The organism is Bacillus sp. DX4.1 (assembly GCF_030348195.1).
Classification (GTDB): Bacteria; Bacillota; Bacilli; order Bacillales; family Bacillaceae_G; genus Bacillus_A.
Genome location: NZ_JAUCFT010000008.1, coordinates 4,018,424 through 4,076,094 on the forward strand (window position 1 = coordinate 4,018,424; position 57,671 = coordinate 4,076,094).

The window sequence follows — 57,671 nt, forward strand, 5'->3', positions numbered from 1 at the left end:
GACTTAGTAAAAGTCGCTGATATTCCGCGCAGTACCTATTATTACTGGGTGAAACGAATGGATCGCCCAGATAAATATCACGAAGTGAAAGAAATGATCCAACAGATTTTTCATAAGCACCAAGGTCGATATGGCTATCGTCGTATTACGTGGACATTACGCAATCAAGGTATCATATTAAATCACAAAACAGTTCGTCGCTTAATGAGCGAAATGAATTTAAAATCTCTTGTCCGTATGAAGAAGTATCGCTCATATCGTGGGAAAGTTGGTAATATTGCACCAAACATACTAAAACGTGATTTTGGAGCAACGAAACCAAATGAGAAATGGGTTACAGATGTGACAGAATTTCACATACATGGTGAGAAGTTATATTTATCCCCGATACTTGATTTATATAATGGTGAAATTATTGCGTATAACGTAGAGAAACGTCCTGTTTACCCATTAGTCTCAAAGATGTTGGATAAGGCTTTTCAACAATTAAAAGATGGTGAATTTCCTATCCTCCACTCGGATCAGGGATGGCACTATCAAATGAAGGAATACCAACATGTATTGAAAGAAAAAGGAATTACACAAAGTATGTCTCGTAAAGGGAATTGTTTAGATAACGCAGTCATCGAAAATTTCTTTGGCTTATTAAAGTCTGAATTACTCTACTTACAAGAGTTCGAAAGCATGGAACATTTTAAATTAGAATTAGAAAAATATATTCACTACTACAATAATGACCGAATTAAAACAAAATTAAAAGGAATGAGCCCTGTACAATACAGAACGCATTCCTCATTAGCTGCTTAAAATATGTGTCTAACTTTTTGGGTTCACTTCAGCCACCCGGTGCCTTTTTTATGCTAAATATTTCATTGTTAAATGTAAGACGGCAACTTCGTCTCCGTTATTTGTGTAGCTATGCTTTTTATTTGCCTCAAATTGCATCGAATCGAATTCGTTTAATTCGTATACATCGTCTTCAACCTGAATAGACACTTGTCCTCTCATGACTGTCACTAATTCAATCGCTCCTTCATGGTGAGGCTCTGGTTTATATTTACTTTTTGGCTGCAAACAAGCTCGATGCATTTCCATACCAGTTTCTTTCGTATACCGAAACATCGTTTCTAATCGCCATGCTTGTCCTTCATCAACAGTAAACCTTTCGCCACATCTTGAAATGGTTACAGTTTCTCCTACAACCATAAGCCTCGATAATGGAATCGACAATCCTTTCGTGATTTTCCAAATCACACCTAATGTTGGATTCGTTTCACCTCTTTCAATTTTTCCTAACGTTAATTTACTAACACCTGTCTTTTTAGCCAATTCTTCTAAACTTAGCTTTTGTTCATTTCGAATTTGTCGTAACAGCTGACCAACTTGTTGAATTACTTCTTTCGTTTGCATATCTTCTTTTTCCCTCATCCTTTAGAAAAACCACCTTAAAGTATAAAATAATTTACTTTTATTTATTTTTAGTATAGCATAATATACATTATCATCTCATTTTTTGAAAGGAGTGCTCACTCGTTATGCGTGCAATTTTATTAGGTCTTTTATCATCGGCCTTTTTCTCTGCTACATTTATTATTAACAGAGCAATGAATGTGTCTGGAACAAGCTGGGCTTGGACCGCTTCCTTCCGCTTTTTATTCGCGTTGCCTATTTTATTCCTTATCGTTCTATTCCGCAAAAATCTTGGGCCTTTATGGTCAGAAATGCGAAAACATCCTTTTGCTTGGTTAGGATGGGGCTCATTAGCAGGCATCGGGTTTTATTCTTTATTAAGCTTTGCCGCAGTTTTTAATCCAGCTTGGCTTGTTGCAGGTACGTGGCAAATTACAATATTAGCTGGTTTGCTATTATCTCCATTATTTTTTATTACAATTGAAACAAAAACAGGATCAAAACGTGTCCGCGGAAAAATTCCATTTCGTAGTTTATTTGTCTCACTTTTCATTTTAATTGGGGTTATTTGTATGCAAGCAACAGAGGCTGGTCATATTACAGTCGCTCAATTTTTATCTGGTTTTCTTCCCGTTGTCATCGCAGCTTTCTTATATCCTTTTGGCAATCGAAAAATGATGGAAGTCGCCAGCGGACGTCTTGATACATTTCAGCGTGTATTAGGGATGGCGATTGGCAGTCTTCCAATTGCCATTATTCTTGCGATATACGGTTGGTCAACAACAGGAATTCCAACCTCAGGACAAATGCTACAAGGATTTTTATTAGCATTATGTTCAGGAGTCATCGCTACAATGACATTTTTCTTCGCAACAGACTTATCAAAAAACAACCTTGCCTTATTAGGTGCAGTGGAAGCAACACAAGCTGGGACGATGATATTTACTGTTCTTGGTGAAATTATCTTCTTAAACGGTTCATTTCCTGCTGGATTATCTCTCATTGGTATGATAATTATTATGGCTGGGATGGTCGCAAACAGCATTTTAAATCGATCAGTTTCCATCGCTAAACAAAAGAAAACGGCATAATACAGTGTAATGTTCTTCAGTAGGATTTTCTTCATTCCCACTGATTATTAGCCCTCATCAATCGGGCCTTTACTGGAAATTCACCCCACTCCTAACTTCTTTACTTTCAGCAGAGGGATTACTGCCCGTTCATACAAGGATAGACAAAAAGCATGATTCTCCTTCAAGAATCACGCTTTTTCTATTTTATTGGCAATGTATATAGCTAAATCTTTATATTATATCTTATCAGAATAATTTTTTATTTATAGTTCTAATTGGCAACACATAATTATATGATATAATACGCTTCGTGTGTATTTCAAGGAGGTAAATTATGTTAAAAAAAGCAATTTCTGAATTTATTGGTACATTTGTACTAGTATTATTCGGAACTGGAACAGCTGTTTTAGGCGGCGGAATTGAAGGAATTGGAATTTTAGGAATTGCTATGGCCTTTGGGTTATCAATTGTTGCTATGGCCTATAGTATTGGAACGATTTCTGGATGTCACGTAAATCCAGCAGTATCAATTGCCATGTTCGTAAATAAACGAATGAATGCTATGGAACTTAGCTATTATTTATTAGCTCAAGTGTTAGGTGCTACTTTAGGAACTGCAACGTTAGTAACAATCTTAAAATCATCTAAACTATCTTTAAATAATTTAGGACAAAATAGTTTTGGAAATCTTGGTTTATCTGGTTCTTTTTTAGTTGAATTTATTTTAACGTTTGTTTTTGTTTTAGTGATTATCGTAGTAACAGGAAAAAATGGTAACGCATCTTTAGCTGGACTAGTAATTGGTTTTACATTAGTTTTAGTTCACTTATTAGGTATTCCATTAACAGGAACTTCTGTTAACCCTGCACGTAGCTTAGCACCAGCTTTATTCGCTGGCGGAGAAGCTGTATCTCAATTATGGGTCTTTATCGCTGCACCGCTTCTTGGTGGTATTATTGCCGCTCTTGTAGGAAAATTCGTATTAAATACAGAAAAATAGAATTTGCAATCTTATTATTAGAAAACAGCAAAAAAGAAGCGAGCCTTTTTAAATAGGGCTCGCTTCTTTTTATTTTTGAATTTTCGCTTCTAAATTTGTAACAAGCTGTTCGACTGTTACATTCGCAAGTACATTTTCCATCGCTTCTTGCGCTTGCATTAAAATGATTTCTAGTACCGATTGAATGTTAGATCCAACTGGACATTCAATATTTGGATTCTCATGGAAAGAGAATAGATGCCCTTCTTCTACCACTTTCACTGCTTTATATACATCAAGTAATGTAATTTCATCTAATCCACGAGCAAGTGACGTACCACCTTTTCCGGCTTGTACATCAACGAGTTTTGCTCTCTTTAACATTCCTGTAATGCGGCGAATCACAACCGGGTTTGTATTCACACTACCCGCAATCCATTCAGAGGTACAGCGAGAGTTTTTATCTATCGCAAGTAACGTTAACATATGAACACCTACTGTAAAACGGCTACTAATTCCCATCTGTATGCCCCTCCTTTACGTTCATTCTATCTAAAGACGATACTTTCTATTATATACTATTTCTTCTTCGTACATAAAGAAAAAGCATGATTTCCCTTAGAAAACCATACTTCTCACTACTATTGACGCTTTATAAATTTCGCTAAATCTTTAAATTTCACTTTATCAGAGTAATTCATCACGCCATTTACGTAAATACGGCTTGTAACAACGTTTAGAATACCAATCGTTACTAGTAAAATGGCTAACGTGATACTAATTTCTAAAGCACTCGCTTCACCAGCTACAATACGTGAAAATGTGACCATTGGAGTAAAGAATGGGATATACGAACTAATAACAACGATAGTACTATTTGGATCACCTAATGATTTTATACTAATGAAAAATGCAGCCATAATTAAAATCATTACAGGGAAGGAAACGGCTTGTAAATCCTCTGTTTTGGACACAACTGCTCCAGCAGCTGCATACATCATTGCATATAATAAATATCCTGTAACAAAATAGATTAGGAACATACTGATCACTTTTACATCTAATTTTGTAAAATCAATTGGAACTCCAAATAATGAAGCATTCTCTAAATTTACCCATCCCAATACATATGGAATGAGATAACCGCATGCCAATATAACGATCTGTAATAAAGCTGTTGAAACAACTGCTAAAATTTTAGCATACATCATCGTAAGCGGTTTTACTTTTGGAAGCATCACTTCCATAACACGAGATGCCTTTTCAGACGCGATGTTCATCGCAATTGCGTTTCCAAACCCGATAATAAACATGTACAGTGCGAATGTAAAGAAGTATGCAATGCCGAAAGAAGTCGTACGATCTTTTATTGCTTCTTGTTTCACCGGAATATCGATTTGTAATTGTTGCGCTATGTCCAGTGAAACATTATTTTTCGCAATCGTCACTTCTGTATATTGCTGCTTCAAATAACTCGCCATAATTGTAGAAGTTGTTTGACTTGGGAAACCATTATACATATACGTCACTTCTGGAATCCCATTCTTATCCGTCACATGAAATAAACCGTCTAACTCTCCTTCTTCGACTTGCTTACGTAACTTATCAAACTCGGATTTTTCACCTACCGTTGCTTTCGCTGATGGGAGTAACTTATTTAACTCATCTTCTTGCACCTTATATGTAGAACTCTCCATTACTACTGCAACCTTATCTTCATCCTCACTTTTATCTCCATCAGAAGTAAAATGATTAAAAGCAAAAATTCCAAACACAACTAAAAATAAAATCCCACTCGTAATCAATGATTTTTTAGAAAGAAATGATTCCCTAAAATAAAATGAAAATACATGAGTAAATTTACGCATTGTTATTTCGCCCTTTCTACAAAAATTTCGTTTAATGTCGGTTCTAACATTTTAAATTGACGTAAATGCACGCCTTGTTTTTGTAACTTTTGTAAAATGGCTAAGGCTTCTGTATCATCATGAACTTTTATGTAAAGAAGACCAATATTTTTTTCATATGAAATTTTCAAGGCTTGCAAAGCATGTTCATTTTCTAATTCATCTTCAATTGTTAAATTACGAAAACCATATTCTTTTTTAATATCACTTAAATGCCCTTCGACAACGGCTTCCCCTTTCTTCAAAATACAAACATGCTGACAAAAGGCTTCGATTTGTTCCATACGGTGACTTGATAAAATAATTGTTTTTCCTTTTTGCACTTGTTCTTCAATAATATTCGCGAGCATACCAGCATTTACAGGATCCAATCCGCTAAACGGCTCATCTAAAATAAGTAGTTCTGGATCGTGAAGGAGTGCTGCAATTAATTGGATTTTTTGCTGGTTTCCTTTCGACAGTTCTCCTGCCGTTTTATACTTATATTCTGGAATTGCTAATTTATCTAACCAATGATCAATTGCTCGGTCCACTTCTTTTTTTGTCATTCCTTCTAATCTTCCAAAATAGCGAAGCTGATCGATGACTCTACTTTTTGTGTATAATCCTCTTTCTTCTGGAAGATACCCAATTGTTACACCACTCTGAAAGATTGCTTTTCCGTCCCACGTAATCGACCCTTCATTAGGAGTTAATAAACCGAGTAACATTTTTATAGTTGTCGTTTTCCCGGCTCCATTTCGCCCAAGTAGTCCTAGTACTTCACCTTTTGGTAATGAAATTTGCAATTGATTGACTGCTTTTGATTCACCGAATATTTTCGTTAAGTTTTGAATTTGTAAACTCAAGTACAAGCCCTCCGCTTCTTATTGATTCTTTCAATCTTCTAAATGGTATGTTGAATAAAAACAAATTATATATAAATATAAATTAAAAAACCGACATAAACCCCTTCTTTTTAGGTGGGAGAGAGCATCCGGCCATGCATAGAAGCGGTCAGATTCTTTTCCTGCCCCAGACACAGTGAAAACAAAGAGAGAAAACGAGTGCAGGTCACCTTTTGTTATCCACAGCCGCGGCTTATATGTCGAAAAATCAAAATGGATTTATATAGCAAATATAAAAATTAATCTTTATATTAAGATTAATTAATTTTTATAAATCTATATCTCTGACGTACAACCTATCCTCCGTTGTTTCATTCCCAAACCATCATTTGTTTGATTTAGTTAAAATTGTAAATAACAAAATGTATTTTGTCAATTATAATTGTCATACTGACAAAATACATTGTCAATATTCCATTACATTTTATCTTACTTTTCATTATCGTATTGGGTATACTACTTCCTATATAAATAATAATATGCAAAAATACATATAAAAAAACCATTTAAAACATTACATTTTAATATATAATTATAATTGATTTACTTACATCAAGGAGGGTACATATGAAGAAGAAAAGGGGTATTACCACTTTATTGTCTGTAGCAGTTCTTTCTACATCACTTGTAGCATGTTCAGGAACAACTGAGAAAACAGTGGCAAAAGAAGAAAAAATAAAATTAACAGACCAGCAGTTGATGGCCGACTTATGGTATCAAACAGCTGGTGAAACAAAAGCATTGTACTATCAAGGCTATAACATCGGTCAATTAAAACTCGATGCTGCTCTTGCAAAAGGTACAAGTAAAAAACCAGCAATTGTACTAGACTTAGATGAAACTGTTTTAGATAACAGCCCTCACCAAGCTATGACTGTAAAAGAAGGAAAGGGCTATCCTTATAAATGGGATGAGTGGATTAATAAAGCAGAAGCAGCAGCTCTTCCTGGCGCAATTGATTTCTTAAAATATACAGAGTCTAAAGGTGTAGACATTTATTACGTTTCGAACCGTAAAACAAATCAATTAGATGCAACAATTAAAAACCTTGAGCGCGTCGGTGCTCCGCAAGCAACGAAAGACCATATTTTACTACAAGATCCGAAAGAAAAAGGGAAAGAAAAACGTCGTGAACTCGTTTCACAGTCACATGATATCGTCCTATTCTTCGGTGACAACTTATCTGACTTCACTGGCTTTGATGGAAAATCTGTAAAAAATCGCAATCAAACAGTTGAAGAAACAAAAGCACAATTTGGTGATAAATTTATCATTTTCCCTAATCCAATGTATGGAGATTGGGAAGGTGCTTTATATGATTACAACTTTAAAAGATCTGATGCAGAAAAAGATAAAATTCGCAAAGATAACTTAAAATCATTTGAAGTAAATAAATAAATGTTGAAAAATAAAGGATGGTATATACCATCCTTTATTTTTATCCCCATTTCCTGATTCCCTTACATTCATTTATAGACATATACAAACAATATAAAGTGAAACTTTAATCGGTGGGGTTTTACTGCTCATTCATTCATGCATGATAAATAAAAATGGCAAAATAGTACAATTTCTGACAATTTCTTTGCAATTCTATTACGTTATGACTCTTATATTTCTTTTTATAGTTGCTAGACTTATAATGAAAAAGATTGGACAAATACCAGGAAAGGATTGAGAGGACACAGTTCTATGAAAAAAATAATTATTATTTCTGTAGCCACTGCTGCAATTGGCATTACAACTTTCGCTTATTTTGGCTCAAGTTCTTCACTACATAATGAAGCGAAAGCTGTAGAAACACCCAAACATGCTGGACATCCGAAGGAATCGATGCCATCATTTCCAAAGGCAAATCATACTGCAAAAAAAATAGATGAGAATTTTTCTCTTGTTAATAATCCAGATTCACCACTTGTATTAGTAAATAAACATCGTAAATTACCAGATGGCTATACACCAGACGATTTAACTAGACCAAACGTACCATTTACAAGTCCAAAAGATAAAGAAAAAACATTACTTCGTAAAGATGCTGCAGACGCTCTCGAAAAGATGTTCCAAGCAGCAAAAGAGCAAGGTCTAGAACTTACAGCTGTATCAGGTTATCGCTCTTATAAGCGCCAACAGTCATTACATAATACGTACATCAAACGTCAAGGAAAAGCTGAAGCTGATTCAGTTAGTGCAGTTCCTGGAACAAGCGAGCATCAAACAGGCCTTGCAATGGATATTAGTTCTAAATCAGCCAAATTTCAATTAGAACCTATCTTCGGGGAAACTGAGGAAGGAAAATGGGTAGCAAGAAATGCTCATGAATTTGGCTTCGTCATTCGTTATTTAGAGGATAAAACGGATATGACAGAATATGCATATGAACCATGGCATCTTCGCTATGTTGGCAATCCATATGCTACATACTTACATAAACATCACCTGACATTAGAAGAAGCAATGGGTGCAGAAAAATAAGAGAGCGAGATGCTCTCTTATTTTTCTTATGTCCAATTATTGTAATAACTTTTGTTTCCATTCTTCGAGCCAAGGTACCCCTTTTCCCGTCTTCTTCGATGCCTGTACCATTGCTCCACGCCCGACTAGACAAACTTCTCCCGCTTCATTTTTGACCATATAGTGTAAATCTAAAGAAGAGTTCCCAACTGTTTCAGCTTTTACATATACCTTTAAGTGTTCATCAAAGAAAATTTGCTTTAAAAAATTACATTGGAGATCAGCAACGACAATCATCGTCTCGGACGCTTTATGTGTCCATTCTTGCATAAAGCCAAGCTCTTTAAAAAATTCAATACGTGCTTCTTCAAAATATGTAAAAGCAACACCATTATTCATATGCCCAAACATATCCGTTTCACCAAAGCGAACCTTAACAGGAATATAAAATGAAAAACTACTTTCCCATTTCTCAAAGTCTTCAATGTAAGAAATCTTCTTCATAATCTTCTCTCCCTTTCTTCCTTTTTAATAAATAGCGTACTCCTGAACTCAAGTTTCGCAATAAACAAAAAATTAAGATAATAAAATTCTATATAAATATTGCCTCTTCGCATCGAAGAGGCAATATAGATTAATAGTTATTGTCGCTACCAAAGAAGTCTTTAAATGATTGAATCGTTGTATCACGGTTTAATGCTGCAATTGATGTTGTTAACGGAATACCTTTTGGACAAGATTGCACACAGTTTTGTGAGTTACCACAGTTTGCAAGGCCACCATCACCCATAATCGCACGTAAGCGATCTGCTTTATGCATTTCACCAGTTGGATGTGAATTGAACAAACGAGCTTGTGAAAGCGGCGCTGGTCCAATAAAGTCCGATTTGCTGTTTACGTTCGGGCATGATTCTAAACAAACACCACAGGTCATACATTTTGAAAGTTCATATGCCCATTGACGCTTTTTCTCTGGCATTCTTGGTCCTGGTCCTAAATCATAAGTACCATCAATTGGAATCCAAGCTTTAACACGTTTTAAAGCATTAAACATACGACTACGATCAACTTGTAAATCACGTACGACTGGGAATGTCTTCATCGGTTTTAAACGAACAGGTTGTTCTAATTTATCGATAAGTGCTGTACATGATTGACGCGGTTTACCGTTAATTACCATAGAACAAGCACCACATACTTCTTCCAAACAGTTCATATCCCACGCAACAGGAGTTGTATCATTTCCTTTTGCATCAACAGGATTACGACGAATTTCCATAAGAGCCGAAATAATATTCATATTTGGACGATATGGAATTTCAAATTCTTGATCAAACGGTTGTGCATCTGGTCCATCTTGTCTCGTAATGATGAGGCGGATTGTTTTCTCAGACATGTTGCTTATCCCCCTTCTCTTCACCCTTAGCAGCTACATCATGTTTTGATGAATAATCGCGCTTACGTGGTTTGATTAATGAAATATCAACGTCTTCATAATGGAATGCTGGCGCATGTTCTGCTCCCTCAAATTTCGCCATTGTTGTTTTTAAGAAGTTGTCATCATCACGATTTGGGAATTCTGGTTTATAATGTGCACCGCGACTTTCATTACGGTTATATGCACCAATTGTAATAACGCGCGCCAATTGAAGCATATTTGAAAGTTGACGTGTAAACGAAGCGCCTTGGTTACTCCATTTTGCTGTATCGTTAATGTTAATATGTTTATAACGCTCGATCAACTCTTCAATTTTTGCATCTGTTTCTAATAACTTTTTATTTTCACGAACTACGGTTACGTTGTCTGTCATCCATTCTCCAAGCTCTTTATGAAGAACATATGCATTTTCATTACCATCTAACGTTAAAATATTGTTAAATTTCTCTGTTTCGATTAATTCATTTTGCTCATATAGAGCAGATGAAACAGCATCAGATGATTTTGAAAGACCTTTCATATATTCAATTGCATTTGGTCCCGCTACCATACCACCGTAAATCGCTGATAATAATGAGTTAGCACCTAGTCGGTTACCACCGTGCATAGAGTAATCACACTCACCTGCTGCAAACAACCCTGGAATACTTGTCATTTGCTTATAGTCAACCCATAGTCCACCCATTGAATAGTGAACTGCAGGGAAGATTTTCATCGGTAGTTTACGAGGATCGTCACCTGTGAATTTTTCATAGATTTCAATGATTCCGCCAAGCTTAATATCTAGTTCTTTCGGATCTTTATGAGAAAGATCTAGATATACCATGTTTTCACCATTAATACCTAATTTTTGTTCTACGCACACGTCAAAGATTTCACGCGTTGCGATATCACGAGGTACAAGGTTTCCGTATGCAGGATATTTTTCTTCTAAGAAGTACCATGGCTTACCGTCTTTATACGTCCAAACGCGTCCACCTTCACCACGTGCTGATTCACTCATCAGACGTAATTTATCGTCCCCAGGAATTGCAGTTGGGTGAATTTGAATGAACTCACCATTCGCATAATATGCACCTTGTTGATATACAGCAGATGCTGCTGTACCTGTATTAATAATAGAGTTTGTTGATTTTCCAAAGATGATACCAGGGCCCCCTGTTGCCATAATCACGGCATCAGCTTGGAAACTTTTAATCTCCATAGATTGTAAGTCTTGCGCAACGATTCCGCGGCATACACCCTCATCATCGATAACAGCACGTAAGAAATCCCAACCTTCATATTTCGTTACAAGTCCTGCTACTTCATGACGACGTACTTGCTCATCTAATGCGTACAATAATTGTTGACCAGTTGTCGCACCAGCAAATGCTGTACGGTGATGCTGTGTTCCCCCGAAGCGACGGAAATCAAGAAGTCCTTCTTCTGTACGGTTGAACATAACACCCATGCGGTCCATTAAATGAATAATACCAGGCGCTGCGTCACACATCGCTTTAACCGGCGGTTGGTTCGCTAAGAAGTCACCACCATAAATTGTATCGTCAAAGTGGATCCATGGAGAATCCCCTTCACCTTTCGTATTTACGGCACCGTTAATACCACCTTGTGCGCATACAGAGTGAGAACGTTTCACCGGTACTAAGGAGAATAGTTCCACGTTTACCCCTGCTTCTGCTGCCTTAATCGTTGCCATTAAGCCGGCTAAGCCACCGCCGACTACTATAAGTTTCCCTTTCATGCTCTCCCACTCCTTACTGATTTGCTAGCTGTGGATCGATGAACGCTAGTAATGCACTCACACCTACATAAGATAAACCTAAGAAAATAGCTAATGTTACATAAGTAGAGATACGTTGTGAACGTGGCGATACTGTAATTCCCCAGCTAATGCAGAATGTCCATAGGCCATTAGCAAAGTGGAAAATTGTCGATACAACCCCAACTAAATAGAAGCCAAACATAGCTGGATTGCTTAAAATATCTGCCATCATATCATAATTTACCTGTGTTCCTAATGCGGCTTGAATACGTGTTTGCCAGACGTGCCAAGCTAAGAAAATGAGCGTGAACACACCTGTGAAACGCTGCAAGACGAACATCCAGTTACGGAAGTAACTGTAAGATTTCGCATTGTTTTTTGCTGTAAACGCAATATATAAACCATATATAGCATGGTACAGCAACGGTAAAAAGATGACAAAGATTTCTAGCGCATACCGGAATGGAAGGAGCTCCATAAAATGAGCAGCTTTGTTAAAAGCCTCCGCTCCCCTTGTTGCAAAGTTGTTTACTACTAAATGCTGCATCATAAAGACACCAACCGGGATGACTCCCATTAATGAGTGCCACTTTCGAAAAGTATACTCGCGGCCTTTCATGTCCCCATTACCCCCCTTGAATATTTAACTGCTGCTTCCAGTATTAGTTTATAGCAATAACGTTTTCTCACTATTGCTATAAGAGAAACTGAAAAAATTATTCGAAATATTTCAGCATAATTTGATAACAAATTCATTTTACTCCTATTTTTGTCGAAGCGTCAAGAAAACGTATACATAATTTGTACATAATTTGCATAGAATTTACGTATTCTTTTTTTCTTCCTATATATTAGGTTTTTCCAAAGAAAGTTCTGTTTTTATAAATGAGAAATGTTATATAATAATCCCTATAGAAAGAGGGGAATATTGTGAACAAACATACAATTGACATGACACCTTTACAAGACATTTCATTGAACGCCTTCGCTTATGAATTGTTGCGTGAAGAATTACTCCCAGATTTAATCGGTAGCGAATTAGATGCCATTTTATACTGGGCCGGTAGAAATTTAGCACGAAAATATCCGCTAAATACAATTGAAGAAGTCATTCACTTTTTTGAAAAGGCTGGCTGGGGCAGTTTAAGCATCATAGAGCATAAACGCCGTGAAATGCACTTTCACCTAACAAGCCCGCTCATTACAGAGCGACAAAAGCAAAAGAGACATTCTTCTTACCAGTTAGAAACTGGCTTTGTTGCAGAGCAAATTCAAAAACAACGAAACGTTGTTGCAGAATCATATGAAGAACAAAAGAAACGTTCAGATTCTATTACATTTCTTGTGAAATGGGACGTGAAAGATCCTGTCGAGGTATAGGATGCACATTGGCAGTCAACTAGACATATAGGTTTAGTTGACTTTTTATATAAATACAAATTAAAAAACCGACATAAAACCCTTCTTTTTAGGTGGAAGAGAGCATCCGGCCATGTATAGAAGCGGTCAGATCCTTTTCCTATCCCATGCCAAGTGAAAACAAAGAGAGGAACGAGTGCAGGTCACCTTTTGATATGTCGAAAAATCAAAATGGATTTATATATTTTTGTATAAGTATTCATTTTATTTTTTAAAATCTTCTGAAATTATACCAAAAAATAGAAGACATTGTAAACTACAATGTCTTCTCGTCAGTTAAATACGAATGAATCGTCTCCGCAATATTTTGTGGCATTCCAGCCTCTACAATTTCCGCAACAGAAGCTTCTTTCATTTTTTTTAGCGAACCAAAATGTTTTAACAATACTTTTTTTCGCTTCTCTCCTACGCCAGGAATGCCATCTAGCGCTGATTGAATGACAGATTTCCCATGAAGCTGACGATGAAACGTAATTGCAAATCGATGCACTTCATCTTGAATGCGCTGTAGTAAATAAAATTCTTGACTATTTCGCTCAAGCATAACAGGTTCAGGTGGATTACCAATTATTAAATGAGACGTACGATGCTTATCATCTTTTACAAGTCCAGCCATTGGAATAAATAAACCAAGCTCATTTTCAAGTACATCTCCCACCGCTGCAAGATGACCCTTCCCGCCATCAATGACAATTAAATCAGGAAGTGGCAAACTCTCCTTGAGAGCACGCGTATAACGACGACGTACCACTTCTCGCATAGATTCATAATCATCTGGTCCTTGTACTGTTTTAATTTTATATTTCCGATACTCTTTTTTCGCTGGTTTTCCATCAATAAAGACAATCATTGCTGAAACAGGATTCGTTCCTTGTATGTTCGAATTATCAAACGCTTCAATACGATAAGGTGTTTCAATCGCCAGTTGCACTCCTAAATTTTCAACAGCCTTAATCGTACGTTCTTCATCACGTTCAATTAAATAAAATTTCTCCTGCAAAGCGATTTTCGCATTCTTGATCGCTAACTCAACAAGGTCCTTTTTCTTTCCACGCTTTGGTTGCGTCGCTTCCACTTCTAAAAATGTTTCTATCAATTGAGGGTCAATACTACTTGATACAACAATTTCTTTCGGCTTAAAGTGATTGCTTTGCTCATAAAACTGTCCAATAAATGTTAAAAACCCTTCTTCTGGTTCGTCATAAATCGGAAACATAGAGACATCCCGCTCAATCAACTTTCCTTTTCGAATGAAAAAAACTTGTACGCACATCCACCCTTTATCAACCGCATAGCCAAAGACATCTCGGTCAACTAAATCGCTCATAATCATCTTCTGCTTTTCCATAATAGCATCCATATGAGCAATTTGATCACGCAGCTCTTTTGCACGCTCAAACTCTAATTTTTCCGATGCTTCATACATTTTCGCTTCTAGTTCCGATCGTACTTCTTTATGACCACCATTTAAAAACTTTGTAATTTCATCCACAATTTCTTTATTTTGTTCAGCTGTTACGTCTTGAACGCAAGGTGCTAAACATTGTCCCATATGATAATATAAACAAACTTTATCAGGCATGTTGCTACACTTACGAAGTGGATACATCCGGTCAAGCAGCTTTTTCGTTTCATATGCTGACTGTGAATTCGGATAAGGACCAAAATATTTCCCTTTATCTTTTTTCACATTTCTCGTAATCAGTAAACGTGGTTGTTTTTCCGCTGTAATTTTAATAAATGGATATGTTTTATCGTCTTTTAATTTAATGTTATATCGTGGATCATACTTTTTAATTAAGTTTAATTCTAAAATAAGTGCCTCTAAATTCGACGAGGTAACAATATATTCAAAGTCCACAATTTCTCCGACGAGACGTAATGTTTTTTCATCGTGTGAGCCAGTAAAATACGAGCGCACACGATTTTTTAAGACTTTTGCCTTGCCGACATAAATCACCGTTCCTTGTTTATCTTTCATTAAATAACAGCCCGGCTGATCTGGTAAAATCGCTAATTTTTCTTTTAAATGCTTGTGCACTCACTTTCTCCTCTCTTACTTTTTCCACTTATATAAAACTATTTTATGATAAACAGGATCAAATAATCGATTGGAATAAAAGACAGCTTCCTTTTCAACCTGTCCTTCTATATTGATCCCTTGCTTTTGAAATCCTTCAATGAGATGATTCGTAACGTATATCGTATCATTTTTATGATATTTTTTATCTTGTAAAAAATAGGAATATGTGTAAAAACGTTTATGTTCATATGGCATTTGCAAATATTCCATAACCCTCGTCTCTTCCCACGTGTATACAATAAACGGCTGTTGTCTTTCCTCTAAATATGACGCAAGCTGATATGTTGCCGGCACCTCCGCTTGTTGTTCCTTCATAAGCGGTATACTCATCATAAGTTGGCTGGTTGCAAACAACAGCAATAAAATACCACGATTCCTTTTTAACCAAGAAATAGCAAGTACGCAAAGTAACATCGCTACAATCGGATAAGAATGACGAGGTTTATCAATATTTTGTCCAAGTAAATTCCAAAGAAAATATACACTTACAAGAGCGATTAAAACCTTTGGATAGCAACGTATGTTCTTCCATTGTAAAACAAATAGAAACAAAAAGAAAAGAAAGAAGCCTGTGAGGAAGTATGAATGCATGCCAATTCCTGCAAATACAATATTTTCGGAAAGTAAGCGAAAGAGACGCGAAACAAATGGCTCACTTGTTTCTGTAATCGCTCCGCCCCATTCAGTAAAATGGCCTTCTACAAATCCGAAAGAGATTTTCCATAACCCCGTTATCCCACCGATATTCCAAATAAGTGCACCAATCCAAACAAGCTGTGAAAGAACAGCTGTACAAAATAGGATAATACACCGCCATTTCTCTTCATGCCATTGCTGCCATAATAACAAAACAAGTACTATCCCAAATGGTGCATATGATAAGCGTATACCCATTAATAGTGCAAAGAAGATTAATGGCCAAAATTGAGCTTGAAAACTCTTTGTACGAAAAGCTCGTTCTACACTCCATATATACCACCATACGATCGCTAACGCTGCTCCTTCTGACATAGGCTGCGTTACTAAAATAGAGAAATAGCCGCTCGTTTGTAAAACAGCTACAACAATAAGAGCGCTCGTTTTACTTACATAATGACGCGCAATCCAATACATCGGAAAAGCTGCGCCGAGTGCCATGATGGCATTAAAAATCCCTAACGATTGCACAGGATTTTCTATAAAGAGATGTGTTATCATTCCCCCTAAAATAAAAAAAGGATAGCCTGGGAAATGGGGCTGCATTGCTAATATGTCATATTGTTTTAGTGCAAGCGCAAAATCAACTTCGTCCCACGTTGCAGCAAACGGACTCGCATAGAAAAACCGAATACAAATCGCACTTGTAAACAGGACAACAGCCCATATACGTAATACTTGTTTCATCTCATTTCCTTTCTGCAAAAAAAGTACAAGGAAACTCCTTGTACTTTTAGCTTACTGACTTATTTTTTTCGATTATTGTTTGATCTTTTTTAACAGGCTTTTTAAAGACGATTAACATATACAACACAACAAAATACCCGATATACACAAGTATTTCTTCAAGAGATGGCATTGACGAGTATCCTAAAAATGCTTTTAAGAAAATACCAATATCACCTGAAAGGAGCGGTGCAGTACCATGATCACGCAAATAGTGAGCATAATCAATCGGGTGCTCTGGTAATAACCATGTAATATCGTATACATGTGGCATAACACTGCCGAGTATTTTTAAATCCTGAAGCATAGAAACGCCCTGTACGAGAAGACCAGCTGCAATTAAGACGATAAATGCACCTGTTATTTTAAAGAATACTTTGAGTGAAATACGCATCGTTCCTTTAAAGAATAAGTAGCTAACAACAGCTGCAACGAGTAAACCTGAAATAGCTCCCCAGCCTTTCATCGCTTCTCCGATGTTTCCTCCTGTAATCGCTGCAAAGAAAAACACTGTTTCTACACCTTCTCGAAGTACAACAAGAAAAGAGTGCATAACCATACCAATTACATTTCCAGCCGTAATATACTGACTCATTTTACTTTCCATATTGACTTTCATATTCTTGCTATGTTCTGCCATCCAAAATACCATTTGCGTAAGTAAAATGGCGGAAATAAAAATAATTGATATTTTTAAATACATCTCACTTCCCATTGCGGCAAAGCCAGTAAATACAACTTGGAAAACAAGAGCGACAATATAACTTGCTACAACGGCAAGCCCTGCTCCCACCCAAACATATTTCACAAACTGCTTACTATCTGTACGTTTTAAATAGGTTGTAATAATCCCGACAATCAGCAATGCTTCTAATACTTCACGAAATGTAATGAGAAATGCCTGCAGTTGCATCGCTCTTCCCCCTTATCCTTACTTACGTTTTCTTACTGCGTATACAATGACTCCAACAAGTATAAGTACAATAACTGCAATTGGAGCCCAGTTTTTCAAACTACTTAAATCTGTCCACTCTGCCTTTTTTGTTTTATCAGAAGCGGCTTTATCTTCTTGACCGCTTGCACTAAAGTGACCCACTTTAAAGTCTTTAATTTTGAACTCGCTCTGTAAACTCTTTAGAATATTATCTTTACTTTGCTTAAACACATCTTGATTGGCTTCTTTTTGACCTACCCCAAATAACCCTGGGTTTCCTAATGATTCTAATGCTTTATTAAATTCATCCTTTAGCTTCGTATCTAACTCTTTATTACGTTCACCAACAACTGGCGATAACGCTTCATATGTAGCAAATGCTTTTGCTAATAAACGCTTGCTTGTATCATAGTCTTTAAATCTCTCATCAACATTTGTTAAACGACGATTAATATTAAGCGCAAGAATTTTTTGCATATCAGCAATAATATCCTCTTTATTTTGTTTATCGAAGTCCTTCATCATTGCTTTAGAAGGTTCTTTTCCCATATGCTGATCAATTTCTTCTTGCACATTTTCATATGCTTTTTTAGCCTCTTTAAAGTTGGCCGGATTTTCATCTAACTTTGCAACCATTTGCTTATATGCCTCTGCAACTTTCTCTTCGTTTGGATTTCCATACGAATAAGCAAATGCACTTGTTTGGATTGAGAATATTAAGAAAATACTAACAAATAATGATATAATAATTTTTTTCATGAACGTTCCTCCTGAACTTAATGATAATTATTATCATTTTCATTGTCAAGATAAGAAATGTTCATTACGAACATTTCTTATCTTCCTTTAATACATGCGCAGCATAGTTGATTGTAACTTTCTCTACTGAACGTGTCATTTCTTTCCAAATAGCCGGAAACACACGCGTCATATACTTACGAAAAGATATGAAAGACTCGCCTGTTTCTCGTACTTTATACGTAATCGGTACTTCTTGTACTCGAAATCCTTTTCGGACTAAATTCAAAGTAATAACTTGAGCATAGTTATAATCGTGAATAATTTCTCCATGTTCCATCGCCTGTCTAGAAAAGGCACGCATACCGGATTGCCCATCGCGAATCCACTTCCTTAGTAACAAACATTGCAACATTGTAAAGCAGTAATTCCCAAGACGTCGATGTAATCTCATTCCTCGAATCGTCCCTCGAAAACGAGAACCCATCGTATAATCAGCTTCTCCTGCAAAAATAGGCTCAAGTACATTTGGAATTTCGTCAGCTGGGTATTCATCATCAGCATCAATCATTACACTAATGTCAGCTCCAAGGCGATAGCTTTCCTGCAAACCCGCTCGAACAGCTGCGCCAAGCCCACCGTTTTTTGCAAATGAAACGACATGATCAGCTCCTGCTTCTTTTGCAACAGCTACTGTTCGATCAGTTGAGCCATCATCGATGACAAGTACTTCTACCGTTACATTCGGATGAAAATGACGCGGCACTTTTCGAATGACATCTGCAATAGAATCCTCTTCATTTAAGGCCGGTATAAAAACGATTACTTTCATTCCCTCTCCTGCTCCTTTAACGCTTCTACTAACACAGGACCACGACTATGAGACGGATACGGTGCTCCTAATAAGTAGGCAATTGTCGGTGCCATAGAAACAAGACTCTTCTTCTCTTCTACTTTTACGCCTTGTGCGATATGAGGACCGTACATAAAGAATGGAACAAACCGCTCACCCTCATCTAAATGACCGTGACCACCAATTCCATCTGCTTGTCCATGATCTGCGCAAATGATGAATGTCGTATTTTCTGCTTTTCCTGTTTTCTCTAAATGCTCAATAAACTGTTTCACATGCTGATCTGCTTCATGAATTTTTTGTAAATATTCATCATATAATACGCCGCGACTATGACCTGTTTGATCTGTAGAAATAAGCTGGACGATAAATAAATCAGGATCTTGTTCATCCATAATCTTTCTTGCTTTCTCCATAATTTTCGAGTCGACAACATCATTTTTCATTACAGCCGTAAATGTTTCCACATCATCGCCAAACGCGTCGACTAAATGAGCAACTGCTAACATTTTCCCTGTTTTATCTACTTTACGAAGAGAATCGAAAATACTCTCTACATTCACTCCATGCTTCCAAACCATATTCGATTTAATACCATGCTCAAATGAATACGTTCCTGTAAACATAGAGGAGAAACATACAACCGTACGAGCTGGATATACAGTTTCCATATTTAAAAACTCGGTCCCTTGCTTTCGAAGTGAATCTAAATACGGTGTATGTGCCGCCTCAAAACGATCTTTTCGCATACCATCAATCACAATCACAACTACTTTTTCATTTAATGCCTCTTGATTTTCAGGCATATTTTCCGTATAGCTAGCAATTGCTTTTGGCTGCCAATCAAATAAATTACGGTGTAATATAAGCGTATATACGAGAAGAGCACCATAAAATATAAGAAGCGTTCTCCAATCTACACCGCTAAACGTACCGCCTTCTTGGAAGAAATCATAGTAATAATACCAAAGCGAAAGTAGTAGTAAAAACTTTGGCATTTGTTCTTGTGCATTCCCGCTTGTAGAATCACTATTTTTTAAAACAAGCTTCCAAAACCGTGTAAAGTTCAACCACGACGTACCAATTCGCAAATGATAATACAACGTTCCCCAAAATAAAATTGTAAAGAAGAAATATAACCCTAATGCAAAAAAGAATAGCGGCAAATGGACCACTTTAAATACAATTAAATAAGCAACAAACGGAAACCATAGATAGTTTCGTAAAAACAATGGAAAATCAAATAAATAATATAAAACAAGTAAAGGTACAATGAGGAAAAAACTGCTAAAAAATGCTGGGACAAAATCAGGTTGTCCAAACTGTGAGATAGAAAACAACAAAAATGTACCGAATACAAAAATCGGTGTAAATGGTTTCCCTTCATTCAGCAAGTTCCAGCAGCGGGCTGCTACCTTTTCAAATTTTGATGCCTTTTTTACTTCTTCCACCGGATGTTTTCTCCCTTCTGACTAACAAGTGAACGCAATTCCATCGGATATAAAACGAGTAAAAGTGCGCCCACACCATAAGAAAATATAAACTTAAATCCATGACTCATTAATGACCACTCATACGCCTCTACCGATCCTACACCAAGCGCTCTTAGTGCAAACGTCATTACCGTTTCATATGTCCCAATACCGCCTGGCGTTAATTGAAATACTTGCCCTGCGATGGTCACACTATTGACCCAAATCGCTTGTATAAATGTAAGAGAACTCGCAATTTCATATATAACAAAAGCTTCGCAAATCCAGCTTATTACAATCAGTAAGATAATGATGATCCCTTGTACTGTAAACAAAATCGCCTTTAATTGCTTCCACTGACTCTCTACAAATTGCGGTGCTTTCTTATGCAAAAGAAACAACATACCAATTCCGATACATATACAAGCGAGGATAACGGGAGCATTCAGCAAAATATCTCCCCACAGTATAAACATCCCTACGGCTCCAAATATACCAAGGATAAGCAAATCTAATATACGGAGCACAACAACTGATTGTGTTGCTTCTCCTAATGTCACTTTCTTTTCTTTTGTAATAATCGCAATGCGAACAGCGTCCCCTATTTTCAATGGAGAAACGTGGTTAATAAATAAACTATAAAACAATCCATATAAAGACTCTTTCATTGTAATATGATGGTGAAGATATAGCTTCCATGCATAAGCACGAAAGAAAAATGCAACACCATATATCATAATAAGAAGCACTACCGTATAAGGATGTTTCCATAATCCATATAGTTGTCTCCACAAAGAAGACGCTTCAAACGATTTCCACGATATGACCAAAAAAACACATAACAAGAAAATACCACAAAGATTAAACAGTATCCGGATATTGTTTCGCCCAAGCAATCGTTCGCTCCAACCCTTCTGCAAAAGATACACGAGGTTCATATCCAAGCTGTTCTTTCGCCTTCGAAATATCAGCCCACGTCGATGTCACATCCCCTTTACGATGCGCCTCTCTTCTTACACGCATCAATGGGAAATGCTTTTCTAACTGCGCAAGTAATTCTGTCATTAAAATCGGTGCATTCGATCCTAGATTGTATACATCACTTCTACTCGATTCTAACGTAAGAGCAATTCCTTCCGTAATATCATCAATGTACGTGTAATCTCGGCCCGTTCCCTTTCCATATACAACAATTTCTTCGCCATTTAGCAATTTTCTAATGAAGCTTGCGATTGCCATATCAGGACGCCCCCATGGACCATATACAGTAAAGAAACGTAAAATATTTAGTTGAAATCCATACATATATTGATAAGCATGACAAAGCGATTCCGCTCCGTATTTGGATGCTGCATAAGGAGATAAAACTCGACCATTTGCCATTTCCTCCTGCAAAGGCATTCCCGTTTTCTCTCCGTACACAGAAGAAGAGGATGCCACGATGACATGTTTTACATTTTCTTCTCCCGCACATGTTAATACGTTACTCGTCCCTTTTATATTAATATCAACATAAGCACCTGGCATTTCAAGCGACGGTCTCACCCCTGGAAATCCAGCTAGATGAATTACTGCATCAACCTTTTCTTGCTGCATAACAGCTTTCACATCTTCTTTATGCAAAATATCGCACTCGTAAAATGGGACAGTTCCATATCGCTGCACTTGTTCAAGCTGAAACTGTTTTCTTGATTTTGCATAGTAGGAGTGGAAATTATCTAGTAGTACGACTTGTTTTCCTTGCTCTAACAGTTTTAAAGCAAGATGACTTCCGATAAAACCTGCTCCTCCAGTAATTAATACTTTCATTCATTTCACCACCCTCTACCACACTATGTAAAAGAAGAAACCTTGTCAAGACAAGGTTTCTTCAAAAAGACATACGTATGAGCAGATTATTTCGCTGCTTCAACAGCCTTATTTAATACAGGCTCAATCTGTGATAATAATTTATCAGCCTCATCTTTTTTCTTCGCTTTTACTGCTTCTAAATAAGAATGTGCCGCTTTTGTTAAATCAGCTGTTTGCTGCTCACCAAGCACTGTTTTCAAATCATTTTCAATGATATTAATGAATAACGCACCCTCTAATGCTGTAATAGGACCTTTATCTTTTCCAAAGTTCTCTTGGCTTTCTTTATACTCACCTAATGCGACTTTTGCGAATCCACGTACAAATGCTTGATTCACTGCTTTTGCATCAACTGTTTTCACATCTGTTTGTAAATCAAATTGCTTTAAGATAAAGTCCGCATCTTCAGGAGCTGCTTTTTTCATATACGGGTAGATGGCTTGATAAAATGCCCATCCTTCTGCTTGTTCAATTTTCGCTTTTTTCTCATCTTGTTTAGCTGCTTCTACCATTTTTGTAGCATAACCATGTGGAACTCCACCTGTCGCTAAATAGAATGTCTTCATTACCGTTTTATCAACAACTTGCTTACCAAGTGCAAATGCAAGTTTATCATCCTTGTCAATTGCCGCCTTCATTTCAGCAAAGCCGCCTTGAATTGCATCCGCCATTTGTGTACCATATGCTGTATCACGTTTTCCTACTGTGCCTTCTACACCTTTATAAAACGCAAGCGCTTCGTCCATTTCTTTTTTCACATCGTCTTTATTACTCCACTTTTCATCCGCTTCTTTGAAATCATGACGCATCGTTTGGAAAAATTCTTTTTGCATTAATTTATCAAATATTTGTTTTACAACCATTGGTTCCATTTCTTTATTTTTACCTGCTTCTAAAGCAGCTACAATTGTTGGATCGATTTTTTCACTAAATTCACCATCACGACCTTGGACAAGAGATTGTAATTTTTCTTTATATAACTTTGTTACTTTATCAAAGTCAACCTCTTTACCGTCTTTCGCTTTTTCAAGCTCAGCCACTCCATCTTTATAAGCTTGTACAAAATCTACTTCTTGTTGTTTCTTCTCTTCTTTCTTAGCAGATTGTTCTGTCTTTTTTTCTTGTGCTTCAGATTTTTTTGTTTCCTCTTTCGCACAACCTGCAAAAAGAAGAGATGCCACTGCTGCTGCAGATAATACTTTTAACTTCAATGTCATGAATGACTTCCCCCTACACATCTAAATGATAGTGATTTTCATTACCGTCAGATTGATTATAAAACCGCTTATGATAAGTGTCAACAAAAATTTCATATCTGTTGTCATATTATCAGGAGGTAATTTCAACCAATAAAAAAAGTCCAGCATATATGCTGGACTTCATGTATTAAAAGTGTTTAGAAACTAGTTCTACTAACGCTTCTTTCGGTTTGTAACCTAACGCTTGGTCAACCACTTTACCATCTTTTAATACGAAAAGAGATGGAATGCTCATTACTTCAAAGTTACGAGCTGTTTCTTGGTTTTCGTCTACGTCTACTTTTACTACTTTTACTTTTCCGCCTAATTCTGCATCAATTTCTTCTAATACAGGAGCGATCATTTTACAAGGCCCACACCATGGTGCCCAGAAATCTAATAATACAATACCTTCACTTGTTTCAGCTGCGAAGTTTTGGTCAGTTGCGTTTACAATTGCCATTTTATTTCCTCCTTTATGTGTTTTCTACCAAAAGTATATCATTAACTTATATACGTGGCGAATATTATGTATCATTATGTATTGTAACAAAATAACGTGCCTTTATACTATATACAAATCATGGATCAACGCTAAAAAGGCGAGAGGCAGGGACCTCTCGCCCTTTCTATATATAGGGGCATTTCACTTGGAACTCAAGGGTTACTCAAATCATGAATGTACTTTTAATTTTTTAAACTCCTCCGTTAAAAGAGGAACTACTTCAAATAAGTCGCCAACAATACCATAATCAGCTACTTTGAAAATACTTGCTTCTGGATCTTTATTAATGGCAACGATTATTTTCGAATTGGACATACCTGCTAAATGCTGAATCGCGCCAGAAATACCACATGCAATGTATAAATCTGGTGTAACGACTTTACCCGTTTGCCCAATTTGCAGTGAGTAATCGCAGTACTCCGCATCACAAGCTCCACGTGATGCACCAACAGCACCGCCTAGCACATCTGCTAATTCTTTAAGCGGATTGAAGCCCTCTTCACTTTTCACACCACGGCCGCCCGCAATAATTACTTTCGCTTCAGAGAGATCAACACCTTCTGCCGTTTTGCGGACAACATCTTGAATAATCGTACGTAAATCTTTTACATCAACTGTAATAGAAGACACATCACCTGTACGTGCTTCTTCTTTTTCAAGCGGCGCGATGTTATTTGGACGAACTGTCGCAAACAACACACCATCTGTCACAATTTTCTTCTCAAACGCTTTACCAGAGTAAATTGGACGTGTAAATACAACGTTGCCACCCGCAACTTCTAATCCAGTAACGTCAGAGACAAGACCAGCTTCTAATTTTGCAGCCAACTTTGGTGATAAATCTTTACCTAGTGCTGTATGTCCAAACACAATTCCTTCAGGTTTTTCTTCTGCATGTACAGCAAGAAAAGCTTGCGCATACCCATCGGATGTATACGATTTCAATTTATCATGTTCAACTGTCACAACGCGATCTGCACCGTAATGAATCAGTTCATTTGCTAAAGATGCAACGCTCTCCCCAACTAGAAGACCTACAACTTCACCGCCTTCTGCAATTGTTTTTGCTGCTGCTACTGCTTCAAATGAAACGTTACGTAGAGATCCGTCACGAACTTCACCCATTACTAATACTTTACGAGCCATTGATTTTCCCTCCTGCGTATATAAATTCGTATTTTTTTAGATTACTTTCGCCTCTGTATGGAGCAACGATACAAGTTCTTTTACTTGATCTTGCAGCTCGCCTTGTAACACTTTCCCAGCATCTTTCTTAGGAGGTAAATAGATTTCAATTGTTTTTGTTTTCGCTTTTACATCTTCTTCTTCTAAATCTAAATCATCTAATTCTAGTTCTTCAAGCGGCTTTTTCTTCGCTTTCATAATACCTGGAAGCGATGGGTAACGCGGTTCATTTAAACCTTGCTGCGCCGTCACTAAAAGTGGTAATGTCGTTTCAATCACTTCTGTATCCCCTTCAACATCGCGCTCAATCTTCACGTTTGTACCGTTAATTTCAAGCTTCGTAATTGTTGTTACATACGGGATATTCAGCGCTTCAGCTACACGTGGTCCAACTTGTCCAGATGCACCATCAATTGCTACGTTTCCACCTAAAATTAAATCTACTTCTTTGTCTTTTAAATACTCAACAAGCACTTTTGCTGTTGTAAATTGATCGCCATTCTCAACATCATCTTCAATGTTTAATAAAACCGCTTTATCGCAACCCATCGCTAGCGCAGTTCGAAGTTCTTTCTCACTCTCTTCACCGCCAACTGTTACAACTGTAATTTCACCGCCGTTTGCATCTCTTACTTGAATTGCTTCTTCAATCGCATATTCATCGTAAGGGTTGATGATGAATTCCGCTTCGCCATCATAAATTGCACCGTTTTTAATTACGATTTTTTCTTCTGTATCAAATGTTCGTTTCATGAGTACGTAGATGTTCATTCCATTTACCCCCTTGTTTTTCAGAAAGATTCCGTCAATTTTAATATTCTGTTAATTTATGCTAAAAAATAATTGGACTACCTACCACTAAAAGAAGGTTTACGCTTTTCTAAAAACGCTGCTACACCTTCTCTTCCGTCTTCACTCGTAAACACTTCACCAAATAATTGTGCCTCGCGCTGTACCCCTTCATAATAAAGCGAAGATTTTGTTGTTTGCAACAATTCTAGTACAGCTTGAACCGTTGCTGGACTTTTCCCAGCAATTTTCTTCGCTACTTGCAGTGTCTCTTCTAAGAGTGATTCTTCCGAAAAGACTCCGTTTACAAGTCCCCACTCCAATGCTTGTGCACCAGTAATTGGAGTGCTTGTTAGCATCATTTCACAAGCCTTTGCTTTGCCAACATAACGTGGTAAACGCTGTGTACCCGCAAATCCAGGAATTAAGCCAAGCGTTAACTCTGGCAAACCAAGCTTTGCACTTTCAGTTACAAAGCGCATATGACAAGACATAGCAAACTCAAGTCCACCGCCAAGTGCTGCTCCATGAATCGCTGCAATGATCGGTTTTGAGCACTTTTCTACACGCTCAAAGGTAACTTGTCCAAGCTGTGCTAACTTTGCTGCTTGGTTCGCTTCTTCAACAGAAGTGAATTCTGTAATATCCGCTCCCGCTGAGAAGAAGCGTCCTTCACCATGAAGAACGATAACGCGTACACTCTCATCTTTTTCGACCTGATCAATTAACTCAGTCACGTCGTGCATAACTTGTGAAGACATAGCGTTAGCTGGCGGATGATTTAACTTCACAACCGCTACATAATCTTCCACTGTTATAGATAGGAATTTCAATATGATCCCTCCCATTATTGACGATAACCACAAGCTGAAACCAGCAGCTCGTGCACCGTTTTTGAAAGTGCGACCAAATTATACTTATGATCGCTCATTACCCAATTGGTCACAACTTCATCTACTGTTCCAAAGATCATTTGTCTCGCTACACGAACATTTAAATCTACTCGAAATTCTTCTTGCCTTATACCCGTTTCTAAAATTTCATCGATGACTTGTAAGTATCCTTTTAATACTTCGTTTATTTTGAAACGTAAGTCTTGATTGGATTGGCGAAGCTCTAGTTGAGTAACGATAGCAAGAGGATCATTTTGCGAAAGTAGCAAGAAGTGCGTTTCTACCAACATAAATAACTTCGCTACAGCGCTTTCAATTCCTGCTGTTTTTTGCCGAATTTTTTCAACAAATTCTCCCATCTTCTCCTGGAATAAGGATATTAGTATATCTTCTTTATTTTTGAAATATAAATAAATAGTTCCATCGGCAACACCAGCTTGTTTGGCAATTTTCGAAACCTGCGCTTGATGATATCCATTTTCTGCGATTACAATAACCGCAGCATCAATAATTTGATTATATTTTGGTCGATTTTTTTTCACATTACTGTCCCCTTCGAGAAGATGACTGACTGAATGAATAATCATTCATATTCCATATAATACTGATTATTCTCAAAATTGTCAATGACATCTTCCCAAAAAGAAAGGGCTTTTAGCCCGTTTGCTCATCCTCCTGCCTTTTCAGCTCTTCATCTACAAGAACACGACGTAATATTTTTCCAACTGTTGTTTTTGGCAACTCAATCCGGAACTCATATACTTTCGGAACTTTATACGCAGCTAAATATTTACGAGCAAACTGATCTAACTCTTCTTCAGAACAAGACTGACCTTCTTTTATTACAATAAAAGCTTTTACTGTCTCTCCGCGGTATGGGTCTGGTACACCGATGACAACAGCTTCTTGCACTTTTTCATACTCATATAATACTTCTTCCACTTCTCGAGGATATACATTAAAACCGCTAGCAACAATCATATCTTTCTTTCTATCTTTCACATAGAAAAAACCATCTTCATCCATATAACCAACATCGCCTGTGTGTAACCAGCCGTCTTGTAATACCGCTGCTGTTTCTTCCGGTTTATTCCAATATCCTTTCATTACTTGTGGACCTTTTACAACAATTTCACCAATCTCACCAGATGACAACGCTTCTCCAGTTTCAAGTGACATAATACGAGCATCTGTATCCGGCCACGGTACACCAATACTTCCTGGCACACGTCTTTCCCACAAAAAATTACTATGTGTAACAGGGGATGATTCTGTTAAACCGTATCCTTCTACCAGCTTTCCACCTGTAACGCTCTCAAATTTCTCCTGTATTTCAACTGGAAGTGGGGCGGAACCACTAATACAAGCACGAATGGAAGAAAGATCATACTTTTGAAGCAGTGGACTATTTAAAAGCGCAATATAAATCGTTGGGGCCCCAGGAAATAATGTAACCTGATGCTTTTTAATCGCTTCAAATACCATTTTCATATCAAATTTTGGAACAATCACCATTTTATGTCCTTGCATAATTGCCAAATTCATAACAGCTGTCATCCCATATACATGAAAAAATGGAAGCACACCAAGAATCACTTCTTCTCCTTCTTGACAGTTATACAGCCAATGCACACCCATTCGTGTATTCGATACAAGATTTTTGTGCGTTAACATGACTCCTTTCGGAAATCCTGTCGTACCCCCTGTATATTGCAGGAGTGCTAAATCATTTTCAGGGTCACAAGAGACTTCCACCGCTTCATCACTTTCTCGTTCTACCGATTTCCAAATATGAATGGTGTCACTTTCACTGACTTTTACAACGAGATTGGTTTGCTTCCTTTGTACAAATGGATATAATAGATTTTTTGGAAATGGTAAAAAATCTGCAATACGCGTTGCGATAATGTGTTCAATATTGGTGGACGACTGTACATTTGTGACTTTTGGAAAGACTAAATCGAGACAAAGAATTACTTTCGCCCCAGAATCACGGAGCTGATATTCTAGCTCTCTCTCTGTATACAGGGGATTTGTTTGTACTACGATACCACCTGCGAGTAGCGTACCATAATATCCAATCACAGCTTGCGGACAATTCGGTAACATAATCGCAACTCGGTCACCTTTTTGTAACCCCAGCTTGCGAAGATAATTTGCAAACTGTCTCACCTTACGACCCAACTCTGAAAACGTAATATCCTTCCCCAAAAAATGAAGCGCTTTCTTTTTAGGATATTGAGAAGACATCTGCTGTAAATATACGTGAAGTGGCTGAATATCGTAAGAAATTGTATGCGGAATTTCCTTTGGATAACTTTGTAGCCACGGCCTTTCCATTCTCATTCCCCCTTTCTTTTCTTACACATGTAAAATGAATATCCATTCATATTACTTATTTTCATTATATTATAGTCACAATTGCGTTACAATCATAATATTCAAACTATTGTTCCGCTATTACTTTTCCAGTATGCTAAATTTGGATCATTACAATTTAATTATGTAAAAAAAAAGGTGATCGATAATTTGAATTTGTACCAAAATCCTCTTTTTACAGAGTTCACCACATATTAACTCAGTCGCCAAAACAGTATCTGATGTTAGTAAAAAACGAAGGCTCCTAAGTAAAGAGATCCTTCGTTTTTTATGAATTATCTTGTAATCGGCATTACTTTTTCTCTTCCCGTACCAAATCAATTACTACACCTTTTCCATCCACATCTTTCAATAACACTTTAAAATCCCCAATATCATCAAAAGAGGTAATATCAAAAGTTTTTACTTTAAATAATATGCCATTATCTCGAACACTTGAATATCCCTTCAACGTTGATTTATATGTTTTTCCTTTATCGTCCATAAGGAGAATACTATCAATTGTTTTTACCTTTCGCTTTATCTCTTCAACATCTTCGGAAAATTCATGTTCAAATGTGATATTCATTCCTGTTGGTAATACTTCAGCAGATGATATTTTTACAGATTCAAGTTGTTGTTGAGGAATATACTTAACCTCCTGATCCCCTCTAAATTTTGAATCTAGTTTTAAGTTCCCTTGCCATTTTCCCTGAATCTCTTTATTTAACTGCATACCTTCTTTATGCCCAGCCTCAATATTTTCTTTTACTATATTTGATTTAGCTTCTGCTTTCGTCCTAAAGGAAGGATCCTTATTTTCTAATGGTGTGAATATTTGTATAGAATTAATATTAAAATGCAAGCTTTCAATACTATCAATTGGATTCATAGGATAGAATATTAAATTATAAGTTACTTCTCCTTCTTTTTCATTCACTTGCATACTCCAATCTGATGCCGCCGCTAATTTACTATTTTCAGATGTTAAACCTACTGTAGTATCTGACTTTTCTATATATCTTCCCTTATCATCCATTAAATCGTACGTCATCATTAATTTTGTCATTTTATTTATTAAACTTTTATCTTCAAACTTAATCTGTAAAGAAACCGCTATTTTTGATTTATCATACAAAACATTTTTAATTTGGATTGCAACACCGCTATCTTCCATAATATTATTCTTGTCTACTTTTTGCATATATCCATTATCTGTCGCTTTTTGAACACCTCGATCTTTTGTGAAAAAAGCTTCCTTTACCATAGCCAATGCTGAATCGCCATACATCCCAATTCCAGTACTTGCTCCAGCAATCGTTACTCCTGCAATAATTGCTGCAACTATTTTTTTATGAGAGGATATTTGCTTTTGTTTCTTGCTTTTTCTAATCTCCTCGAAAGCAAACTGTTTTTTCTTCAAAACGCTATCAGGAATTGTTATATTTTCATTTAATGATTCTTCTAGCTGACGCTCAAATTGATCATTCATTTCAAATCCCCCCTATTGCTTACAAATCCTTGTTCTTCTTTCAAATAATATTCCTTTAACTGTTGCCTTGCTCTACTTAATCTAGACTTGATAGTCCCCTCTTTCTCGCTCAAAACCTCTGCTATTTCCTTTGTCGTAAATTTGTTAACATAATAGAGTACGATAACCAGTCGATACTCTACATTTAAATGACTTAGTACATCTTCAAATTCGAGCTTTTGTTCAACGCCTTCTTTCGTTGCATGTTCAATCCCTACTTCCCCGTAATCTTCTACATATAACACTTTATTTTTCCGTATCATATCGTTGCATTTATTGATTAATACTTTCGTAATCCATGTTTTGAAATAACGCGGTTCTTTTAACTTTTTGAGATTTGTAAAGGCAGCAAGAATCGTTTCTTGTATTGCATCCCCTATATCTTCCTCGCTTTTCAGGCGAACTTTTGCCACTTTATACATTTGCGGCATAATTGTATCAATTGCCTCAATAAAGGCTTCTTCATCACCTTTTTGAGCTCGCTTTATGTGCAGCTCCATTTGAAATTCCTCCCTAAAAAATCTATTATCTATGTTTTTATACAACTATTAGACTCTCTGTAACTTAAAATGGTTGCATGAAATTGAAAAATGTATCATTCAACACACCCAGCACTTTACTACGCGATTCATCTAGAGAACTATGGAACAACCTTATAAAGTGAAAATTTAATCAGGGGGGTCTGACATTTTCATCAAAATCCCCCTGGATTTACATATATATTTCCACTCATACTGTAGCACTGACAGAAATTTATTCATGAAAAATAAACAGAGAAGGAAAGACGCCACATCTCTCGAATTTACCATATGAATGTAACCATAGGGGGGATAACATGTATCAAACAATTGAGGGCTTTTTAAAAACGTGGAAATACGAGGCAGATTCTACGCAAAAGGTATTGGATTCATTAACTGATGAATCGTTAACACAAGAGATTGTACCTGGGCATTGGACTTTAGGTAGAATTGCTTGGCATATCGTTACTGCTATTCCAATCATTGTAGCGGGTTCAGGGTTAAAAGTTGAAGGAGAAACGAAGGATTATCCTGTTCCAACTTCCGCTCAACTTATCGCAGATGGCTATCGTGAAGTTAACAATGCTTTTGTAGAAGCCATTCAAAGCCAATGGACAGATAAAGACTTAGCAATAATCAATGACTTCTTTGGACGTCCAATGCCAAATTCTATGTTTTTAATGACTGTCATTAACCATCAAAACCATCACCGTGGACAAATGACTGTACTCATGCGTCAAGCTGGGTTAAAAGTTCCTGGCATTTATGGACCTGCAAAAGAAGAATGGGCTGCTGCGGGGATGGAAGCTCCGAAAATGTAGTAATATGTTATGAAAATAAAAAAGACAAGGTAATTGAATACCTTGTCTTTTCTGTAACTTGTTTCATGTGAAACTTTATTCTACTATGTATACAATATTTTTTAGCAATGACACACAATTGAAATTGGTATATTCTGGTTTAGGTAGGTTTATATACAGGCATATGGAGTGAATAAAATGGATACAAAAAAAGAGAGAAAACGAACGAAAAGAAACGTAGCAATTGTATTGAGTTCTATTGTTATTGGAACTGTTGCAGTATTCCTTTATTTCGCATTTAATGGATCTCCATGGGAAAAACAAACAGCTATATCAGAATCAAAAGCTTATATTACTAATTACTTCAATCTAGATGCAGAAGTAAAAAATACTTCTTTCAATGGTAAAATGGGTACCTATACGATTTCGTTTGAAACAAATGAAGGGGAGCACTTTGATATCGGATATAAAGGACCTAATCACTTTGACATTTCTCCGGGAGTTCAAGAGTATTTAAGTAAACACTATAAATTTACAGAGTAACCATGAGGCATACATACAAGTAAAAAGAGTTGGTTTCATACCAACTCTTTTTACTTCTTCTGATCACGCTATATCTTCTTTCTCAATATTTCGAATGCCGTAGTAAGCAATCATAACCCCAATAGCCGCAAGCCCTAACTGAAGTGGAATGAAGGTTACTACCGAGAACTGTGGTTGACTCTGACATGCAATCGCCACAACAATTAAGGAAGAGAGAATTGTGACTGGCACAGAATATTTACGCATTCCGAAATATAATGGGATTAAGCTTGTTCCTGCAGCTGCAATTGCAAAAGGAACCATTTTTATAACTTCTTTCATAAACTCATTTACCGTTATTGAATCTGGAATAATCGGAACATAACTATTTAATATAAACACTGTGCCTGCTACAACAATGTTAGATATCAAAATCGTGGTAAACGTCAGCAAAGCTGTAATTAATAGCTTACTAGCAATAAGCTTCTTTCGATTAACCGGATAGGAAAACATTATCAATATGGTTTTATTTTTATATTCTTCAATTACTAATTTTGTAATTAATACCCCTGCAAAAACAATAAACGTTCCTCGTACCATTCCACCGATCAGTATAAAAGCGTCTGGGAAGCTTTTAATCATCTCGGCCCCTTCCGTTTGTTCTATTTGTTCTATATAGTTAATCAAACAAAATAATGTAATAATAATTATGTTTGTGATAATCGCACCTTTCACATACCACCCAAGCTTAAATTTCTTCATTTCTAATTTCATGAGATGTAGCATAAATATCCCCCTCCTAGTTCATCTATTTTATTTAAACAAGTCTATCTGTTCAATCTTTCTTACTGCCATATAAGCAATGAATAAACCAATACACGCTAACGTAATAGGAATCACGATAAAACTAAACAATGAAATTTCACCATTCAAACTAGCAGTAACCAAAAACATAACAACGATTGCAGATACAAATGTTTTCCGGACTGAATAATTCTTCATTCCAAAGTAGAGCGGTATTAAGCTAATTCCCGTTGCAGCTAGTGCATTTACAAATAATTTCGCTCCGGTCTGGGCTAGAATCGACATCGCCAATGGTTCTTTGATCGCTGGATGATACAGATTTAAGGCGTAAATGAGACTAAAGAGAATAATTTCTGAAATCACAATAGCGCAAAACGTAAAAAAAATAATAATGAGCATTTTTGCGATCATCATCTTTTTCCGATTAATCGGATACATGAACATTACTGTCATCGTCTTATTTTGAAATTCTTGAATAATAAATTTTGCAATTAAACTTGCTCCGAAAATCATAAATACCGCTCGTGAAAAAGTATCAATAAATTGAAATGCAATAGCATAGCTATTTATTTCCCCATCAAACATTATTAATATAAGAAATATAGAAGCAATAAAAATCGCAAGAAGCGCCCCTCTAATAACAGGCCCAATTTTACATTTCATAAGCTCTAATCTCATTAAATTAAGCACGAATTCCCTCTCCATTCATGAGATTTAAGAAATATTCTTCTAATGAGCTATGCTTCTTGTTAATATTTTCAATTCCCACATCATTCATAATAAGTGTTTTAGAGATTTCTTGCTGCGTCGCTGTCATTTCATACACGCGAATCATACTTTCACTCATAATTTTGTAATTTGTTATGCGAAGTTTATTTTCTAAAATATAAGCTGCTCGTTTCACATCTGGAACAGAAATTTCAATGTACTCTGTTTGTTTTCCGTTAATGCTCTTCATTGAAACTTCTTTTATTAGCTTCCCATTTTGAATGACCCCAATTGTATCTGCCATTTGCTCCATTTCACCTAAAATATGACTAGAAACTAATAAGGTAATTCCATATTCTTTGCAAAGCATTTTAAATAGTTCACGCAATTCTTTAATACCAATTGGATCTAAACCATTAATTGGTTCATCTAAAATTAAGAGCTCTGGTTTTGTCAAAATTGCTCTAGCAATACCTAGCCTTTGTTTCATCCCTAATGAAAAATCTTTTACTTTCTTATTATCCACGTTGTGTAAATTAACAAGATCTAATGCATGCTCAATCCCCTTCTTGTCGTAGTAACCCATATATTCGCAATGTAAATATAAATTTTCTTTTGCTGTTAACTTGTCATAAAAAATCGGATATTCGATAATTGTTCCCATTCGTTTTAACACATCATAGGATGTATCTGTTAATCTTTCACCGAAAATTTCAATATCCCCACTTGTTGGTTTTATTAAATTGGTGATCATCTTCATAATCGTTGTTTTACCAGCACCATTTGGTCCTAAAAAGCCATATATTTCCCCTTTTTTCACATGCATATTAACCCCTGAAATGACTTCTTTACCTTGAAACACTTTTGTTAGCCCATTTGTTTTTAATATATAAGTCATATCATTTTCCCCTTTCGCTTCCGCTTTATATATTTATTGTAAGAAATGAACATCTCTTTTTTCTTACTCATTCCTTACAAATTTCTTACGTTCAAAAAAAGCTTGTAGAATCTTCTTTTCTACAAGCTAAAACTTCATTTTTTTTAACATAACCGTAAATATCGTTTTTTCATATGGCGTACTAGACAGATGAATTTCTCCGCCTAATGCTTCCACGAGTCGTTTTGTAATGGTAAGCCCAAGGCCGCTCCCTTGATACAATCGATTTCGGGAATCTTCTAACGTATACATGCGTTCAAATACTTTATCGATGTGAGATTCATCAATTCCTTTTCCTCGGTCCCATACATCCACATAAGCGCACATATCATCACTTCTTAATGTAATACCAAGTGTCTTCCCATCATACCCATATGCAATGGCATTCGATAGCAAATTATTTAATATCCTACCTAACACCTCAGCATTTCCAAGTGCATATACATTCTTCTCTGGTATATCAATGTGTACATCAAATCCTTTTGTCGTCAATAAATCATAAAACGATAAAATCTTTTCTCGGCACACTTCATTCATATTGACTCTTGTCATCTCTATCTCTTTATCACCTGACTCTAATTTCGCTAAATCAAAGAATTTATGAATGAGTTCCATGACTTCTAGAGTTTTTACATGTACCTTTTCTAGCAATGCTTGTTGCTCTTCTTTATTCATCGTTTTATCTGTATTTAACATTTCTGTATACCCAAGAATAACAGTGAGCGGCGTTTTTAAATCATGCGAGATATTCGAAAGCATCTTTCTCATCGAAATCTCAACCTTCGCATGATCAGCATTCGTTTTTTGTTTTGCATCTAATAAATGATTAATAACGACTAACAACGATTGTAACTCTCTATCATCTGTCACAACTAGCAGCTTTTCACCCGTTTGCTTTTCTACTATTTCCTGTAACTTTGCATATGCATAACGTAAGTTTGCACTTTTATTTTTCTGTACATGATATTGAAAATAAATAATACCTACTAATATGAAAATAATAACCGCTAAAAAAAATACCATTTTACATCACTTCCAGCTTATAGCCAATGCCCCATAACGTTTTAATATACTGCGGGCTTGATGGATCATCCTCAATTTTCTCCCGCAATCTTCGCATATGAACATTAATGACATTGTCATCACTATAGTATTCTTCGTTCCAAATGAAACTGTATATTTGTGCTTTTGTAAATACACGATTTTGATTCTTCACAAATAGCTTTAAAATCTCAAATTCTTTTGAAGTAAGCTTAATTGTTTCTCCCTTTTTTTGAACGATAAAATTAGCTATATCCATCTTCAAATCACCAATCGTAATCATATCGTCTTGTTTTTTTTCTGGAGCTGAATATGTTGTAGATCGGCGAATTCCTGCCTTTACTCGTGCTGCCAGCTCAATCATGGAAAATGGCTTACATATGTAATCATCTGCTCCAAGTCCTAATCCTACCGCTTTATCAACATCCGTATCCTTTGCAGACATCATTAAAATCGGCACTGCACTTTTCTCACGAATAATTTTCACCACTTCTAAACCGTCTAGTTTTGGCATCATAATATCTAAAATGATTAAATCAAATGAACCTTTTAGATATTTTATGATCCCTTCTTCTCCATCAGATGCGATTGTTATGCTAAAGCCTTCTTTTGTTAAATATTTTTCAACCATTTCTTGAATTGAAGCGTCATCTTCGACAAGCAAAATATGATGTGACATGTTTCTATCCCCTTTTTTTACAAACATTAACAATTCAATTGTAACCGAAGTAGATAAGAGTGAAAAGAATTATATGAAAATTCAATCCGACTTCATTTCTTTTCACAACAATGTTATGATGGAATTCGCTACTATTGTTTATAATTAACCTAATATAAAGGAGTTTTACCATGTCAGAGAATAAAAAAGTAAGCTTAGCTGATTTAATGCGTGAACAACTTGCGAAGAAAAAGCAAGGAAATGGAAATGGCTCAAATGCTGCAGGGCAAAATCAAGCAACGAAAAAATTACAAAGTCAGCAAACAAAGAAAACGAACAATCAACGTAGACGTACAGGTGTATAAATGAACGGACAACAACGAGCAAACATATCACCTGGTCTTGAAGTTGATATTGTGTTAAAGCAAGATCAGCGCACTGGAAAACTAACGCGAGGCATTGTAAAGGATATTTTAACAAAATCGCCTTCTCATCCTCATGGTATTAAAGTGCGATTGCAAGATGGGCAAGTTGGAAGAGTTCAGCACATTGTACAATAAGAAAAGGAGCTCATCTTCAAATGAGCTCCTTTTCTTACTATGTTATCCCTTAATTTTTTTAATAAATACAACTTTTAAATAGTCGCCTTCTTTAAATTGCTCAATTGTGCGGAAATCCTCTGGTAAGGAATGTTCTTCTAACAATTTATATTTTCCATTCATTTCTTTAAATGCTGTATCAATAAAACCTTTAAATTTCTTCATTCCGAATGTACTGCAATTTGTGGAAGCGACGATAATACCGTTATCTTCTGTAATTGCAATCGTTTCTTTTAGTAAGTTTTTATAGTCTTTCGCTGCACTAAATGTATATTTTTTAGATCTCGCAAAGCTTGGTGGATCTAGCACAACCATATCGAATTTGAGCTGTTTCTTCGCTGCGTATTTAAAGTAATGAAACACATCTTCAACGATAATGTCCTGTGCTTCGTAGTCAATGCCGTTGACGCTAAATTGCTCAATCGTTTTACTTAAGCTACGATTTGCAAGATCGACACTTGTTGTTTTCGTGGCTCCGCCTAACGCTGCAAATACCGAGAAAGCACCTGTATAGGAGAACATATTTAAAACTGTTCTTCCTTTTGCATACTGATCACGAATTTGTTTTCTAACATTACGCTGGTCTAAGAACACGCCTACCATTGCACCATCATTTAAATATACAGCAAAGTTTACACCATTCTCTTTTACGATAATCGGAAACTCACCGCGTTCTCCAACGACAAAGTCATCCTCTTCGATATATTTCCCTTTTGTGTCGAATCGTTTTTTCTGATAGATCGCTTTAAACTCCGCCACATTTTCTAGTGCACGAATAATCTCGTCTTTAAATGTATAAATCCCTTCACTATACCAGCTCAGTACATAATAGCCAGCGTAATAGTCAATGATTAAACCGCCAATGCCATCACCTTCACCATTCAAAACACGGAATGCTGTTGTATCAGCATCATCATAAAAACGTTGACGCTTATGTATAGCAGTTTTGATTTTTCTTTCAAAGAAGGCTTGGTCAATTTGTTCCTGCTCTTTTCTCGTTAAAATCCAGCCGTATCCTTTGTTTTGTTTCCCGTAGTACCCTTTACCGATAAATTTGTTTTTTTCATCAACAATCTTTACGATTGTACCTTCTTCACTCACATCATTCACATTATGAATTGCATCTTTTAAAATAAGTGGATAACCACTTTTAAGCTCATTTATAAATTTTGTTTTTATCTTTACATTCACTTCTGATCGCATGTAATGTCTTCCTTTCAGTTTGGATGCTTTCAATTATTCAAAAAGGCATGAAAACCTTTCTATTTTAGGAAGCATTTGAAAATAAAACAGGGCTTTAAAAAACAGCCTCGTTTCACTATACCATATTATTGTTTTGCTAGCACAACGAGCTCGTCTCCTGGTTCAACTGTTACATATTTGGACAATGTTGAGAAGGAGAGACTACCATCACTATGACGATTTAAATAATAGTAAGTCTTCTATATAAATCCATTTTGATTTTTCGACATATAAGCCGCGGCTATGGATAACAAAAGGTGACCTGCACTCGTTTTCTCTCTTTGTTTTCACTGTGTCTGGGCAGGAAAAGGATCTGACCATGGCCGGATGCTCTCTCCCACCTAAAAAGAAGGGGTTTATGCCGTTTTTTTCATTTGTATTTATATAATTGTTGTTCTTCCTTATTAATCCTCTGTTCTTTTCCCACAAGTATGTTTCATGATATTGATATATAACTTTGTTAACTATAAATCGACGTAAAAAGCTTCCCTTTTCAGGAAAGCCCTCTCCTTATAGCTGCTGCACCAGTTCTTGCAACTCTTGATCCGTTACATTCTGCCACTTTCCGGCCTCTAATCCATCAAGCTTAATATTCATAATTCGTACACGCTTTAGCCTAGTTACTGTATATTCAAACGCTCTGCTCATACGGCGAATTTGTCTATTCATTCCTTGCGTTAAAACAATTCGGAATGTCGATCCATCTACTCTTGTCACTTTACACGGCTTCGTCATGCCATCTCTAATCTTCACGCCTTGTGACATTCCTTCAATAAACCAATCTGTAAATGGCCTATCCACTGTCACAATATACTCTTTTTCATGCTCATGATCTCCGTGTAGAATTTGATTGGCAATCGCTCCATCATTCGTTAACAAAATCAATCCCTCTGACGCTTTATCTAAACGTCCAACGGGGAAAATTCGTTCTGGATAGTTAATGTAATCAATAATATTCTCTTCAATATGCTCCGCAGCTGTACAAGTAATGCCGACCGGCTTATGAAACGCAATATAGATTTTCTCTTTAGTTATTCTTTCAACAACGTTTCCATCAATCCGTACAATATCGCCATGGGCTACAATATCACCGTGTGTACAAACTTCTCCGTTAATAGAAACTCGCCCTGCTTTAATAAGCCTGTCCGTTTCTCTCCTCGAGCACGACCTCGCTTCACTTATAAATTGGTTTATTCTCATCAAGTATTCCTTTCGTATATCAACTTTAAAATATAGATTATCCAAAAAGAAAAAGCGTCAATCTCAGCGGTATTCACACTGCCGAGAATTGACGCTCTCTTACTTCGCAAAAACCATTAAATAAATAACCCCAATTACGAAAAATGCTCCGCAACAAGCTAACAATACTTTTGCAAGTTTGTCCATAAACATATACGTTTACCCCTTTGTCGGTTTCTGCTATTTCAATTCGACAACTGTTACGCCGAGGCCTCCTTCGCCCATCTCACCGTAGCGGAAATTTTTCACGCCGCGATGTTTTTTCAAGTAATCTTGTACACCTTGGCGCAGTGCTCCCGTTCCTTTTCCGTGAATAATTGATACGCGCGGATAACTCGCAAGCTGTGCATCGTCCAAATACTTTTCTACACGTGCCATCGCATTTTCAAAGCGTTCACCACGAAGGTCAAGTTCTAACGAAACGTGATAGTCTCGTCCTTTTACCGTTGTAACTGCTTTTTTCTCAACAGGATTTGGCGTATTAATGTATTCCATATTGGATTCTTTTACTTTCATCTTCAGAATTCCAATTTGAACATTCCACTCATTATCACTTACCTTTTTAAGCAGCTGTCCTTTTTGGCCGAACGTTACTACTTTCACTTCATCGCCTGGTTGCAATTGTTGTTTTGGCGCTGTATTTTTCACTTTTGCTTTTTGTTTTTTTACAAGCTCTGGCGCTGCCCCTTCTAGGCGGCTCTTCGCTTCAATCAGCTCATGATCTTTCACATTGATAAGCTGTGCCTTACGAAGCTGGCGAAGGTTGTGAATAATTTCTTCTGCTTCCTTTTTCGCAGCTTCTACTTTTTCTTCGCCTTCTTTTTGTGCTTTTAGTAATCTTTCATCACGCTCTTCATTAAATTCAATAATTTGACGCTGCAGCTCTCGATGAAGTTTTTCAGATTGCTTCCGAAGGTCTTCTGCTTCATTTCGTTCGCGCTCTGCATTTTTCTGACTTTCTTCAAGCTTCACAATCATATTTTCCACTTTATTTGATTCTGTACTCACATGGCTACGGGCCTGATTAATGACGCGATCTGATAAACCAAGACGTTTAGAAATTTCAAAAGCATTACTACGCCCTGGTACACCAAGTAACAATTTGTATGTTGGACTCAGCGTATTTACATCAAACTCAACGCTGGCGTTAATCACTTGTTCACGATTGTAACCATATGCTTTTAATTCTGGGTAATGCGTCGTTGCTACAACACGTGCCCCGCGGTTATATACTTCATCTAGAATAGAAATTGCAAGAGCCGCCCCTTCTTGTGGGTCTGTTCCGGCACCTAATTCGTCAAATAAAATTAAGCTTTCAAAATCAGCTCGTTCTAAAATATCTACAATGTTTACCATGTGAGATGAGAACGTACTTAAATTTTGTTCAATCGATTGTTCATCACCGATATCAGCAAAAATATTTTTAAACACACAAATTTCTGATTCATCGAGCACTGGAATGTGAAGGCCAGACTGTGCCATTAATACACAGATTCCGACTGTTTTTAACGTAACCGTTTTACCGCCTGTATTCGGCCCTGTAATAACGATTGTTGTAAAGTCTTTTCCAAGCGCAATGTCATTTGGCACAATTACTTTTGGATCAATAAGTGGATGACGCGCTTTTCGTAAATTCATATAACGATCATTATTGACGATTGGTTTTGTTGCTTTTAATCGTTTCGCATAGAGTGCTTTCGCAAAAATAAAATCAAGATTCGCAATGATATCTACATTTCCTAACACGATATCTGCTTCTGCTGCTACTTCTTCTGTCAGCATCATTAAAATGCGTTCAACTTCTTGTTTTTCTTTCACACGTGCTTCTTGCAGCGCGTTATTTAATTCAACGATGACTTGTGGTTCAATAAATAACGTTTGTCCAGAAGCTGATTGATCATGAACAATACCACCGTATACGCCGCGATATTCTTGTTTTACAGGAATAACGTAGCGATCGTTACGAATTGTAACAATCGCATCTGATAACATCTTCTGTGCATTTGAAGAGCGCGTCATATTTTCAAGTTTTTCACGAATGCGGCTTTCAGCACTACGAATTTGCTGGCGTATCCCGCGCAGTTTATCACTTGCACTATCGACCACTTCACCGCCATCACCGATGCAATTTGTAATTTTCTTTTCTAAATCATATAAAGAGACGATGCCCGCTACATACGTTTCTAAAATCGGAAGCTCAACGCCATTTTCCACCATATCTTCAATGAATCGCTTCATTTGGCGACTACCATACATCGTAGTTGCTATATCAAGCAGTTCATGTGGACTTAGCATACTACCAATTTTCGCACGCTTTACATTGGGACGAATATCAAAAATCCCGCCAAGCGGCACATGTCCTTTTAACCGGATTACCTTTGCGGCTTCATCCGTCGTATCTTGCAGTTCAACGATTTCTTCATAATTTGTACTTGGTACAAGTTGCTTCACTTTATCACGACCAAGTGAAGATGCAACATGCTCAAGTAATTGTTCTTTTACTTTGTCATACTCTAATACACGCAACGTTCGTTCTAACATAAGCTGCCTGTCCCCCTTGTGTTACTTATTCCGTTTAATGAAATCTAATAAACGTTCAATGTCCCATGTGTTAATTACTGTATCTTTTTGAATCCATCCTTTACGTGCTGCTGCTACACCAATTTCCATGTCTTCTAACATTTCAAGTGTATGAGCGTCCGTATTAATGGCAATTTTCACGCCGGCATCTTGTGCTTGTTTTAGCAGCTTCGCACTTAAATCTAAGCGGTTCGGATTCGCATTTAACTCCAGTACTGTATCCGTCTCTTTCGCGAGTTCAATTAGTAAATCTGTATCTACATCGTACCCCACGCGGCGTCCAAGTAAACGACCTGTCGGATGAGCAATCATTGTGACATGATTGTTTTCAATCGCTGCTTTCAAGCGTTTCATAATTGTTTCACGATTTTGTGAGAAACTGGAATGAATCGCACCGATGACATAATCAAGCTCTGCTAACACCTCATCATCAAAATCAAGCGTTGCGTCTGGTAAAATGTCCATCTCAATCCCACGTAGAATTGTGATATCCGGGTATTTTTCATTAATGCGTTCAATTTCTTTTCCTTGTTCACGAAGACGCTCTTTCGTTAATCCATTCGCTACTTTTAGGTATTGAGAATGATCGGTAATCGCCATAAATTTATATCCACGCGCACGGCATGCTTGTACCATTTCCTCAATGGAAAATGCACCATCACTCCATGTCGTATGCATATGTAAATCACCCTGCACATCAGAGAACTGAATTAAATTTGGATATTCTTTAATGAGTTGGATCTCTTTCCCGTCTTCACGCACTTCTGGTGGAATAAATGGCAAGCCAAAGTGAGCGAAAAACGCTTCTTCTGTTTCAAATGTTTTTACTTCACCTGTTTCTAAGTTTTCCACACCATACTCACTAATCTTTTCACCTTTATCTTTCGCAATTTGACGCATTGTTACGTTATGATCTTTAGAACCTGTAAAATGATGAAGCGTTGTAATAAACTCTTCCGGTTTTACAAGACGAAAATCGATTGAAATATCATATTCATATTGAAGACGAACAGATACCTTTGTATCTCCGCTTGCAATGACCTCAATCATATTATCAAACTGTAGTAAATGCTCACGCACCTTTGCAGGCTCTGTCGTTGCAATAATGAAATCTAAATCTTTCACTGTTTCGCGAACGCGTCGTAAACTGCCGGCACGAGAAAAACGAATAATTTCCTGTACATTCGACAATTTCTTCTCTATTTCCCCGGCAATAGGAAGCACCATTGCAATCGGTAAACGTTCCGGACGAGAACCAACTTGAGCGATTGCTTCTACTATTTTTTCTTCTGTTTTCTTACCAAATCCAGCAAGTGCTTGTACTTTATTTTCTTCACAAGCTTTTTGTAATGTTTCTATATCTACAACGCCAAGCTCTTTATATAACTTCGCTACTTTTTTACCGCCAAGACCTGGTAATTTTAATAATGGCAAAAGAGTGCTTGGCACTTCTTTTTCAAGCTCTTGCAACACTTCGGATGTTCCCGCTTCGATATATTCTGCAATAACGGCTGCAGTTCCTTTTCCGATGCCTGGAATTTTCGTAAAATCTTCAATTTCAGAAAGGCTACGATCATCGCTTTCTAATGCTGCTGCAGCCTTACGAAACGCTGCTATTTTAAATGGATTCTCGCCTTTTAGCTCCATAAAAAGGCCGATTGTCTCCAGTAATTGAATGACTTGTTTTTTGTTTACTTTCATGTTTCTCCCGCCTTTCTTTCATAGAAAAAAACTCCTCTTTCTGAAAAAGAGAAGTCATACTCTGCTACCTGTCTGCCATAGTTCCTTCACCTTTTCAGAAAGAATCGGTGTATCGTCTACTATTATTTTACTAATCGATGATTTTTGTAGTGGTGTTTGCACTTGTTCGATTGGAAGTATATTTCCAATTACAATTAAGACAAACAAAATAATATACACTTCTAAAAAGCCAAGAAGAGCTCCACCAACTGCATTAACTTGTTTTAAAACTGGAATTTCCGTAAACATATTCAGTAAATTCCCAAGCAATGCGAGTGCGATTTTTGTAATAATAAATAACAAGATAAACGCAATCGCTTGATAAAAGACCACTTCTATATTATTCGCATCAATCCATTCTGGAACAGATACACCTTTACCAAATGGATACGGAATTATTTTTTCAAGTGCTGGCGCTAAATCTTTGCAATACCAGTATGCAACAAGGTATGCGATAATAAAGCTTGTTAACTTTACAAGTTGTAATACAAATCCTCTTCTTAGGCCGAGGAAAAATCCCATAACAAGCAGTAAAATGATAATGATATCAATCATGTTATTCCATTCCTTTTTGTTTCATACTTTCTTTCAATTTCTCATGTTCATCTTTTAATTTTATGTAATCGTGTACGACGTTTACCGCCGTCAACACCGCTAGTCTACTTGTGTCAAGAGAAGGATTCTTGGCATTGAGTTCGCGCATTTTATCATCCACAATCGCTGCGACCATGCGGATATGACTTGTACTCTCATCACCAACAACAGAATATTGTTGGCCATAAATTTCTACATTAATTCGACTTCGATTTCCTTTTTGTTGTGACAACTCACTGGCCTCCAATCACGTACAGAATCCTAAAGATTATCATACCATGAACCATCATAATATGGAAACAGAAAGAACAATCCGATATGATAAAAATATCAATAAATAAAAAGGAGCGACCATTTTGTCAAATTCTATCGTAATACAAACAAATTCTGCAACAATCGAGAACATGAAACAACAATACAAGCAAGTAATTAGCCCAAAGGTTCCACAAGGCGGTGTATTTATGGCGAAAGTTCCATCTTGTACAATTACTGCCTACAAATCCGGAAAAGTGATGTTTCAAGGTGGCCGTGCTCAGGAAGAATCTGCACGCTGGCAAAGCGTTTCAGAAACACCTAAATCTCTTGTCAAAAAAACGGTAAATGCACATCGTTATGCGCCCCCTACTTCCATTGGGACAATGTCCATCCTTGGATCAGATGAGGTTGGTACAGGTGATTACTTCGGACCAATGACAGTTGTTGCTGTATATGTAGATGCAAAACAAATTCCTTTGTTAAAAGAACTTGGTGTAAAAGACTCTAAAAACTTAAATGATACGCAAATTGCTGAGATTGCAAAACAACTACTTTCTGTTGTTCCCTATAGTTCCCTTATACTGCACAATGAAAAATATAATGAAATGTTCGAAAAAGGAAACAATCAAGGAAAGTTAAAAGCATTACTGCACAATAAAGCCATTACAAACTTACTAGCAAAAATAGCACCGATAAAGCCAGAAGGAATTTTAATCGATCAATTTACACAGCCCGATACATACTATAAATATTTAGCAAAGCAAAAAAATGTACAGCGTGAAGACGTATATTTTGCAACGAAAGGCGAAAGTGTACATTTAGCGGTTGCAGCAGCATCCATTTTAGCTCGTTATTCATTCGTGAGACAGTTTGATGAGCTAAGCAAAAAAGCAGGAATGCCGCTCCCTAAAGGTGCTGGCAAGCAAGTTGATATTGCGGCAGCGAAATTGATTCAAAAACTCGGAAAAGACAGACTTCCTGAATTCGTGAAGCTTCATTTTGCAAATACAGAAAAGGCGTTCCGTTTGTTGAAGAAATAGCTATTTTTCAGTATCGACAATATATAAATGAACTAAACAAGGCGAAGAGAATTGTATTCTTTTCGCCTTGTTTACTCCTTATTGAACAAAAAAGGTGCTGTTCCTGATCATGTTCTCGTTTTTTCTCTTCAAACGCTAGCTTTTTGTTCCTTTTTAACACTCTATCCGAAAGAATTCTCCTTCCTCAAGCGTGTGCAGGGCGATAGCCCAACGCTGGGTGGGAGATGAATTTCGGTTTGGCACAACCAAAAGATTTTTGATAAACTAGACACATGAAGTTCTTTGATAACTTGATATATAAGGTTGTAGGAAGAAAACACAGTGCGAAAACCAAGCCGTTCGGTTCCTGCGTAAAATATCAACCGTAAAAAAGAACGTCCAAGCGTTGGACATCTAGGGGCGGAATAACCCGAAGTAACGCTCAGGGAGACGAAAGGTTGCTTTCGTCGTGGAACTGAGAAGCCCCCACTTCAAAATTCATTAGAATTTAAGTGGGGGTAGTTCACTTGGCCCTCTTACCTACTTTATTATCTCTCTTTCCTGGAGAGCCCTTTTCACTTCTAAATCTTCATTAGAGAACGTAACAGATCACCTTTGTATCATGGCAATCTATTACGTGTTCATTAGCTTACTATGGTTTTTCTATTTATATAAATACAAATTAAAAAACCGACATAAACCCCTTTTTTTAGGTGGGAGAGAGCATCCGGCCATGCATAGAAGCGGTCAGATCCTTTTCCTGCCTAGACACAGTGAAAACAAAGAGAGAAAACGAGTGCAGGTCACCTTTTGTTATCCACAGCCGCGGCTTATATGTCGAAAAATCAAAATGGATTTATATAGATCACCTAGACAAAGATGTAGATAAAGTTGTAAAAGAAATTGAAGATAAAGAAAGTAAAAACATATAAAGAAGAGTAGTCAACATGACTACTCTTCTTTATATGTTTAGCTTCGTTTTTGCTTCTTATTTGAGGAAGGTACTTTATAAGAACCCGTTTCGTGTGTAGTAGTTCCCTGCCCTTCGACCTCTGGAGAACCCAGGCTGGATCTAGAATGATCTGTTTTAACTTTTTTGCCCATTGTACTCACCTCCAACGTTACTTTTTACTTAGAGGTGAGAAACTATGCAGGAGAAGAAGGGCATGATTATAAACCTCTGAACCTTTACGTTTAGAATCCATACAAAAATGCGAGAGGATAGCCCTCTCGCATTTGGCATATCTTAAAATTCCGCAGAACCTGGAGTTCTTGGGAATGGAATTACGTCACGGATGTTTGCCATACCAGTGATGTACATTAGGAAACGTTCGAAACCAAGGCCGAATCCAGCGTGTTTTGTACCGCCGTATTTTCTAAGTTCTAAGTACCACCAGTAGTCTTCTTCATTCATGCCTAATTCTTTAATTCTGTCCACTAAAACATCCATTCTTTCTTCACGTTGGCTTCCGCCGATTAATTCGCCGATGCCAGGAACTAGAAGGTCAGTAGCAGCTACTGTTTTACCGTCATCGTTCATACGCATGTAGAATGCTTTAATATCTTTTGGATAGTCTGTTACGAATACAGGACGTTTAAAGATTTGTTCTGATAAGTATCTTTCGTGCTCTGTTTGTAAGTCAATGCCCCATTCTACTGGGTATTTGAAGTCTGCACCTGATTCTTGAAGCACTTTAATTGCTTCTGTATATGTGATGCGGCCAAAGTCAGCGTTGATTACGTTGTTCATACGCTCAAGAACTGTTTTATCAACAAAGCTGTTGAAGAATTCCATTTCTTCTGGCGCGTGCTCTAATACATATTTCATTGCATATTTCAGCATATCTTCTGTAAGGTCCATTACATCGCCTAATTCTGCAAATGCAATCTCAGGCTCAACCATCCAGAACTCAGCCGCGTGGCGAGTTGTGTTTGAATTTTCTGCACGGAATGTAGGTCCGAATGTGTATACATCTCGGAACGCTAATGCATAAGCTTCAGCTGGCAATTGTCCACTTACTGTTAAGTTTGTTTCTTTACCGAAGAAGTCTTTTGATTCATCAACTTGTCCATCTTCACCTTTTGGTACGTTATTCATGTCTTGTGTTGTTACGCGGAACATTTCACCTGCGCCTTCTGTATCACTACCAGTGATAATTGGTGTATGAACATGTACAAATCCGCGCTCTTGGAAGAACTGATGGATCGCAAACGCTGCGATAGAACGCACTCTAAATGTTGCAGAGAATGCATTTGTTCTTGGACGTAAATGAGCGATTGTACGTAAGTATTCAAACGTGTGGCGTTTCTTTTGAAGTGGGTAATCAGAATCTGATAATCCCTCAATTTCAATTTTGTCCGCTTTAATTTCAAACGGTTGTTTTGCGGATGGTGTTGCGATAAGAAGCCCCTCAACCATAACTGAAGAGCTAAGTGGAAGCTTCGCAATTTCTTTAAAGTTTTCTAATTCTGTATCGAAAACGATTTGAACGCTTTTGAAGAAGCTACCATCGTTTAATTCAATGAAACCAAATGCTTTTGAATCACGTAGGTTACGAATCCAACCAGATACTTTTACTTTTTGATCAACATATTTTTCTGTTTCTCTATACAGACTTTTTACTAATGTGTTTTCCATATTGAATTGCTCCTTTTCCTATATTTAAATACAAAAAAACCTTTCATCCGTAAAGGGACGAAAGGTTAAACTTCGCGGTACCACCCAATTTGTCATAAAGACCAACTTTAGCTCGTATGTATTACATACTTCCCGGTTTGTAACAGGCCGGATTCCCGTCTAAGTCTACTCTTGAATACATGCTTCAATTTCGGTTAGCAACTCCAAGGTGTTCTTCACATATACCGCCTCATCAGGCTCTCACCGTCCCTGACTCGCTTTGGATTATAGTATATACTACTTTTCCTTATCATCGTTTTTCATTTTGTTAAACTAAGATTAATGTACTACATTCGCGGGAAAGATGCAAGTTGTCTGTAGTAGCTTCACAACTTCTCATTCTATTGTATCGGAATAATGGAATAAAAAAAGAGGATTATCACTCCTATCATGAGTGATAATCCTCCCTTTCGCACTTAAAAATTACTTACGTAATTCCGCACCAAACTTTTCTTCTACCGCTGTTAATACACGGCTATGTGCTACTGTTACTTCCTCATCTGTTAATGTACGTTCTGGATCGAAGTAGTTCATAGAGAATGCAAGTGATTTCTTACCTTCTTCCATTTTTTCACCTTCGTATAAGTCGAATAGTGTTACTTCTTTCAGAAGCTCTCCGCCAGCTTCTGCAATTACTTGCTTCATTTCGCCAGCTTTTACTTCTGCCCTTACTACAACTGCCATATCACGTGTCATAGATGGGAAACGTGGAATTGCCTTGTAGTAAGTATCTTCTGTATCTGCAGCAAATACTTTTACAAGAGACAATTCGAATACAAATGTATCCTTCACATCTAATTGTTTTTGCGTTTCTGGGTGTAATTGACCGATGAAACCAATTACTTCTCCGTCTAGTAAGATATCGGCTGTACGTCCTGGGTGCATGCCTTCGCGTTTTGTTGGTGCATATGTGATGCTGTTTGTAACGCCAAGTACGTCGAATAATCCTTCTAACACACCTTTTGCAACGAAGAAGTCAGCCACTTTTTTCTCACCTTGCCATGCATGATGAAGTGCAAGACCTGTCATCACACCTGCAAGATGCTGTTCTTCTTTTGGAAGCTCGCCTTCTGCTGTTGGTAAGAAGATAGAACCTACTTCGTATAAGGCAACACTGTCGTTTTTACGAGCGTTGTTATATGAAACTGCTTCTAGCAATTGTGGGACTAAGCTTAAACGAAGTTGGCTGCGCTCTTCACTCATTGGAAGTGCAAGATTAACAGGAGCTTTTTCGTTCGGCTCAACCATAAATTGTTTTGCTTTGTCAGCGCTTGTTAATGAATATGTGATTGCTTCATATAAGCCAGCACCTTCTAAGTAACGACGTACTTTACGGCGTTTTGTTTGTGCTACTGTTAATTTACCACGCGTCATTGTACCAGTTGGTAATGTAACTGGAATATGATCGTAACCGTACAGACGACCTACTTCTTCTACTAAGTCTTCTGCAATTGTAATATCAGGGCGACGTGCTGGTACGTTTACATGGAATGTTCCTTCTACTTCTGTGAATGGGAATTTCAAGTTTGTGAAGATTGTACCCATTTCACTAGCAGAAATCTCTGTACCTAATACACGGTTTACTTTTTCAGCTGTAACAGACACTGTACGCTCTTGTACTTGTAAGTTATCAACTTCTACTACGCCTTCTAATGCTTCTCCACCAGCATATTTCGCCATTAAAGCTGCTGCATGTTGAATTGCTTCGAACGTACGTGTTGGGTCGATTCCTTTTTCAAAACGTGCACTTGATTCACTGCGAAGACCTAAGTCTTTTGATGTACGGCGAACGGTTTGACCTGCAAAGTATGCAGACTCGATAAGAACGTTTACTGTATCGTTATCAACTTCAGAATCCGCTCCGCCCATCACACCAGCAACAGCAAGTGCTTTTGTACCATTTGTAATGACAAGGTGATGATCATGCAATTTACGCTCTTGGTCATCTAATGTTTGAATTGTTTCGCCTTCTTTTGCTAGACGAACAACGATTTCTTTTGAGCCTAATTTATCATAGTCAAATGCATGCAATGGTTGACCGTATTCAATTAGAATGTAGTTTGTAATATCAACTACGTTACTAATTGGGCGAATGCCCGCTGCCATAAGGCGCGTTTGCATCCACATTGGTGATGGACCAACTTTTACGTTTTTCACCATTTTTGCAATATATAATGGGTTTTGTTCTGTTGCTTCTACATTTACAGAAATGTGATCAGATGTTTTTTCTGCCACTTCTTGTAAGTTTGCTGCTGGAAGTTTTACTTCGCGGCCGTAAATCGCCGCTACTTCGTATGCAACACCTAACATATTTAAGCAATCCGCACGGTTCGGTGTTAAACCAAGCTCTAACACTTCATCATTTAAGTTTAAGATTTCTAGTGCATCAGCACCAACTTCTGCGTCACTTGGGAAAATGTAAATTCCGTCTGCATAGTCTTTTGCAACTAATTTCCCATCAATGCCAAGCTCTTGCAGGGCACAAACCATACCGTGAGATGCTTCACCACGTAGTTTCGCTTTCTTAATTTTAAAGTTACCAGGAAGAACAGCACCAACTTTTGCAACCGGTACTTTTAAACCTTTTGCAATGTTAGGAGCACCGCAAATGATTTGTACAGGCTCTTCTTCACCGATGTCGATTTGACATTTGCTTAATTTATCCGCTTCTGGGTGTTTTTCACACTCTAATACGTGACCAACTACAACACCTTTTACACCTTTATTTAATACTTCAACGCCTTCTACCTCAATACCACTTTTCGTGATTTTATCTGCTAATTCTTGTGCCGTTACATCTTTAATATCTACATACTCTTGTAACCAACGATATGATACGAACATATTTATCCTCTCCTTTCCTTACGCTCGTTTGAATTGTTGTAAGAAACGTACATCGTTTGTATAGAAATGACGAATGTCATCAACGCCGTATTTCAACATTGCGATACGCTCTGCACCCATACCGAATGCGAAGCCTTGATATTCTTTTGAATCATAGCCAGCCATTTCAAGTACGTTTGGATGAACCATACCCGCACCTAAAATTTCAATCCAGCCAGTTCCTTTACAAGTGCCGCAACCTTTTCCGTGACACATCATACAAGAAATATCCATCTCAACAGATGGCTCTGTGAATGGGAAGAAACTTGGGCGAAGACGAATTTCACGATCTTCACCGAACATCTTTTTCACAAATACTTGTAGTGTACCTTTTAAGTCACTCATACGAATGTTTTTATCGATAACAAGACCTTCAATTTGCATGAACTGGTGTGAATGCGTCGCATCATCATCATCGCGGCGATATACTTTACCAGGACAAATAATTTTAATTGGGCCTTTTTCTGCATTCTTTTCCATTGTTCTTGCTTGTACTGAAGATGTATGCGTACGAAGCAATGTTTCTTCTGTAATGTAGAAAGTATCTTGCATATCACGCGCTGGGTGATCTTTCGGTAAGTTCAATGCTTCGAAGTTGTAGTAGTCTTTTTCTACTTCTGTTCCTTCTGCTACTTCATACCCCATACCGATAAATACATCTTCAATTTGCTCAACAACCGCGGTTAACGGGTGATGACAACCTGTGTTTACAGGACGACCTGGTAATGTTACATCAATTGTTTCAGATGCTAATTTCGCTTCAATTACCGCTTTTTCGAAATGATTCACTTTGTCTTCTAAACGTGTTTGAATGGCTTCACGTACTTCATTTACTAACGCCCCCATACGCGGACGCTCTTCTGGAGATAATTTCCCCATGCCGCGTAATACTTCTGTAATCGGGCCTTTTTTTCCTAAATACGCAACGCGTACATCGTTTAAGCCTTTTAGCTCTTTCGCTTCCTCGATTAGCTCAAGTGCTTTTTGCTTAAGCTCTTTTAAACGTGCTTCCATTTTAAAACCTCCTTAAAAATGTAAATAAAAATAAAAAAACCCCATCCCCTAAAAAGGGACGAGGTAAATTCGCGGTACCACCCTAAATTGACAGAACAAGTCTGCCCACTTCGTTGTTGTAACGGCTTTTCAGCCGGAGCGCCTTTACATTTACAAATGGTCCTGGCGTCAACTCCAGAGGTGAATTCACTTACAGCTACCATAAGAATGCTTTCAGTCTACGGCATTCTCTCCCTATATGGCGATTTTGCAAGCTACTCTTCTCTATCATCGTTTTTAACTATTTCACTTTTAACTGATGTTCAAAACGTCCGGTAAAGATAGCTTTCGTATTTCTTCATTACGTCGCTACTCCGTATCTTTGTTTGAACATGTACTTCAACTTATTATAAGAAGTTTTTTATCGATTCGCAACCTGGCTTTGTAAATAATACGTTAAAATACCGGCAGCTACAGCAACATTTAATGATTCTGCTGTTCCGTAAATTGGAATATATAAGTTTTGATTGCATTGAGCAAGAAGCTCTTGGCGTACACCGTTTCCTTCATTCCCAACAATTAAAGCAAAGCTTCCTGTTGGTGTCACTTCTCCATATGGAACTGCATTCTCAAGGGCTGTACCATATACAGGAACATTTTGTTCTTGTAAGTTTCCTACCCACTCCTCTAAGTTTCCTTTTACAATCGGTAAATGGAACACAGAGCCTTGCGTTGAGCGAAGTACTTTTCCGTTATATACATCCACACATCCTTCACCAAGAACAACAGCATCAATACCAGCTGCATCTGCGGTACGAATGATTGTGCCTAAGTTACCAGGATCTTGCAAACCATCTAATAATAAAAACTTCCCATTTGCAAGCTCAGCATGCTTTTCTTGCTTTTCACAAACAGCAAACACCCCTTGCGTTGTTTCCGTTTCACGTAATACTTTTAAAATTGGTTCAGACACGATGTACATTTCCACATCGTCTACATTCCACTCGCTTGGAATACTTGTCATTTCACCGATAATAAGTTCTGTTACTACCTTTGCTTTTAAAGCTTCCTCTACTAAATGAAAGCCTTCCACAAAAAATAGCCCTTTTTGATCGCGCTCTTTTTTCGTCTGCAGCTTTTTCCACTGCTTCACACGCGTATTCTGTACTGAATCAATGTTTTTCATTCTATGCATTCCCTCTCTTCTTGTATTCTCATTATAGCCTATTTTTCATACATATTTACACAAAAAAGAACAAAAACTAACGTCAGTTTCAATTCATATGAAGAGGTGAAAATGATGAGTTTTAATTTACGCGGTGCTGTATTAGCAAACGTATCAGGAAACACACAAGGCCAATTACAAGAAACAATTGTAGATGCGATTCAAAGCGGCGAAGAAAAAATGCTTCCAGGGCTTGGCGTTTTATTTGAAGTCATTTGGAAAAATGCTGATGAGAATGAAAAGCATGAGATGTTAGAGACGCTTGAACAAGGATTAAAACAATAGCAAGCATATGATCACCTTAGCATTAGCTGAGGTGATTTTTATTTTGACTATAAAATTTCGAACTATTATGTAATATTCGACAATGACACTATTTATCTAAAATGTGTATAATTTTATATATAAATAAAAGAGAGGATTCGATATATGCATTCGACTACACAACTCACATATGAGCAAAAACAATCTATAACATGGGGCCAATTTATCAGTTCTGCTTTATTTGCCTTTTTCGGGACAGGAATCATAAGCGGATTATTTATCATACTTCCGCTTATGATTTACAGTGAAGGCGTTACGGACAAAAAACAAATCGCTCTGTATGAATCAATTGGAAATACCGGAAATGCTTTATTACAGCTACTCATTTTATTATTGTTCATTTATAAATACGAACCAATTAAAAGACTGTTATTACCTGCTTTCAACTTCCAGGCACTCAAGAAGGGCAGTACATATGTATACTTACTTCTTTTCTTCGCCTTAAATATCATTCTAGGCTCACTGATACTGACACATCTATTTCCGGACGCTACACAGGAGCAGTCTTCCGCTTTGAATTTAGATATATTAAAACAATATAAATTTCTATTAATTATAGGAACTGCTGTATTCATTCCCATTTTTGAAGAACTTATCTTCCGCGGAATTATCCTTCGTTTCTTCCAGCAACGCTTTCCATTTTGGCTAGCAGCAATTGGAACAAGCTTCATCTTTGGAATTGCTCATACGTATTCACTAGGTGTAATGGTCGTCACTTTCATTATGGGAATATTGATGGCTGTTTTATGCAAAAGAACAAACTCTATTATCCCAGCGATGTTATTCCATATGATGAATAATACACTTGCATTTTTATAAGGAAAAGAGGTATCGCTGCGTAGCGATACCTCTTTTTTACTATTTTATAGTGACCTCAAAAGTTTCCTCATCTAACACCTTATCATACCTTGTCTTTTCCCCTCTTTCTTTAACAGGCATTGTATCTGGCGTAAAAATCAATTTCTTCACATTATCGCTTAACTTTTCAAAACGTACATAACTATTTTTCTCATTGGTAAAGCCGCCGGTGAACTCCAATTTATTTCCATCTTGGTCCTTAGCATCAAAAAAAACATGGTAGTCTATTTTATTTGATATTTTATAATTTAATTTTGTTGATATTGGCGTAATTTTCAAATCTGTCACTTCAATTTTTTGACCATTCTCTAATTCGAACTGTTTATGAATTGGTATGGTTTTAATGTCAGACATTACCTTCACACCAGAAGCCTTCACTGAAAATCCCCATTCCCCTTTAATCATAGGATCATCATTCATCATATGAATATCTTCAAAAACAATTTTCATATCTAATTCTTTGCTCATATCTATATCTCGCATATTATGAGAATAAAAGAATGTATACGTATAGTCATTCAACTTTTCAATCTTCAATCCACCACCTGAATACCTTTCTCCATTTACATAAACAGCTAACATCGGACTTGCTTTTGATAAATCTATTTCGTTTGACTTGAATGTACTATTAACAAGAAGCTCCTCATCATCGAATATGATTTCATCAAGGCGTACTTCAACACCTTTATCATATACCGTTTGTCCAACAGTCGTTGTATACTCCTTTAGTGATTTTCCTTTACTATCAATGAAGTCTTCTATTTTCTTCCCAACGAAAGGTATATCCGCAATACCACGCATATCTACGGTCATCCCAATGCAAAATAAAATAGCTGCTGAAGCAACGATAGCAGTGTTTCTCTTTACATGATTTTTCTTCTTTTTCAATTTATATTTTAAACGTTTTTTGATGCATTTCTTTTCCACATCACTTAACTGGCACTCTTCATATTCGTTCAAATCAATGGAAACATCATTTAACATTTCAAATGAATCTTTCACGCTTTCATCTCTCCTTTCTCTTATTTCGCTCTACTGTCAGTAAATAACGCCCGAAGCTTCTTCCTACCTCTTGATAAACGATTATATATAAAGGAATGCTGCACTCCCATGTCTTTCGCAATCTCTTCCACACTATCTTCTTCTACATAGCGCTTCACGAAAATCTCTTTATCTTCTTTCTTTAAATGATTTAGCATATGCTCCATCTCGCTGCTTACCTTATCTTCTAGCGTTTTATTTTCTACAGTAATGTCATCAGCTTGTTCAACAGTTTGCCGCTCTGCTATTTTTGCATACTTCCGGCAGTAATCAATTGCTTTATATTTCGTAACAGCTGCGAGCCAATTTTTAAACGTATTTTTCTCTTCCTCAAACTTGTCGATATGATCCCAAATTGCTAGCAATATATCATCCATACATTCTTCTTGTACATCCTCTAAAGAAGATAAATGTTTTCGAATGATACTCCGTATAAGTCCACCGTACTGATCAATGACAAAATATAATGCTTTTTCATTTCGCTTTCTTAATTGCTTGACCACATTTTCTTCTGTAATTTTCATACGCCCCCTCCTTTCTAACACGCTCTACACTTATTAATTCGTTTCCCCATTACTCATTTCTATCAAAATCCATATAATTTTAATAATATCCAAAATAAACCTCTTGTTGTAAAATATAACTTATCAATTAGGAGGAATTTTTATATGGAAATTTGGAGCCTACTTTGGATTTTCTTTATGCCAGTTTTGGTATCATGCGGAATTGCTGGGGGAATCTTTTTAATTATTGCCGGGGTAAAACATCGAAAACTATTTGTTATTGTAATGGGTCTTGTTTGTTTCTCATTTGTCGTTATGCCTTTTATTTTCTGGGGCATGGGGGATGATGCCGAGAGAACTTTCCCGATTTCAACTATTATGTACTGGAGTATTTTCGCTTTAGCTGGCTTGTTAGCAAGCATAAGTGGAATACGTAACCAAATTAAGAGTATTCGCAATATGGGGATTATCATTTGTTCTGTAGGAGTACTCGGGGTTATTTTCTATCAAATGATGTCTATGCCTTTTTGATTTTCTAATAAGCCATCAATAAAAAAATTACTATTTCCTATAAAAAAGTCCTGTATGTCTTTTAATCATACAGGACTTTTCATTTTGTAATACTTCCATAACTTCAATTCACATTCTCATTATTTCTTCTAAAGAGTGTGTAGAAGCAAATGCCGAATGCTACACCAAGAGAAATGCATAATGGCATCTTTCCAAGAAA

General features: G+C 36.9%; 58 protein-coding genes and 2 other annotated features (2 of these 60 running past the window's edge). Of the genes, 14 read left to right on the plus strand and 44 right to left on the minus strand.

The window, feature by feature from the left end; all coding sequences use genetic code 11:
* Window positions 1–807 (plus strand): IS3 family transposase gene (locus QUF99_RS23475; protein WP_289368445.1); it begins 542 nt to the left of the window's first position. Within the gene, window positions 1–807 belong to an annotated coding region that runs on past the window's edge; the region does not span the whole gene.
* Between the two features lie 48 nt (window positions 808–855).
* On the opposite strand, the gene QUF99_RS23480 is transcribed toward QUF99_RS23475, so the two are convergent.
* Complete coding sequence (locus tag QUF99_RS23480) at window positions 856–1,428, minus strand: helix-turn-helix domain-containing protein (RefSeq protein ID WP_289373278.1); 573 nt, start codon at window positions 1,426–1,428, stop codon at window positions 856–858.
* A 107-nt stretch (window positions 1,429–1,535) separates the two neighbouring features.
* Between QUF99_RS23480 and QUF99_RS23485 the strand changes: the two genes are divergently transcribed.
* Window positions 1,536–2,501 (plus strand): DMT family transporter, encoded by a 966-nt coding sequence (locus QUF99_RS23485; RefSeq protein WP_289373279.1) that lies wholly within the window; start codon window positions 1,536–1,538, stop codon window positions 2,499–2,501.
* A gap of 316 nt (window positions 2,502–2,817) precedes the next feature.
* Window positions 2,818–3,483: an aquaporin gene (locus tag QUF99_RS23490; RefSeq protein ID WP_289373281.1), complete on the plus strand. Its 666-nt coding sequence runs from the start codon at window positions 2,818–2,820 to the stop codon at window positions 3,481–3,483.
* A 69-nt stretch (window positions 3,484–3,552) separates the two neighbouring features.
* Here QUF99_RS23490 and QUF99_RS23495 read toward each other — a convergent pair whose 3' ends face one another.
* The 3 genes from QUF99_RS23495 to QUF99_RS23505 all read right to left on the minus strand — a co-directional run bounded on the left by QUF99_RS23495 (window position 3,553) and on the right by QUF99_RS23505 (window position 6,217).
* Window positions 3,553–3,984, minus strand: a complete 432-nt coding sequence (locus tag QUF99_RS23495; protein WP_289373283.1) for an Rrf2 family transcriptional regulator — start codon at window positions 3,982–3,984, stop codon at window positions 3,553–3,555.
* A gap of 119 nt (window positions 3,985–4,103) precedes the next feature.
* Complete coding sequence (locus QUF99_RS23500) at window positions 4,104–5,330, minus strand: ABC transporter permease (RefSeq protein WP_289373284.1); 1,227 nt, start codon at window positions 5,328–5,330, stop codon at window positions 4,104–4,106.
* A 2-nt stretch (window positions 5,331–5,332) separates the two neighbouring features.
* Window positions 5,333–6,217 (minus strand): ABC transporter ATP-binding protein, encoded by an 885-nt coding sequence (locus QUF99_RS23505; protein WP_289373286.1) that lies wholly within the window; start codon window positions 6,215–6,217, stop codon window positions 5,333–5,335.
* A gap of 606 nt (window positions 6,218–6,823) precedes the next feature.
* Here QUF99_RS23505 and QUF99_RS23510 point away from each other — a divergent pair.
* Together QUF99_RS23510 and QUF99_RS23515 are read left to right on the plus strand one after the other, a co-directional pair.
* Complete coding sequence (locus QUF99_RS23510; protein ID WP_289373287.1) at window positions 6,824–7,654, plus strand: 5'-nucleotidase, lipoprotein e(P4) family; 831 nt, start codon at window positions 6,824–6,826, stop codon at window positions 7,652–7,654.
* A 294-nt stretch (window positions 7,655–7,948) separates the two neighbouring features.
* Complete coding sequence (locus QUF99_RS23515; RefSeq protein ID WP_289373288.1) at window positions 7,949–8,728, plus strand: M15 family metallopeptidase; 780 nt, start codon at window positions 7,949–7,951, stop codon at window positions 8,726–8,728.
* Window positions 8,729–8,764: 36 nt separating this feature from the next.
* Here the strand turns inward: QUF99_RS23515 and QUF99_RS23520 are convergent, their stop codons facing one another.
* The 4 genes from QUF99_RS23520 to QUF99_RS23535 form a co-directional block, all read right to left on the minus strand.
* On the minus strand, window positions 8,765–9,211 hold the full coding sequence (locus QUF99_RS23520; protein ID WP_289373290.1) for an acyl-CoA thioesterase: 447 nt from the start codon (window positions 9,209–9,211) through the stop codon (window positions 8,765–8,767).
* A 130-nt stretch (window positions 9,212–9,341) separates the two neighbouring features.
* Window positions 9,342–10,103, minus strand: coding sequence for a succinate dehydrogenase iron-sulfur subunit (sdhB, locus tag QUF99_RS23525; protein WP_289373292.1), 762 nt, complete (start codon window positions 10,101–10,103; stop codon window positions 9,342–9,344).
* Complete coding sequence (sdhA, locus tag QUF99_RS23530; protein WP_289373293.1) at window positions 10,096–11,889, minus strand: succinate dehydrogenase flavoprotein subunit; 1,794 nt, start codon at window positions 11,887–11,889, stop codon at window positions 10,096–10,098. The genes sdhB and sdhA overlap by 8 nt, the downstream gene beginning before the upstream one ends.
* 13 nt (window positions 11,890–11,902) lie before the next feature.
* Entirely contained in the window at window positions 11,903–12,529 is a 627-nt protein-coding gene (locus QUF99_RS23535) for a succinate dehydrogenase cytochrome b558 subunit (RefSeq protein ID WP_286122149.1), read from the minus strand.
* Between the two features lie 311 nt (window positions 12,530–12,840).
* On the opposite strand from QUF99_RS23535, the gene QUF99_RS23540 reads away from it, so the two are divergent.
* Window positions 12,841–13,290, plus strand: coding sequence for a YslB family protein (locus tag QUF99_RS23540; protein WP_289373295.1), 450 nt, complete (start codon window positions 12,841–12,843; stop codon window positions 13,288–13,290).
* A 295-nt stretch (window positions 13,291–13,585) separates the two neighbouring features.
* On the opposite strand, the gene uvrC is transcribed toward QUF99_RS23540, so the two are convergent.
* From uvrC to QUF99_RS23625, 17 genes are all read right to left on the minus strand, one after another.
* Window positions 13,586–15,370 (minus strand): excinuclease ABC subunit UvrC, encoded by a 1,785-nt coding sequence (gene uvrC, locus QUF99_RS23545; RefSeq protein ID WP_289373297.1) that lies wholly within the window; start codon window positions 15,368–15,370, stop codon window positions 13,586–13,588.
* A gap of 15 nt (window positions 15,371–15,385) precedes the next feature.
* Window positions 15,386–16,795 carry a hypothetical protein gene (locus tag QUF99_RS23550; protein ID WP_289373298.1) on the minus strand — a complete coding sequence of 470 codons (1,410 nt, stop codon included), beginning with the start codon at window positions 16,793–16,795 and terminating at the stop codon, window positions 15,386–15,388.
* Between the two features lie 46 nt (window positions 16,796–16,841).
* Window positions 16,842–17,747: an FTR1 family iron permease gene (locus tag QUF99_RS23555; RefSeq protein ID WP_289373299.1), complete on the minus strand. Its 906-nt coding sequence runs from the start codon at window positions 17,745–17,747 to the stop codon at window positions 16,842–16,844.
* An 18-nt stretch (window positions 17,748–17,765) separates the two neighbouring features.
* Window positions 17,766–18,527: a hypothetical protein gene (locus QUF99_RS23560; RefSeq protein ID WP_289373301.1), complete on the minus strand. Its 762-nt coding sequence runs from the start codon at window positions 18,525–18,527 to the stop codon at window positions 17,766–17,768.
* A 64-nt stretch (window positions 18,528–18,591) separates the two neighbouring features.
* Complete coding sequence (locus QUF99_RS23565; protein ID WP_289373303.1) at window positions 18,592–19,338, minus strand: glycosyltransferase family 2 protein; 747 nt, start codon at window positions 19,336–19,338, stop codon at window positions 18,592–18,594.
* Window positions 19,335–20,810 (minus strand): alkaline phosphatase family protein, encoded by a 1,476-nt coding sequence (locus tag QUF99_RS23570; protein ID WP_289373305.1) that lies wholly within the window; start codon window positions 20,808–20,810, stop codon window positions 19,335–19,337. The genes QUF99_RS23565 and QUF99_RS23570 overlap by 4 nt, the downstream gene beginning before the upstream one ends.
* The gene (locus QUF99_RS23575) at window positions 20,798–21,676 is read right to left on the minus strand and encodes a lysylphosphatidylglycerol synthase transmembrane domain-containing protein (protein WP_353958413.1); all 879 of its coding nucleotides are present in this window, start codon (window positions 21,674–21,676) and stop codon (window positions 20,798–20,800) included. The genes QUF99_RS23570 and QUF99_RS23575 overlap by 13 nt, the downstream gene beginning before the upstream one ends.
* Window positions 21,677–21,692: 16 nt before the next feature.
* Window positions 21,693–22,640, minus strand: coding sequence for an SDR family NAD(P)-dependent oxidoreductase (locus QUF99_RS23580; protein WP_289373307.1), 948 nt, complete (start codon window positions 22,638–22,640; stop codon window positions 21,693–21,695).
* 86 nt (window positions 22,641–22,726) lie between these two features.
* The gene (locus QUF99_RS23585) at window positions 22,727–23,899 is read right to left on the minus strand and encodes a hypothetical protein (RefSeq protein WP_289373309.1); all 1,173 of its coding nucleotides are present in this window, start codon (window positions 23,897–23,899) and stop codon (window positions 22,727–22,729) included.
* 169 nt (window positions 23,900–24,068) lie between these two features.
* The gene (gene trxA, locus QUF99_RS23590; RefSeq protein WP_289373310.1) at window positions 24,069–24,383 is read right to left on the minus strand and encodes a thioredoxin; all 315 of its coding nucleotides are present in this window, start codon (window positions 24,381–24,383) and stop codon (window positions 24,069–24,071) included.
* A gap of 210 nt (window positions 24,384–24,593) precedes the next feature.
* A complete protein-coding gene (gene etfA, locus QUF99_RS23595; protein WP_289373312.1) occupies window positions 24,594–25,571 on the minus strand; it encodes an electron transfer flavoprotein subunit alpha in 978 nt (325 codons plus the stop codon).
* Window positions 25,572–25,607: 36 nt separating this feature from the next.
* On the minus strand, window positions 25,608–26,381 hold the full coding sequence (etfB, locus tag QUF99_RS23600) for an electron transfer flavoprotein subunit beta (protein WP_289373313.1): 774 nt from the start codon (window positions 26,379–26,381) through the stop codon (window positions 25,608–25,610).
* Window positions 26,382–26,458: 77 nt separating this feature from the next.
* Window positions 26,459–27,235: an enoyl-CoA hydratase gene (locus QUF99_RS23605; protein ID WP_289374758.1), complete on the minus strand. Its 777-nt coding sequence runs from the start codon at window positions 27,233–27,235 to the stop codon at window positions 26,459–26,461.
* 11 nt (window positions 27,236–27,246) lie between these two features.
* Complete coding sequence (locus QUF99_RS23610) at window positions 27,247–27,834, minus strand: fatty acid metabolism transcriptional regulator FadR (RefSeq protein WP_483298616.1); 588 nt, start codon at window positions 27,832–27,834, stop codon at window positions 27,247–27,249.
* Window positions 27,835–27,946: 112 nt separating this feature from the next.
* A complete protein-coding gene (locus QUF99_RS23615) occupies window positions 27,947–29,632 on the minus strand; it encodes a long-chain-fatty-acid--CoA ligase (RefSeq protein ID WP_289373316.1) in 1,686 nt (561 codons plus the stop codon).
* A 331-nt stretch (window positions 29,633–29,963) separates the two neighbouring features.
* Window positions 29,964–31,142: a DUF4179 domain-containing protein gene (locus QUF99_RS23620; RefSeq protein ID WP_289373318.1), complete on the minus strand. Its 1,179-nt coding sequence runs from the start codon at window positions 31,140–31,142 to the stop codon at window positions 29,964–29,966.
* Complete coding sequence (locus tag QUF99_RS23625) at window positions 31,139–31,681, minus strand: RNA polymerase sigma factor (protein WP_289373320.1); 543 nt, start codon at window positions 31,679–31,681, stop codon at window positions 31,139–31,141. Before QUF99_RS23625 ends, QUF99_RS23620 begins: the two co-directional genes overlap by 4 nt.
* A gap of 335 nt (window positions 31,682–32,016) precedes the next feature.
* Between QUF99_RS23625 and QUF99_RS23630 the strand changes: the two genes are divergently transcribed.
* Together QUF99_RS23630 and QUF99_RS23635 are read left to right on the plus strand one after the other, a co-directional pair.
* Window positions 32,017–32,520: a DinB family protein gene (locus QUF99_RS23630; protein ID WP_289373321.1), complete on the plus strand. Its 504-nt coding sequence runs from the start codon at window positions 32,017–32,019 to the stop codon at window positions 32,518–32,520.
* Between the two features lie 177 nt (window positions 32,521–32,697).
* The gene (locus tag QUF99_RS23635) at window positions 32,698–33,042 is read left to right on the plus strand and encodes a YfjL-like protein (RefSeq protein WP_289373323.1); all 345 of its coding nucleotides are present in this window, start codon (window positions 32,698–32,700) and stop codon (window positions 33,040–33,042) included.
* Between the two features lie 63 nt (window positions 33,043–33,105).
* On the opposite strand, the gene QUF99_RS23640 is transcribed toward QUF99_RS23635, so the two are convergent.
* From QUF99_RS23640 to QUF99_RS23660, 5 genes are all read right to left on the minus strand, one after another.
* The gene (locus tag QUF99_RS23640; protein ID WP_289373325.1) at window positions 33,106–33,807 is read right to left on the minus strand and encodes an ABC transporter permease; all 702 of its coding nucleotides are present in this window, start codon (window positions 33,805–33,807) and stop codon (window positions 33,106–33,108) included.
* Between the two features lie 27 nt (window positions 33,808–33,834).
* Window positions 33,835–34,515 (minus strand): ABC transporter permease, encoded by a 681-nt coding sequence (locus tag QUF99_RS23645; RefSeq protein WP_289373326.1) that lies wholly within the window; start codon window positions 34,513–34,515, stop codon window positions 33,835–33,837.
* Window positions 34,508–35,431 (minus strand): ABC transporter ATP-binding protein, encoded by a 924-nt coding sequence (locus tag QUF99_RS23650; protein WP_289373328.1) that lies wholly within the window; start codon window positions 35,429–35,431, stop codon window positions 34,508–34,510. Before QUF99_RS23650 ends, QUF99_RS23645 begins: the two co-directional genes overlap by 8 nt.
* Window positions 35,432–35,557: 126 nt before the next feature.
* Entirely contained in the window at window positions 35,558–36,493 is a 936-nt protein-coding gene (locus QUF99_RS23655; protein ID WP_289373329.1) for a sensor histidine kinase, read from the minus strand.
* Between the two features lies 1 nt (window position 36,494).
* Window positions 36,495–37,190: a response regulator transcription factor gene (locus QUF99_RS23660; RefSeq protein ID WP_289373330.1), complete on the minus strand. Its 696-nt coding sequence runs from the start codon at window positions 37,188–37,190 to the stop codon at window positions 36,495–36,497.
* Window positions 37,191–37,360: 170 nt separating this feature from the next.
* Here QUF99_RS23660 and QUF99_RS23665 point away from each other — a divergent pair, with 170 nt between their 5' ends.
* Both QUF99_RS23665 and QUF99_RS23670 read left to right on the plus strand, forming a co-directional pair.
* A complete protein-coding gene (locus QUF99_RS23665; protein ID WP_289373332.1) occupies window positions 37,361–37,534 on the plus strand; it encodes a hypothetical protein in 174 nt (57 codons plus the stop codon).
* Complete coding sequence (locus QUF99_RS23670) at window positions 37,535–37,729, plus strand: YwbE family protein (RefSeq protein WP_286122172.1); 195 nt, start codon at window positions 37,535–37,537, stop codon at window positions 37,727–37,729.
* 42 nt (window positions 37,730–37,771) lie between these two features.
* Here QUF99_RS23670 and QUF99_RS23675 read toward each other — a convergent pair whose 3' ends face one another.
* The 6 genes from QUF99_RS23675 to zapA all read right to left on the minus strand — a co-directional run bounded on the left by QUF99_RS23675 (window position 37,772) and on the right by zapA (window position 45,395).
* On the minus strand, window positions 37,772–38,971 hold the full coding sequence (locus QUF99_RS23675) for a class I SAM-dependent rRNA methyltransferase (protein WP_289373334.1): 1,200 nt from the start codon (window positions 38,969–38,971) through the stop codon (window positions 37,772–37,774).
* Window positions 38,972–39,520: 549 nt separating this feature from the next.
* Window positions 39,521–40,210 carry a 23S rRNA pseudouridine(2604) synthase RluF gene (locus tag QUF99_RS23680; protein ID WP_289373336.1) on the minus strand — a complete coding sequence of 230 codons (690 nt, stop codon included), beginning with the start codon at window positions 40,208–40,210 and terminating at the stop codon, window positions 39,521–39,523.
* Window positions 40,211–40,429: 219 nt separating this feature from the next.
* On the minus strand, window positions 40,430–42,790 hold the full coding sequence (locus QUF99_RS23685; RefSeq protein ID WP_289373337.1) for an endonuclease MutS2: 2,361 nt from the start codon (window positions 42,788–42,790) through the stop codon (window positions 40,430–40,432).
* Between the two features lie 21 nt (window positions 42,791–42,811).
* Window positions 42,812–44,530 carry a DNA polymerase/3'-5' exonuclease PolX gene (gene polX, locus QUF99_RS23690; RefSeq protein WP_289373339.1) on the minus strand — a complete coding sequence of 573 codons (1,719 nt, stop codon included), beginning with the start codon at window positions 44,528–44,530 and terminating at the stop codon, window positions 42,812–42,814.
* 54 nt (window positions 44,531–44,584) lie between these two features.
* Window positions 44,585–45,124, minus strand: coding sequence for a CvpA family protein (locus QUF99_RS23695; protein WP_289373341.1), 540 nt, complete (start codon window positions 45,122–45,124; stop codon window positions 44,585–44,587).
* A gap of 1 nt (window position 45,125) precedes the next feature.
* Window positions 45,126–45,395, minus strand: coding sequence for a cell division protein ZapA (gene zapA, locus QUF99_RS23700; protein ID WP_289373342.1), 270 nt, complete (start codon window positions 45,393–45,395; stop codon window positions 45,126–45,128).
* Window positions 45,396–45,519: 124 nt separating this feature from the next.
* On the opposite strand from zapA, the gene rnhC reads away from it, so the two are divergent.
* Window positions 45,520–46,458 carry a ribonuclease HIII gene (gene rnhC, locus QUF99_RS23705; protein WP_289373344.1) on the plus strand — a complete coding sequence of 313 codons (939 nt, stop codon included), beginning with the start codon at window positions 45,520–45,522 and terminating at the stop codon, window positions 46,456–46,458.
* A gap of 948 nt (window positions 46,459–47,406) precedes the next feature.
* Here the strand turns inward: rnhC and QUF99_RS23710 are convergent.
* The 5 genes from QUF99_RS23710 to QUF99_RS23730 form a co-directional block, all read right to left on the minus strand.
* Window positions 47,407–47,541, minus strand: a complete 135-nt coding sequence (locus QUF99_RS23710) for a YuzL family protein (protein ID WP_289373346.1) — start codon at window positions 47,539–47,541, stop codon at window positions 47,407–47,409.
* Window positions 47,542–47,683: 142 nt separating this feature from the next.
* Complete coding sequence (asnS, locus tag QUF99_RS23715) at window positions 47,684–49,075, minus strand: asparagine--tRNA ligase (protein WP_289373347.1); 1,392 nt, start codon at window positions 49,073–49,075, stop codon at window positions 47,684–47,686.
* A gap of 50 nt (window positions 49,076–49,125) precedes the next feature.
* Window positions 49,126–49,377 (minus strand) — a binding site (T-box leader).
* A gap of 160 nt (window positions 49,378–49,537) precedes the next feature.
* Entirely contained in the window at window positions 49,538–51,958 is a 2,421-nt protein-coding gene (gene pheT / locus QUF99_RS23720) for a phenylalanine--tRNA ligase subunit beta (RefSeq protein WP_289373349.1), read from the minus strand.
* An 18-nt stretch (window positions 51,959–51,976) separates the two neighbouring features.
* The gene (gene pheS / locus QUF99_RS23725) at window positions 51,977–53,011 is read right to left on the minus strand and encodes a phenylalanine--tRNA ligase subunit alpha (protein WP_289373351.1); all 1,035 of its coding nucleotides are present in this window, start codon (window positions 53,009–53,011) and stop codon (window positions 51,977–51,979) included.
* Window positions 53,012–53,062: 51 nt separating this feature from the next.
* Window positions 53,063–53,291: a binding site (T-box leader), on the minus strand.
* A gap of 120 nt (window positions 53,292–53,411) precedes the next feature.
* Window positions 53,412–54,176 (minus strand): TrmH family RNA methyltransferase, encoded by a 765-nt coding sequence (locus tag QUF99_RS23730; RefSeq protein WP_289373352.1) that lies wholly within the window; start codon window positions 54,174–54,176, stop codon window positions 53,412–53,414.
* A gap of 114 nt (window positions 54,177–54,290) precedes the next feature.
* Here QUF99_RS23730 and sspI point away from each other — a divergent pair, with 114 nt between their 5' ends.
* Both sspI and QUF99_RS23740 read left to right on the plus strand, forming a co-directional pair.
* The gene (sspI, locus tag QUF99_RS23735) at window positions 54,291–54,500 is read left to right on the plus strand and encodes a small acid-soluble spore protein SspI (RefSeq protein ID WP_289373354.1); all 210 of its coding nucleotides are present in this window, start codon (window positions 54,291–54,293) and stop codon (window positions 54,498–54,500) included.
* A gap of 144 nt (window positions 54,501–54,644) precedes the next feature.
* Entirely contained in the window at window positions 54,645–55,358 is a 714-nt protein-coding gene (locus tag QUF99_RS23740) for a CPBP family intramembrane glutamic endopeptidase (RefSeq protein ID WP_289373356.1), read from the plus strand.
* Between the two features lie 39 nt (window positions 55,359–55,397).
* On the opposite strand, the gene QUF99_RS23745 is transcribed toward QUF99_RS23740, so the two are convergent.
* Together QUF99_RS23745 and QUF99_RS23750 are read right to left on the minus strand one after the other, a co-directional pair.
* A complete protein-coding gene (locus QUF99_RS23745) occupies window positions 55,398–56,399 on the minus strand; it encodes a DUF4179 domain-containing protein (RefSeq protein ID WP_289373358.1) in 1,002 nt (333 codons plus the stop codon).
* 20 nt (window positions 56,400–56,419) lie between these two features.
* On the minus strand, window positions 56,420–56,962 hold the full coding sequence (locus QUF99_RS23750; RefSeq protein ID WP_289373359.1) for a sigma-70 family RNA polymerase sigma factor: 543 nt from the start codon (window positions 56,960–56,962) through the stop codon (window positions 56,420–56,422).
* A gap of 144 nt (window positions 56,963–57,106) precedes the next feature.
* Here QUF99_RS23750 and QUF99_RS23755 point away from each other — a divergent pair, with 144 nt between their 5' ends.
* Window positions 57,107–57,472, plus strand: a complete 366-nt coding sequence (locus QUF99_RS23755) for an ammonia permease (protein WP_289373361.1) — start codon at window positions 57,107–57,109, stop codon at window positions 57,470–57,472.
* Window positions 57,473–57,575: 103 nt separating this feature from the next.
* Here QUF99_RS23755 and QUF99_RS23760 read toward each other — a convergent pair whose 3' ends face one another.
* A protein-coding gene (locus QUF99_RS23760) for a hypothetical protein (RefSeq protein WP_289373363.1) crosses the window boundary here: on the minus strand, window positions 57,576–57,671 show its 3' portion. 60 nt of this gene lie beyond the right edge of the window; only the last 96 of its 156 coding nucleotides appear in the window; the start codon falls outside the window, past its right edge; its stop codon occupies window positions 57,576–57,578.

What these genes read in the sequence shown, in the direction of transcription:
- QUF99_RS23740 (WP_289373356.1), top strand. Translation starts at nt 54,645, where the DNA reads ATGCATTCGACTACACAACTCACATATGAGCAAAAACAATCTATAACA.
- QUF99_RS23665 (WP_289373332.1), top strand. Translation starts at nt 37,361, where the DNA reads ATGTCAGAGAATAAAAAAGTAAGCTTAGCTGATTTAATGCGTGAACAA.
- QUF99_RS23620 (WP_289373318.1), bottom strand. Translation starts at nt 31,142, where the DNA reads ATGAATGATCAATTTGAGCGTCAGCTAGAAGAATCATTAAATGAAAAT.
- QUF99_RS23750 (WP_289373359.1), bottom strand. Translation starts at nt 56,962, where the DNA reads ATGAAAATTACAGAAGAAAATGTGGTCAAGCAATTAAGAAAGCGAAAT.
- trxA (WP_289373310.1), bottom strand. Translation starts at nt 24,383, where the DNA reads ATGGCAATTGTAAACGCAACTGACCAAAACTTCGCAGCTGAAACAAGT.
- QUF99_RS23585 (WP_289373309.1), bottom strand. Translation starts at nt 23,899, where the DNA reads ATGACATTGAAGTTAAAAGTATTATCTGCAGCAGCAGTGGCATCTCTT.
- sspI (WP_289373354.1), top strand. Translation starts at nt 54,291, where the DNA reads ATGAGTTTTAATTTACGCGGTGCTGTATTAGCAAACGTATCAGGAAAC.
- QUF99_RS23685 (WP_289373337.1), bottom strand. Translation starts at nt 42,790, where the DNA reads ATGTTAGAACGAACGTTGCGTGTATTAGAGTATGACAAAGTAAAAGAA.
- QUF99_RS23510 (WP_289373287.1), top strand. Translation starts at nt 6,824, where the DNA reads ATGAAGAAGAAAAGGGGTATTACCACTTTATTGTCTGTAGCAGTTCTT.
- QUF99_RS23515 (WP_289373288.1), top strand. Translation starts at nt 7,949, where the DNA reads ATGAAAAAAATAATTATTATTTCTGTAGCCACTGCTGCAATTGGCATT.
- QUF99_RS23695 (WP_289373341.1), bottom strand. Translation starts at nt 45,124, where the DNA reads ATGATTGATATCATTATCATTTTACTGCTTGTTATGGGATTTTTCCTC.
- asnS (WP_289373347.1), bottom strand. Translation starts at nt 49,075, where the DNA reads ATGGAAAACACATTAGTAAAAAGTCTGTATAGAGAAACAGAAAAATAT.
- QUF99_RS23755 (WP_289373361.1), top strand. Translation starts at nt 57,107, where the DNA reads ATGGAAATTTGGAGCCTACTTTGGATTTTCTTTATGCCAGTTTTGGTA.
- etfB (WP_289373313.1), bottom strand. Translation starts at nt 26,381, where the DNA reads ATGAACATCTACGTACTCATGAAACGAACATTTGATACAGAAGAAAAA.
- QUF99_RS23670 (WP_286122172.1), top strand. Translation starts at nt 37,535, where the DNA reads ATGAACGGACAACAACGAGCAAACATATCACCTGGTCTTGAAGTTGAT.
- QUF99_RS23555 (WP_289373299.1), bottom strand. Translation starts at nt 17,747, where the DNA reads ATGCAACTGCAGGCATTTCTCATTACATTTCGTGAAGTATTAGAAGCA.
- QUF99_RS23485 (WP_289373279.1), top strand. Translation starts at nt 1,536, where the DNA reads ATGCGTGCAATTTTATTAGGTCTTTTATCATCGGCCTTTTTCTCTGCT.
- QUF99_RS23660 (WP_289373330.1), bottom strand. Translation starts at nt 37,190, where the DNA reads ATGTCACATCATATTTTGCTTGTCGAAGATGACGCTTCAATTCAAGAA.
- QUF99_RS23490 (WP_289373281.1), top strand. Translation starts at nt 2,818, where the DNA reads ATGTTAAAAAAAGCAATTTCTGAATTTATTGGTACATTTGTACTAGTA.
- QUF99_RS23640 (WP_289373325.1), bottom strand. Translation starts at nt 33,807, where the DNA reads ATGCTACATCTCATGAAATTAGAAATGAAGAAATTTAAGCTTGGGTGG.
- QUF99_RS23650 (WP_289373328.1), bottom strand. Translation starts at nt 35,431, where the DNA reads ATGACTTATATATTAAAAACAAATGGGCTAACAAAAGTGTTTCAAGGT.
- QUF99_RS23630 (WP_289373321.1), top strand. Translation starts at nt 32,017, where the DNA reads ATGTATCAAACAATTGAGGGCTTTTTAAAAACGTGGAAATACGAGGCA.
- QUF99_RS23560 (WP_289373301.1), bottom strand. Translation starts at nt 18,527, where the DNA reads ATGAAAAAAATTATTATATCATTATTTGTTAGTATTTTCTTAATATTC.
- polX (WP_289373339.1), bottom strand. Translation starts at nt 44,530, where the DNA reads ATGAAAGTAAACAAAAAACAAGTCATTCAATTACTGGAGACAATCGGC.
- QUF99_RS23535 (WP_286122149.1), bottom strand. Translation starts at nt 12,529, where the DNA reads ATGAAAGGCCGCGAGTATACTTTTCGAAAGTGGCACTCATTAATGGGA.
- sdhB (WP_289373292.1), bottom strand. Translation starts at nt 10,103, where the DNA reads ATGTCTGAGAAAACAATCCGCCTCATCATTACGAGACAAGATGGACCA.
- pheS (WP_289373351.1), bottom strand. Translation starts at nt 53,011, where the DNA reads ATGGAAGCACGTTTAAAAGAGCTTAAGCAAAAAGCACTTGAGCTAATC.
- QUF99_RS23635 (WP_289373323.1), top strand. Translation starts at nt 32,698, where the DNA reads ATGGATACAAAAAAAGAGAGAAAACGAACGAAAAGAAACGTAGCAATT.
- QUF99_RS23565 (WP_289373303.1), bottom strand. Translation starts at nt 19,338, where the DNA reads ATGAAAGTAATCGTTTTTATACCGGCCTTAAATGAAGAGGATTCTATT.
- sdhA (WP_289373293.1), bottom strand. Translation starts at nt 11,889, where the DNA reads ATGAAAGGGAAACTTATAGTAGTCGGCGGTGGCTTAGCCGGCTTAATG.
- pheT (WP_289373349.1), bottom strand. Translation starts at nt 51,958, where the DNA reads ATGTTCGTATCATATCGTTGGTTACAAGAGTATGTAGATATTAAAGAT.
- etfA (WP_289373312.1), bottom strand. Translation starts at nt 25,571, where the DNA reads ATGGCTCGTAAAGTATTAGTAATGGGTGAAGTTCGTGACGGATCTCTA.
- QUF99_RS23680 (WP_289373336.1), bottom strand. Translation starts at nt 40,210, where the DNA reads ATGAGAATAAACCAATTTATAAGTGAAGCGAGGTCGTGCTCGAGGAGA.
- QUF99_RS23730 (WP_289373352.1), bottom strand. Translation starts at nt 54,176, where the DNA reads ATGAAAAACATTGATTCAGTACAGAATACGCGTGTGAAGCAGTGGAAA.
- QUF99_RS23480 (WP_289373278.1), bottom strand. Translation starts at nt 1,428, where the DNA reads ATGAGGGAAAAAGAAGATATGCAAACGAAAGAAGTAATTCAACAAGTT.
- QUF99_RS23495 (WP_289373283.1), bottom strand. Translation starts at nt 3,984, where the DNA reads ATGGGAATTAGTAGCCGTTTTACAGTAGGTGTTCATATGTTAACGTTA.
- QUF99_RS23625 (WP_289373320.1), bottom strand. Translation starts at nt 31,681, where the DNA reads ATGGAGCTGCACATAAAGCGAGCTCAAAAAGGTGATGAAGAAGCCTTT.
- QUF99_RS23615 (WP_289373316.1), bottom strand. Translation starts at nt 29,632, where the DNA reads ATGGAAAGGCCGTGGCTACAAAGTTATCCAAAGGAAATTCCGCATACA.
- QUF99_RS23655 (WP_289373329.1), bottom strand. Translation starts at nt 36,493, where the DNA reads ATGGTATTTTTTTTAGCGGTTATTATTTTCATATTAGTAGGTATTATT.
- QUF99_RS23580 (WP_289373307.1), bottom strand. Translation starts at nt 22,640, where the DNA reads ATGAAAGTATTAATTACTGGAGGAGCAGGTTTTATCGGAAGTCATCTT.
- QUF99_RS23710 (WP_289373346.1), bottom strand. Translation starts at nt 47,541, where the DNA reads ATGGGCAAAAAAGTTAAAACAGATCATTCTAGATCCAGCCTGGGTTCT.
- QUF99_RS23500 (WP_289373284.1), bottom strand. Translation starts at nt 5,330, where the DNA reads ATGCGTAAATTTACTCATGTATTTTCATTTTATTTTAGGGAATCATTT.
- QUF99_RS23520 (WP_289373290.1), bottom strand. Translation starts at nt 9,211, where the DNA reads ATGAAGAAGATTTCTTACATTGAAGACTTTGAGAAATGGGAAAGTAGT.
- QUF99_RS23675 (WP_289373334.1), bottom strand. Translation starts at nt 38,971, where the DNA reads ATGCGATCAGAAGTGAATGTAAAGATAAAAACAAAATTTATAAATGAG.
- QUF99_RS23550 (WP_289373298.1), bottom strand. Translation starts at nt 16,795, where the DNA reads ATGAAACAAGTATTACGTATATGGGCTGTTGTCCTGTTTACAAGTGCG.